A 57,671-nucleotide genomic window follows, 5' to 3' on the forward strand; every position below is an offset into this window, starting at 1 on the left:
TCCATTCTGCCCAACCTACAGGGAAATTTCCAACTTGATAACCTCCTGCTCCAATATCCCATGGTTCGGCAATCAACTTTACTTGAGAAAGCACTGGATCCTGACGAATCACTTCAAAAAAAGTAGACAGTTTATCGACGTCAAAAAGCTCTCTGGCCAAAGCCGAAGCCAAATCGAACCGGAAACCATCCACATGCATCTCACAGACCCAATAGCGTAAGCTATCCATAATAAGCTGGATTACGCGTGGATTACGCATGTTTAAACTATTACCGCAACCGCTAAAATCCATGTAGTAACGTGGGTTATCTGAAACAAGCCTGTAGTAAGAACAGTTGTCGATTCCCCGAAAAGAGAGAGTAGGACCCAAATGATTGCCTTCAGCCGTGTGATTATAGACAACATCAAGGATTACTTCAATGCCTACACTATGAAGAGTTCTTACCATCGTTTTAAATTGAGCCAGCGGATCAAGCTTGGAATCTTTGACTACATACCGAAGCTCAGGAGCAAAAAAACAGAGGCTGTTATATCCCCAGTAATTGGTTAATCCCTTTTCAACCAGATGGGACTCATCAACATGTTGATGAACAGGCAAGAGTTCTATAGTGGTAATTCCAAGCTTAAGCAGGTGGTTAATAACAGGTTCAGAGGCTAAACCCAAGTAAGTTCCCCTAAGTTCTTCGGCTATACCAGGCATCCTTTTGGTAAGGCTTTTGAGATGAGCTTCATAAATAATAGTTTTATGCCAAGGAATAGCTGGCCGACTATCCTCCCCCCAAGAAAAAGATGTGTCAATCACCACCCCTAATGGTACAAACGGGGCGCTATCTTGGTCATTAAAAGACAGGTCCTCTTGAGGATCGCCTATTTTGTAGCCAAATAATGCATTATTCCACTCAAGAGGTTTTGAAACAAGCTTAGCATAAGGATCGATAAGTAATTTTTGAGGATTGAATCTATGGCCTTGTTGAGGCTCATAGGGACCATGAACCCGGTAGCCATAGAGCTGGCCAGGAAGAACCCCTTCTAAATAGACATGCCAAACGAAATCCGTTTCTTCGGTTAAGACTATCCTTTGTTCATTTTGTCCTGAGCTATCAAAAAGACAAAGCTCAACTTTAGTTGCATTTTCAGAAAAAAGAGAAAAATTAACTCCTTTCCCATCCCATGTTGCTCCCAGTGGATAAGGTTTACCAGGTTTAATAGTCATGGTGAAAGCGTTTTATTTAATTTTCAACAAAATGGGATAAAAAAGATTCTTTCGATTTTCCTGAACACAGAACCGTTTCTATCAGTAAACCCATTAATCTTGCAATGGCAAAAGCCATAAGTTTTTTTTACTTTGTAACATTCTTGCTTAAGACAGATCATTTCAAAAACAAAATAACTTTTCTTACACCCAGCCTTTTTGTTTTTTAAAAAAGATGAAAGGGATCAGACCCTAGCTACTTGAACCAAGACATTTAACTTTTGACCATGGTACCCTTTAAAAACTCCTCGTATTGGGGCCACATCGTCATAATCTCTTCCCACTGCAATCTGGACATGGCGGTCGGTTTCTAGGGTATTATTTGTAGGATCAAAACCTACCCATTTCCCATTAGGCAGGTAGACCTCAATCCAGGCATGGGTTGCGGCCTCAACTTCCAGGGATGAAGAGGACTCCTTAGGAACAGGTTCAATGTAACCACTGACGTAGCGGGCTGGGATGCCTGCGGAGCGTAGCATAGCGATCATGAGATGACTGTAGTCCTGGCAAACCCCTTTTTTCTTTTCCAGGATTTCAGCAAGGGGAGTTGAAACATCAGTTGCCCCAGGAACGTAGACAAGAAAACCGTGTACGAACTGATTAAGTTCAACAAGAGCTTCTGTAAGGATCTTGTCCTTATGAAATATCCCTGAAGCCAATCCTCGGATTTCATCAAGTAAGGGAATAAATGAAGAAGGAAGAAGAAAATCCAAAAGTTCAAATTTTTTAAAACCATATACGACTAAAGCCTCACTGACAGTTAGAGGCATCTCACTTAAAGGATCGGGAATGGGATGAGTCAAGACTAAGCTGCGGGTTTCCACACTTAAGCTATTGTGTCTAAAAGGAATACTGAAAAAAGAAGTCACATTCCCAAAGTAATCGGTATAAAAGTATAGGGGTACTGAAGGATGAATTATCGTTTCATGGCTTAAAACAGTTTGCCGGATACTATTTTGGGGATGACAACGAAGTTCAGAAAATGATTCCAAGGCAGCTGCTGGATAAATATATTCGGTTTTATGGACAATGAAAAATTTCATCTTTAAGGACTTGATACCTTTGAAGTTTGGATCGCCGATTGATGAGTAAAATAATAATCGGTTAAAAGAAGATGAAATTCGAAAAGTTCCTTTTCGATCTGCTCGATCCAAGGCTTATAAACAAAAACCGGATCCGTGTTTGTCACTCCAGAAGGGCTTGTTGCTTTCAGCTCTTCAGACCACCGTTTCAGTTTCGCATTCAGATAACGGATAATAGATAGAGGCTTTGCCGACATGCTGGGGAACCTTTCAATGAACTTGAGCATGGTTTCAACTTGGTCTAAACAAAAGGAAACCGACCGAGAGAATTGCTCGTCAAAGAGAAAAAGAGCTATCGCTTTATGGGCAGAAAAAGGATAATGATAAAGACTTCTGTAAGCATATAAAGCTGAAGAGAGTTTTAATATTTTCTCCAGCAAAGCCAAGAAGTTATATCCTTGGGAATCCTTCTTTTCGATGAGTTTTAAGCAAAACCGACTCAAAAGAATACTAAATCTGGCCTTTTCATAGAACCGGCCTACCTGAAAAAATTTCCACTGCTCGTTGCGCAAAAGATGCTCATCGATAGCTGACAGGAGTTTGGCTGAATCCAAGGAAAAGTCAGAAATCAGTTGAGTAGAATCAAGGTTCTTATTTTCAAAAGATTGTTTTTGAAGCTTATAATAAAGGGAACTTAGGGAGATCCAAACTTCAGGGGGAATGGAATCTCTGATTTTAGCACCGTTTTCAAAGCAACGAGAAATGCAATTGATAACCGAATCTTCCCCTTTCGATCCCATGAAAAACTGAAAAAAAAGGCTGAGATGGTCTTTGGGATATGAGCTTTTAAAAGCACGAGCTGAAAAATAATCCGCTAGTTCTTTTAAAAAAAAGGAAAGAACTTCGGAATTTTCTAATAAAGCCTTATCCTCATAACTCCAGAAAGAAAGAATAATGTGATGGAGTTGAAGGGCTCGAGTCAGATATCTTCCAAGCCAGTACATCGACTCGGCAACTCGACTTAGGATACTGATCCGATTTTCAGAATAGGGAAGAGAATAAAGGGTTAACTCGGAAGCTCTGGAAAGCTTTTCTTGGTAAAGCCATACATCTTTTAAAAGAAGCCTCTTTTCATTTTCCTGGCACCCTTTGCCCAGTACAATAGGGAGAAGTTCGGATCGATTTTCTTTGACCACACCATAAAAAACAAAAGAAAAAGGTTTATAGCTTAGAGAAGAGCCATAAAAAGATGGAAATTTCTTGAAAGAAAGCCTTTTTTGAACAACCAGCGAAGAAAGAACCCTTTGTGGAATTTTCTTTGCTTTCGCCCAGTCAACCCATTGGTCTATTCCTTGAGGCTCAACCTTTGCCTCTCTATCCTTGAGGATATAATCTGCGGGAGAGTCTAGGAAAAGGGAAAAGGCATCAGGATCAGATGCAGGATAGGTTGGCAGAGAATTTAACAAAGGTCTTTCTTTCAAGTAAAAAGAGATTATTTTTGAGCCGTAGGATTGGAGAAGAGGATCGGACACTATCCCACAACCCGCAGCATTAACAAGTTTTAAATTTCCCTTTCTTAAACACCAAAAAAGTCCAGCAATTCCTTGATCTATAGAGCATCGATTAGCAATAGGATCAAGTCGGCTATCAGCTATTCTTCTCAAAAGAATAGCGATAGGTTCTAGCCCACCTAAAGTTTTTGCATAAAGCTTGCCTTCAAGAACGACAAGATCGGTGGATAAAAACAGAGGAATGCCCATCCTCCGAGCAAGGAGTGCCGCTTCCCAGTCTTCGGCTTTTTCTGTCACCAAAGCGACCAGTCCCTCGTTATCTTCAGGTAGAACTTGACTTAAAGCTTCAAGGATCTTTTCTGGATAGTCCAAACAGCCGAGGGGTTCTACTCCGTTAAACAGCTCGGGCAGCGTTTCTCTCAGTCCCCTCCTTATCTCTTCAGCAAGCATGATATTCTGGGGTATCTCCAACTCGTCATGGAGTACAATCCAGTTACCGTTTTCTTCTTTTGCTAGTTCACAAGAAAAAAAATAGCAATACTCTTCTCCTGCGGGGTTCAAATTGACACATTCCCTCCGGTACCTCGGAGAAGAAAAAAAAGGCTCAAAAGGAATGACTTTGTTCTTAAAAATCGTTTTTTCAAAATAAAGATCTTTTAAAAACTTTCTCCATCCTTTTACTCTCTGTTCTATGCCTGCTCGAATTACGACCCAGTCTTCCTCACACAGGATAATAGGCCACGGGTCTATGGAATATTGTTCACCCTTATCCAAGGGATAAGGATATATTCCCATAAGTTCAAAATTAAGCCCCATGGCTTTCTGGGCCATGTTCAAGTTTTCTTCAACAAGGGAAGAGGCCTGTTTCTCAAGGATCATCTTGGACATTTTTCTTAGCCTTCGTAAAATGCAAGAAATCAATCAGATAAAAACAATTGCCAAAAATAGGTTTAAGCATGAAAAACTTTAACCTAGGGATGATAAAAGAGATTGATGGATTGTGTTGCATTCGATTTGAATATCTAAAAATATCTTTTTATTCCGTTCAGCCGTAATCCCATTTTTAACTTGTTCAAGGACTTTGGAAAAAAGCTCTTTTGTTTGGGTCTGGAGCAATTCAATATCCCATTGTTGCGAAAGGACTCCCAGGTAATGAAGCATTTTATCAAGTAAAGAAAGAATGGAATAGGGATAAAGTGAAGAGCCTAGGATATATAATGCTGTTTTTTCATAGCTAAGCTCATTCATCCCTATTTTCTTCTTTAAAAGATCCCGGATAAAAAGGGAATTAAGGAAAGCTTCCCATTCTTCATAAGGAGGATCGTCCTTGTTTTCCTCCGGATGATAAGCAAAAAAAAAGGCAGCACAATTACCCACTTTTTCAATGTATTCCCCGATTTTCAACCAGAGCAAGAAAGGTTCCTCTTCAAAAAGATAATCTTGAAGCTGTCGCATGACGAGAATCTTTTCAATAACCTCTTTAATGAGAGGATAACAAGAGAGTTGGAAAGGAGAGCTAGCCGTCGTCGATGAAAGCAGAAAATAGGCACTATTAAGATATTCCCAAAGAGGTAAAGGAAGCCAATCCCTAAGTATTTTTGCATTTTCCCTGGCTGAGAAAAGAGAGCAAAGAGAAGAAAGGGGATTGTCGTGATCGAACAAAACAAAGAAAAGAGTAGATGACAGCTCTCCCTGGATAGGCCCACGGTTAAAAATTCTCAATCCTTTTTTGATCCTTTCCCAGCAACACGACCATTTTTCTGCCGAAGCTTCTAGTCCATAACCTAGATAACTTTGGCAAACATTCAAACTCACCAAGGCCCTTTCTATATACCTTGCTGTCCAGTAAATGTTTTCGATTCGCTGTCCGCTCATGGATTTTATCTTTTTTCATCCTCAACAATCCAGCTATCTTTGCTCCCTCCTCCTTGGGATGAGTTGACCACAAACGACTGGGAGTCGATAGCGACCCGGGTCAGCCCTCCAGGGATTACCCGAGGCTCTTTGCCTAAAAGGACAAAAGGACGCAAATCCACTCTTCTTGGCTCTATGGTCCCATCAACAAGACAGGGAAGTTTTGAGAACCAAACTAAGGGTTGAGCAATGTAATTTTGGGGATTGGCTAAAATTTTTTGTTTAAATTCTTGTCGTTGTCGAGAAGAACTGACAGGTCCAATAAGCATACCATAGCCCCCCGACTGGCTAACCTCTTTAACCACCAACTGCTCAATTTTCTCTAAAACATAGCTTCTTTCCTTGGGATTAAAACAACAATAGGTCTCTACGTTGTGCAGTATTGGCTCTTCGCCTAAGTAATAGCGAATTATCTGAGGAACAAAACTATAGATCGCTTTGTCATCCCCTATTCCACAACCCGGTGCATTGATGATGTTCAGTTTTCCCTCTCGATATAGCCTAAATAGTCCTTTAAGCCCAATTAAGGAATCAGGGCGAAAAACCTCGGGATCCAAAAACCCTTCCTCGATACGCCGATAGAGTACAGTGATATTTTTTTTAGTTTTTCCAGCCTTGAGGTAAAGCTTTCCATTTTCAATTATCAGCTCTTTAGATTCAACAAGAGCTGTCCCCATCTGGTTGGCTAGAAAAGAATGTTCAAAGTAGGCTGAGTTATACGGACCCGGAGTCAAAACAGCAACTTGAGCTTGGGGGCAATCAGGGGGATGAAGATCCAAAAACGTTTCTAAAAGAGCTTTTGGATAAGACTGGATAGGTAAGGGTCTCTGGGAAGAAAAGAAAAAAGGGCAACATTCTTTTAATACCATTCGTGCTGAAAGCATATAGGAAACCCCACTGGGAATCCTTAGATTATCTTCAAGAACAATAAAGTTACCCTTCTGGTCTTTTAGCAGATCACAGCCACAAACCGCAGCGTAGATCCCTCTAGGAACATCAAGCCCAACCATTTGCTCAACAAAGCCTGAAGAATTCAAGACAAGCTCTCCAGGGATCACTTTATCCTTCAGTATTCTCTGTTTATGATAAACATCCTCAACAAAAAGATTGAGAGCTGTTAGTCTTTGAATCAGTCCTTTTTTTATTTTCTCCCATTCTCTTTTCACGATGAGCCTGGGAATAACATCAAAAGGAAAAATCCTGTCTTCAGTTTTTTCTTTCCCATTTTTCAATGAAAAAGTAACCCCCAATTGCTTGTACCTGTAGAAAGCTTTTTTCTGAGCCATCATCAACTTTTCTATGCCTACTCGAGACAGAATCATTTCCCATAGGGATTGATATTCTATTTTGGGATTTCCCAGGATGTTCAAGGATTCATCCTGACCATCAGCTAGACTCTTATACTGATCAAAAAAAGAGAACTGGGAAAAATGTGGATTGGCTTTACTGGCAGTGGAAGAAAAAGAAGCCATTTGCTTCTTTTAAGCACGAAATATGCCAGGCTTTAAAAACCTATTTTTAAATCATCGTTGCTTCCAGAGCATTCGACTTACTCATTAGAAAATCCCATTGAAACTAAATTATTGGGTAAAATTCTAAAACTGTATTAACAAAATTTCGATTGAGGAAAAAATTCTGTAGCGGATTAATTACCGATGAACAATTCTATCTTTCTTAAATAACCATTAAGATGCTATTGAGACTACCATCAGCTTATTTTCCATATCTTTTATTCAATCTTCTTGCCTAGAAATTAAAAGGGTAGTAAAAAATCGGTAGAGTTTTTCTGCTAGAACTGTTCTTTTCCCCTTGATGATCAATTTTGCTCTCATATCTTCTAAGATCAGGGATTGATCCTCTTTAGACAGGGGAATAAAAGCAAAAACGTAAGGATTTTTTTCTTGCTGTTCCTTCAAGGTCACGGGAATGACAGGGATTTTCCCTCCGTAAGGAATAAGAAGACCGGGAGGGATTTCTGACCGTTCGACCATCTTTTGGCCTATTTTTTGGACAACGGTATGAAAAATTTTTCCTGAGCTTATCCAAATGCCCTTGACTTCCGCGCCAGGGAAAACGATACGAGTTTCAGCCTGTGTTAAGGGGACAATAAAATAGTATCGCTCTAGGTTCCTAATTTTTAAAATCGTTTCTCCCGGCCGAAAATATTTTCCTCTTATCGATTCTATGTCTGGATTGATCAGGACACCATCGATGGTCGATTTGAGCATAAGTTCTTCTTTTCTTTTGAGAGCTAGATCAAATTTCTTTCTTGTGGCTTGGAGATCTTGGGATCGCATCGGAGCACTCTCCTTCTCTTTTCCTTCTCTTCTCCGAGAACTATACTCAAAGGATGAAAAATCAATTCTTTTCATAGCAAGATCCATCCGGGCCAGTTGTAAGTCCATTTCAACCCGGTCGTTATCCAATCTTAGCAAAGCTTGGCCAGCTTTCACGTGCTGACCACTCCTAACCCATATTTCCTTTACAACACCTCCATCAGCACTTGCTACATTCTGGCCTAACTGGGACCGGACGACGGCTACGGTTTTTACTTTTTCCCTACAGGGGAAAACCAACAAGATACACAGAACAATCAGTCCGAGGCCAAACCCTTTTAATCTTTTTTTTAAAGTTTGACTAAATCCAGGAAAAAAATGGGGGGAAAGAAAAGGAGCCAAGAAGACTTTCATAACAACAGCTCCTACAAAAGCCATTTCTACGAAAAAACTTAAAGCTGCCCCGATATTTTCAAGACCTACCTGTTTAAATCCATTGAACAAAACTTTCCCCAAGGAATGAATGAGGTAAAACATGTAGCAGAGCGCTAAAGTGGAATAAACAAAAAAGATCCAACCTTTAGCTTTATTAACTTTCATCTTTAGTAGTTGCGGATTTTTATAACCCAAAAGCCAATCTTGAATCTTAGCTGTACAATAGGCAAAGGCTTTTTCCCTTAAATTAGGGATTTCAAGAAGATCCACTAAGACATAATAACCATCGAATTTCATTAAAGGATTTAAATTAAAAAAAAGAGTTGTTACACTGGCCGTCACCATTAGATTAAAGGCAAGGTTCTTTGCCATTCCTAAGGGAAATAAAATCCAAAGGTGTGCAGCTACCGAAGCGATGATCAGCTCGGTATAAACCCCCGCAGCAGCAATAAAAATCCTGGCTTTTTTATCGGTAATAATCCAACTATCAGAAGCATCCACGTAACCCACTGGAATGAAAAAGAAAAAACCTACCCCCATTTCATGAATCTCACCTCCAAAACGACGAGTGGTTGTAGCATGGCCAAATTCATGAAGGGTTTTGTCAATGGCTGTAGCGATGTAAAGGAAGAAAATATTTTGCGCTGAGAAAAACTGGATCTGATTGGTATCAAAAGCTGAACGATGTAAAAAAAGGAAAAAAAGAGTCCAGATCCAAAAGCAGATAGTGATTACCACGCCTTGGGGAGACCAAAGCCACCAGGCCGATCGAACAATCCGATCCAGCCAGCGAGAAGGATGTATTAAGGGAAGTTTAATAAAGAAAATCTTTAAAAAAAAACCCACTAAAAGCTGGAGAAAAGAATCCCTTCTTCTAGGTATCTTTGACAAGAGAACATCGGTAGGAAGGATAACTAAATTTCTAGAAACAAGAAGATCTAAAAATTGCAAAACATCCTGGGCACTAATCATTTTATGCGGAAAATACTTATTATAGTTTTGGGCAATCTCTTCAGCCGATCTTTTCCCATCAAATAAACCAGCAAGAATAGCTTCTGCGTGAGGCAGCCGACAGTAGGTAAGCCCTAAAGGATCTTTAACTACATAATAAGTTTTGTTATTAAAAATTTGCTTTTGAAATAAAAGATCGGTGCGCAGTTTATATGGAACAATATTTTCGGCTTTTTTTATCTGGTTTACTACTTCCTGTTTTATCATAGCCCTTTATTGAGCTGGGAGTTGACCTCCAACGGCATATTCTAAGCGCGCTAGTGCAGCATTATAATTAAATCGGGCCTCAGCATTGGCTAATTTAGCTTTAAGCAAAGCTTGTCGAGCCGTTACAGCTTGAACCCAGTTAGTTTCTCCACTTTCAAACAGTTTCCTTGCTTGATCAAAAGCTTTTTCCGCATCATTCACAGCCGTTTGTTGAAACGCAACAGCCTCCTTAGATCTTTTTATCTGCTGGTAAAGTTCTCTAAGCTGGGCAGGAATATCAACCTTAAGTTGACTGACTTTAACTTGGGCTATATTTTCCAATGCTTTTTGGGTCTTTATCCTTCCATTATTTTCCATAATATCAAAAAAATTCCACTGGCCTTGCACGCCCGCCGTCCAGCCCCATTTAGGGTAAAGGATGTAAACATTGCTAATGTTCTCATACTGAAGAAGGGCATCGAGGGTTGGATAATAGCTGGATTGAGCAGCAGCCACCGCAGCATGAGCAGCCGAAAGTGAATGCAAAGCCTCATTTAAATCAGTACGTTTTTGTAAAGCAATTTTTAGAGCTTCATCGTAAGGTACTTCGAAGGAAGGTAGATCGTTTTGACCAGCCAGGTAAAGAGGATCATTTTCTTGGCTACTTGGCATATTGAGGATCATTCTGAGCTGTTCTCTTGCTTTTACATAAGCGGATCTTGCCTGGGCTAGATCTCCAAGAGAAGTTGAGTATTCAGCTTGAGCACTTAAAGCTTGAAATTCAGGAATCTCTCCTTCTTTAAACATTTTTTGGGTATATTCAGCAATAGCACGACTTGCTTCGGTTAACTCTTCTCTAATTTCCACAACTTCTTGTCTAAAAAGGGTATAATAAAAAGCTTCCTTGGCTTGAGCCACCGTCCTCAAGGCCACATCCATCGATTGCCATATTACTTTTTCCAAAATCTCTTTTTGTTGCCTGGCTTCTTTAACCGCTCCCACATTGAGAATCGTTTGTTTTATCTGTACAGCCCCTAGCCAGCTCGTCCGAGTCAGGGGATAAGCTTCTATTGTTGGCAGAAACATCAAAAGGGAGCTTTGTTCCCGTTGAGCACGGTAAACTAATCCTCCATGAGGGTAAAGCCTAGCTTTAAACTGCATTTTAATCCCTTCTTGTTGTTCAATAGCTTTTCGTGCAGAAACAACTTCAGGGTTCGCATCCAGAGCACGTTGGATAACCTCTTCTAATGACCATTTCTTAGTTGTACTCACCTGCAACTGCTTAGGATAAATCAGTTCAATCGGCTTTTTTATGCTATAAAAAATAGAAATCGAAGGATCAGCGTTTTGTGGGTCGGTAGAAGCCCCCTGAATATCAAGGAGTGTCAAAAAAGAAAAAAGACTGACCAACAAAAAGAAAAGGGAAAAATCTTTTCTCATTCGTTTTTAAGGGTTTTTCTTAGCTGCATTTAAACCAATGACCGTCGGGGAATTGGATAAAACCTTTCTTTCCAGCTCAGGAATAACCAGTTCAGCACTTAAGCCAGCAACAACCTTGCTTGAAGAATTAATAACTAGTTTGACTCGGAATGTTCCACTTGCCGGATCCAAGATAGGATCGACATGTATAACCGTAGCTTCGACTTTTTCACCCGCATAGGGACCATCTACCAGTTCAACAAAATATTTATCCTTTGGATGGATCTGGCCAAAGTGCTTTGAATCACAATAAATAACCATCTGAAGCTCAGAGGCATTGACTACCCTGCCCACTGGCTCAAGCCTCTCTACCGATTCACCCACGTTACGCAATTTTTTAAAAAAAATTCCTTCTATGGGCGAACGGATCATTTTTGATTCAAGCCTGTTTTTTGCTCCTTCCAAGAGGGCTGTCGCCTCCTTAAATTTGCCCTGGGCCATCTGCAATTGATACTTGATCTCCTCATATTGTTTTGGGCTAATGACTTCTTCCTTATAAAGATTTTCTATTCTTTTATATTCCATTTGAGCTTTTTCTAATTCCGCTTGGCAAACTGTAACTTCAGCTTCAGCTCTTACCATTTCAGCTCTCTCATCCTCAGTATTTAACTGGGCAATGATATCTCCTTTTTTGACATAAGCCCCTTCTTCAAAAAAAAATTTCTCTAATATTCCTGCAGCTTTAGCACTGATCCTAACATCCTCCACGGGAAGAAGAATTGCTCTATAAGAAGATCTCTCCTCTGAAAAGTTTTCAGTTACTGGGTCAGCCATATTTATACCCAGTAAATTTCCCCCCAGATCGTCCTGAGCCCAAAGGCGACCGATAGAAAAAATAAAAAAAAACACAATTATTCCCTTTTTAAAACTCGTCATGAGCTAGGCTACTTTATAAATATTTTATTAAATTAAAAGACAAGTTGATAAAGTAAACATTCTTTAGCAATCATAATATAGATAAGCCTAAATCTATTTATTTTTTCTTCTATTTGTCTTTATTTTCTTTAAAGTTTTAAGCAATTACCAGAAAAAAACATGGATTTTTAGAAACCGGACTATGTCCCTGAAGGCTATTTCACCTAGAGGTCTAATGCCTACGTAAATTTTGGCTATTCCTCTGAAACCCTTTTTTAATAGTACTGGGTTGATATTCTTTTCTTCCCATGGGATTAGAAAGGAAAATTCATATTTGGCTTTTTCTACTTCCGCTCCATGAACAAATTGGTCAGTAGAATTTAAAAAAAGCCTATAACTTTTTGTCGGATCAGCGAACAATTTAAAGGATATGGGAAGAGGTTTTCTCTTTTTTTCCAAAAGATTAGCCAAATAAATGAGATCCTGTTCTTTCAAAAAACCCTTCACTTTCCAATACCTGGGATCAGCAAGTTGAACAAGGACTTCTCCGATCTGGGTAACTTCTCCTCTACGAGTAGCAAGGTTGTAAGGTCCCATTACCAGTCCATCTATTGGAGCTCGAATAAAAGTATGCTGGTAATCCTTGTACAAACTTTTGAGCATGGCTTGAGATTTCAACGCATTAAGTCGGGCAAGTTGCATCGCGGTTTCCTGTTTTAAGTTTTGTGCTAAGTCCGCTTCAGCCATATTTTTCTTGTAATCTTGTTCGATCTCCTTGATTTTCAGCCGAATATTTGTCGAATCGAGGGTCATTAAAAGTGCTCCTCTTTTTACATAGTCACCGACTTGAACATGGATGGAATCGATCCGAGCGGATACCATGGCGGGCACAGAAATCTCAAAAGAAGGCAGAAGGACAGCATCGGCCTTGATCTTCATCGGCAAGGGAATCAATGCTATAGTTCCAAGAAATAAAATTAAAAGGGCAATGAAAACCAGGGGTTTTCTTAGCTGGAATGGATAAAGCCAGGCTTTCTTTTTAAAATAGACTCGAGCAAAACTTCTGCCTCCAACCAAGCAGATTCTCTGCAAAAGGTTGAAAAGTTCAAGATTTGCTACAATCGGTTCTTGACCTTCCCATGAAAGAAATCCAAATATTCTTTTTTCATCGTCCATCAAAGGGAAGGCAGCAATCCAATTCATGGGAACTGTATTGAAATAATCGATGATCTCCTTGGGCCTTTCTTTTGATCCCCCTTCTCTCATAGCAAAACCAATGCGTAGAGGGCTACGAGAAGTTTCATCTTGAAGTTCTTCCTTTTTGCTGGAGATAATCTTTTCATCCCCAAAAAGAAAGGAAAAAAAAAGAGTTTTGAGTTTCTTATCCCGTTTCGGTTTTCCTACAAAATATTGAGGATTAGCCACTTTAACTAGCGAAACAACCGCTTCTTTAAGTATAAGGGCTTGATTAGCATGCTTTTGAATTTCTACAAGGGAGCTTGCTGCTTTTAATTCAAACTGCTGGAGCTGACTAAAATCCTGGGAGAATAGAAAACTATAGCCTTTGGAATTCAAAGGAACGGCAAAAAGACAACTCCGGTCACATCCAGCCGCCTCTCTAGCGTAGTTGACAAGCAGATGAGCCATTTTATCCCTGTCATGCTCATTCATCGCTAACTCCTCGATGTATTTCACGTAAAGGGCAGAAAGGGTTGAAGAAGAGCTCGAATGAACCGTTATATCTTTTATCCATTGTCCAAGACAACTGGCTACCGCAAAACTGATAGGAGCTAAGCACTGGTACTGGTGTTCAAGAAAATTTTGGTGATTTTCCCCCTTAAACCAGTAATGAATAACTCCCTGAAAATGATCGGCATGGATCAGTGGAAAAAGGAAATGATGTAAAAAATTATGATCCTTGTTATCAAATGGATAAGACCAGACAGCATCATAATCAGGAGAAAGTGGCCATGAAAAATAACAAAATCTTTTCTCAAGAAAAGCCTGCTTAAGCTGTTGGTCTAAAAAATTTCTCTTTTCATGGTTCATTTCCCACGGTAAGGGACCATCACAAGAAGACCAGATTGACCGCCACCCTGATCCTTCTAGCCGGGTTATCTGCATTCCCTGAATGGCTATCTTCAGAGAAAGGTAGTGAAAAACAATAGGAAACAGCTTCTCAAGGCTTCGGATAGAATTCAACAAAAGGGGTAAATTTTCTGCAAACTTATCTGGTGAAAGAGAAAAAAGATTAAAATCAGTTGATTTATTTTCTTTCACTGATTTGAACAAAAGCAAGAAACCTACAATTATCTCTCAAGGAATAGTTCTATCCTTGAAAAGAAGGATTTTTTTCTACTTCGGGTTTTACCAGAATGCCATTCTCGACCAATCGTTGGATAAAAAGATCGATATCTTTCCCCATTTGTTGAGGATCCCCTTCAAAATGCTCAAAAACCCAATTCCTTAGTGCCTTAATATCTCCTTTTAAGGCAACGAGTTTTTCCCACAACACTGCTCCATAGTTATCTAACTTATAATATTGCCAAGTTGTAGGATCAACCATGATGATTTCGTTGTCTATCCGTTCATAACAAATCCAATCAGGAATTTCTACCCTATTTATTTCATTTTCTTCCATAAACTACCTCTTCAGTTTCCCTTTGCCTCGAATAAATACATTTTCTGTCACTATTATCTTTATGCTTATTTTTATCCTGATATTTTCTCATCATCCTTAGGGCTAAAAGCAAGCTTTTACCTTCAGAACGAGAAAAATAAGTTCTTAATTTTTCAACTAACCTTTGATCTCTTAAGATATCGATACAGCTGTCACATATGCTTGAATAGCGCTCTCTTTCTGGGAACAAAACGCCAGGAAAATGATCTTTTAAGATTTTATAGAGTCCAAAAGAACCCGCAAGAGCAATCATTTCTAGAATGGGATCTTCCTTTCCTTCCTTTAAAATTTCATTTAAAGGCCTCTTTTTTGCATCACCTAAAAACAAAGGAGAATGCTCAGGAGCATAATGGGAAGGACCACAACATGCAAATACCCTTCCGTCATATTTGACTACAGGAGCTAAGACAACGCCACATATCCCTTGAGGTGGAGTTTGTTCCCAAAAAAAATCTTCCTCTGGAATAATCTCTGCTCTGCCTAGCTTAATAAGGGGAATTTTTTCGAGCTGGTATTGGATTTCCCCTAAATCCGGTAAAGCTAACTTGTCGAGAGAAAGGGGTGTGACAACACTCCTAATCGTTAAAGGAATTTTTAAGTTCCAAGCGGATTGAGCAACCGCCTTCAATTTCCATTCATTTTTAAAAGCCAAATGATACTGATCCCAGCTTATGCATAATCTATCCAACCCTGCAGCATGAACTTGTTGAATAACCTCAAAGGCATGTCTATCAGACCTGACCCATCCACAACCTGTAACAGCCGTAACACCAAATCCAAGACTCTTGGCTTTAGATATACAGCGAATCAACTTTTCGCTATCCAAAAAGGCTTCGCCTCCCGTAAAACTGATCACAGGGCTAATCCCAACAGCCTGTTCCAAAAGAGCATAAACAAACTGCTCATCTAATTCTCCTTTAGCATCAGGAGAGGACTCCGTAATGCAATGCGCACAACGAAGTGGGCATTTTTTCCTCAGCATTATACCTAAGACCTCATAGTTTATCATAGATTTTTACCGATTGAATGACTGTGAGAGAATCATCTCACAAATTTGAGGTATTTTTTCGATTTTTCCCCTTGGAAGAAATAACCGGTAGGTACGTATTTGGGCTAACCATTGTAAGATTTTTTGAACATGAACCCTTTCATCCAGAACAAAAGCACTATTGAAATAAAGATTACGAAATGCTTTCCCTGGCTCAACCTTTTCAATGAAAGGCTCTTGGTTATCTGTCCAACGCAGAAAAAAAAATAGTCTTAAGAGGTAATATGTGCTTAGAAAAAAGAGTAACAGGCCTACCTATATCCTCCGACTTTCTATAATTACGAAGAAAAGGATGAGCAGGGACAACTAATGGTTCATTCGTTTCTAAAACAAATCCTGTTCTATCATCGGCAACTAAGTTGTATCCTAGCTCTTGAAAAGCAGCAAGTAAAGTTGACTTTCCTCCTCCAGAGGAAGCCATCAGACCTACAGCTTGGGAGTTGACTTCAAATGCCCCTCCGTGAAGAAAAAGGAGTTTTCCGATACACTGTCCAAAAAGGGGTAAAACAAATTGGTAAAAATAGTATTTAAGCTTTTCTTGATCAAAAGATTTGTAGGCAAAAAAAAGTCGATCCGCATCGATAGTAAACAAAAATTTATCTTCGACAACAATTCTTCTCGGGTTAAGAAGATAACTTAATGGTCCACAAGACAATAAAGGCTTTTGTTCCATTTCAGGGATAAATTCAACATAAGAAGAATAAAAAGGGTATCTTCCCCAAATTACTGGTCCAGAAAACGCCAACTCCTCTATTGAACCTTCCAAGCCAATCCCATAGCCTACCGCATTGCTCTTTATTTTTAAAGCCCAATCTCCCATGAAAAACGATCTCTTTTACCAATGATTATCTAAAACTCATTATAGTCCGACGGTAGCTAATGCTGTTGCGGCTAATAATTGAGCTCTGGGATCTGGTATCTGATTTGAAAAAGAACTTAAATTTCCTAAATGGAAAAAACCCGGACTTTTCCACATAAATTTTACTTTTTCTTTAATCTTTTCTTCAAAGATCTCCAAACTTATAATCGGCAGCTGGCTGATGTCTTCCATATCTAATTCCTCCTTTCATGTTTTTTGTTCCTAAATAATCGAAAGAACAGATGTTAAGAGCGGACTGAGCAAATCATTAGTCAATCCTGTCACGACATTCAAAACACTATTGACTCCGCTAAGCAAAGGTTGAAGATCCTTAGCCAAATTCAACTCTCCAATTTGAAGAGTAGCCTGAGGTCCACCAACACCTAGATGTAAAAATATTGGGAACTGATTAGTATTAATGACAGGATCATTTATTTGGGCATGAAACTGAGTAGTTGTCGATGGTTGACCTTGATTAATATTTAAAAGAGAAAAACCATTCCCGGAACTCGCTGCAGATCCAGAAAATTCTTGAACTCCATTCAAATGAAACAAATGATGGGGGATTGCAGCAGCTGCAAAAAGGTGGCGAGATTCAAGTGCTTCGATCTCAAAAAGATATTTTTCTTCATTTAAAAAACCTTTTATCGTATTCATTTTTTTCTTTCCTTTCCTCTGATATAGACACAGGGGGAGGCTTGTAAAGCAAAACATTAGCCTCCCCCCTACTTTAGTTTTTTTATCAATTATCAAACAATCGCTAAGACCGAGCCCAAAAGGCCTGTAACGGTCCCTAGAAGAGGACTTACGATTCCTCCCACCAATCCCGTCACTGGTGTGGTTATTGAGGATAGAGTCGACCCTAGCCCCGATAAACTGGGTTGATTAACATGAAGGGAAAGATCTGCGGGAAGATTCACGTTGATCATATGTTGGCCATTTACTGGATTGTTTAGTTGCAACGAAAGATCCAAAGGCAAGTTTAGATTAACAAGATGATGGGGAACAGCTGCAGCAGCAAAGAGCTGGCGTGATTCTAATTCTTCAATTTCAAATTTAGCAAAATTAATTTCTGTTTGCATGACTTTTACCTCCTTGATTAAGTTTATTTTCATGTCCTTGTATAATCCTCTAAAGATACACAAGGATATTCGAATAGGGTTTATATTAAGATATGATTTCAGTTAATTAAGAAATAAAATTCCTGAAATAAATTATAAAGAATTGCTGATAAAGGATAAGCTTTAAGATCATCTTAATATGTTACAAAATTTAGAAGAAAATGCGGTTTTATTACTGGGAAGAAACAGTGTAGAAGCAAAGCATTGGGGAAAAATAGAAAAGATTTTTTCTTCTAAGTCTTTTAATTGGGAGCTTTTTTATCAACTCTGTTTTGCTCATGGACTTTGGGGTTTTGTATTCAATAACATTAAGGAACGCTTCATTTTACCGAAAGATATTTATATAAGGCTATCTTTACTTTGCCAAAATACTTTAAAAAGAAATCTCTTGCTTCTTGAAGAACAAAAAGAAATTTTAACTCTTTTCAATCAAGAAGGATTGCCGGTTATTCCCCTTAAAGGAACAGATTTTAATACAAGGACCTATGGAAAAAATTTTGAGTTGAAAACCACTACCGATATCGACCTATTGTTACCTCAAAAGGATGTCCACAAGGCGATAGATCTACTTCAAAGAAAACTAAACTATTATACCAAAGCCTCAACACGAAAGATAAAGCAGAAGTCAATTCTTTTCTGGGAGAAGGATATTTCTTTTTACAAGAAAAAAGATCATTTTGATTGCGCGCCTTCAATCTTAGAACTTCATTGGGCATTAGTTTTTAACCCACGGCTTGACTACCGGGCATTAGAGGCCATCTGGAAAGAAAAGATTCTTGAAAAGTGGGAAAACATCCCCGTGTTGAGAATGAGCCCCCAAAACGAGCTGATTTTCCTTTTAGTTCACGGCAGTAAACACCGCTGGGAATGTCTTCGTTATGTTGTCGATGTTCACGAATTCATTTTAAAGTGTTCTTTTAATGACAAGCAATGGGATGAAATCGTCCGCAAAGCTTTTTATTTCCGATGGGAAAGATTTTGCTTCCTTGGGCTTTCGGTTGTCCAAAAACTTTATGAAAGCCCAGTTCCTGAAGAAGTTTTAAAAAAACTCGGGGAAAACTGGGTTAAAAAGGAAGATATTTTTTCTTCCACACTCCCCTTCCCCTACATTCGCCATTTTAGTCTTTTCGAACTGTTTTCTTCTCCCATGCATAAGCTTTTGTTTAGCCTTAAATCGTTAAGGTTTCCTTCCGAAGACCTGGTTCAAAAATTTCCCCTCCCCTCTTTTCTCTCCTTTCTGTACATCCCTCTATCGGCTTTTTTCAGCTCATGGGCTTGGCTTCGCCGAAATTTCTTTTCCCTTTTCCCCTACAAGCTAAAACTCCAATTAAAAAGCATTGAAAAACATCTATCGAATTCACTATAAAGCTTGAGGCCAATGGCAAAATATTCAGAAACAATACAGTTGGCTAAATGTGAGCTTAAATTTTACGTTAAAGATTGGGGATATACCCAGGATGGGTGATGAAGGATAGTTAGCTATTCGTTGGGAAAGCTGAGATTTTATCTCCAGAAAAAGACTAGAAAACAAAGTATAGATTACCTTTTCATTGGGCAAATCTAAGGGTTAAAAAGAACATTCTGTAAACGAGCTTGAGGCAAGCAGCCTATCTTTTTATTAATCTAGGCTCAGCACAAATGACCCTATCTAGGTTTAGCTACCTTCTTTAAGAACCTTCGAGAGTAGCCCTTAACTAACCCGATAAAAAATGAGGGGCTTTAGTAGCGATCACTTTGGGTTATATCCTCCTAAAGGAAGTATTATTTCGTTTCTATTGCAGCTCCGAAGGTAGATGCTTGAGTTGGGCGTTTCCTGGCTAGATCATCTGAAAAAAGAGAAAATCAATGGTGGAGCGGACCAAGCTTTATGGGAAAGAAACCCCAATATTCTGGTTCGTTATTTTTCGAGAACACAAAGATATTGACCGCATTCTGAAGGACCATTGTAGAGAGCCTTCATATCAACAGCATGCCCATATTCTAAAGCAAGTTCGGGAGTAATGTAGATGTCCAGCAACAGAGGAGCAACTTTGTTCTCCATGTGGGTAACTCTTTGGAAAAAAAGCTGTTTATGATCCTTGGAAAAAAAATTTAAGTAGGTAAATAAAATTTTTCCCTTCGCTTTCAAAACGCGCCTGGCTTCCTTAAGCATAATTACCGCTTCTTCCTGGAGAAGATGGGTGAGAACGGAAAAGAAACAAACCAGATCGACCTGCTCATTATCCAGTGGAATTTTAAACTTATCATTATACAAAAAAACAAAGTTTGGCCTTTGACATTTTTGTCTTGCGTAATCCAAGAGCTCAGGCACTATATCGATTCCAATGTATTGTACTTGATCACTTAGCTCAGAACAACACAAAGCATAAGCTAACCTTCCCGACCCACAACCCACATCTAAAAGGCTCATTCCCACCCCAAGCTTTCCACGCGAAATAACTAACCGCAGCAGAATATTACCCATGGTTTGATACTGATCGCTGCCTCCCACGGCTAATGAAGCTGCTTTTTCTTTACCGTAAAGAGAAAACAGCTCTTTGATGTAGCTGGGGTAATCAAGCCTTTTATTCCAACAAAAAGAAGGTGCAGGAATTCTTCCTTCAAAAATTCCAAATTCAATATAATGAATTAGGGGGTTAACCCCACTTTGTGCCACATCTGGATTATTTTCTAAATACCAGGAGGTGTTAAAAGTTCGACAAGGATTTTTCCCCTCTTTCCAACCCACCTCCAAATAATGATCCAAAGGACAAACCCCAAGTCTGAGCACCTCGGGATAGGCATGAATATAAAATTTTACATCGAAGAACCCAAGGCGTAGTATTTTTTCCTTTATCTTCTCCATTTTTAATGAATAGCCTTATAATCCTTTCATTTTAAAAAAGTTTTTCTTCCCCTCAGGCTTCCTTTGGCCAACGGGTTTGGTGTCCAATTCGGCATATAGTCTAAAAGATTGGGATTCCAATAAGGATCACCATTTTCAAAGGCTCCTGCCCATCTTTTCACAAGCAATTTATAATCGTTTTCTTCTGGAATCCCCGCCCGGCTCATGCCTTCGTAATGAATTAGCTTTGCCCGAGCACAAAAGATATTTCTAAGTCCAAGCCGGCGAGCACGCAAACAAAAGTCTACATCATTAAAGGCAACAGGAAGGGATTCATCAAATCCCCCCAAATTTTCAAAAATTGACCTTCTAACCATTAAACAGGCCCCAGTTACCGCGGTACATTCTCTATCCAGCTCTCCTAGCCATTTCTCGGAGATTTCTTGATCCTTATAATATCGTAATATATGTTCGCCCCCAATTAAAGATTGGCTAAAATAAATACCTCCATGCTGAATGGACATGTCTGGATAATAAAGTTTAGCCCCTACCGCTCCCACATCTTCTTTTATAACGTAACTGAGCATGGTCTCAAGCCAACGAGGACTGAGCACCTCGATATCATCATTAAGAAAAAGTAAAATCTCCCCCTGACTTTCTTCCTTTCCCAAGTTGTTTAACCGAGACCAATTATATGGAAAATCCACAGAGATCTTCCGGATGGGGAATCTTTCTAATAGTTGTCTTTTAGGATCATTTTCAGCCAAATAATGGCGATTAACAATTACAAGAAGTTCAAAATGGCTATAGGTTGTCTTTTCAAAAATTGACCTAAAACAGCGTTCTACAACATCTTCTCTTTTGATGATCGTGGGCATGATAATCGAAATTTTAGGACAAAGCTCTTTAGGTAAAAAAAGAAAGTTTTCTTCTTTTTTTATCTCTATTCCCACTCTTTTCCCTGAGCAAAGCACAAAAGGGATATGGGTGACATGACTAGGATCGATACCCATTTCACTAATTAGGGATTGATCGGAAAGTAAACGAGTTAGTTCGAAATCCTTTTTAAGAACTTCTAAAAAGCGATCTTTTCTGACAATCCAAAGCTTTCCAATGTAAGGATACTGTGAAAGTAGAGTTGGAGACCAAGAGGGCTTAAAAAAAATTCTTTTTTGGTTTTTTTCATCAATCTCTAACTCATCACAGTAAATAAGCTCTTCTTCGGGATGTTCATAGACAACCTGAGCAAAAGTATGCAAAGCCCTTGGATCAAGAATATCTCCAGCTGAAAGAATTCCCAACCACCTTCCCTTACAATGCTGGAGGAGAGCAGTTTGAATCGATTCCTTTTGGTCTTCCGAAAAGAAAAGCAATTTGACACGACAAGAGAACTCTTTACCCAAAGCTTGAATAAAACTTTCCTCTGGCTTGCTTTGGCTACAGACAAGAAAAACTTCCCATTCACTATAAACCTGGTTTTTTAAGGATAAAAGGGTCTGGGAAAACAGATCCTCCTTTTCCTCTTGATGACAAGGGATATCCCATAAAAAAAGAAAGGAGAACAAAGGCTTTGGCCACCAGTTTTTTTCTATCTTTAGGAAACGATATCGTTCATGTTCTAACCATTTGTTATTCTCAAGCCAATTTTGAGAAATATGATCGAGGTTGTAGATCTGTATTTTTTTTGCAATGCAACTATTTTCTTCTTCGGTCTCAATATAAAATCGAAGATCATGCTCGCCGTTTTCAAAAACTTGAGCATTGATTTTAAGACAAAATCCACTTTTATCCGCATCTCTGTATTCAGGATAGGCTGCCGCAACATCTGGCCTAGAAAAACCAAAAAGGAGATAATCAACGTTCTGATCATCGATTGTGCAGTTGAGCTTTTTTATCCCCTTTTTAGCAATTACCCAACCCTTTATTAACCCCAAGCCACTAAAACAAGGAATCTTACCATTATCTGTAGGAGGACTGTCGACATGCAGTTTAATGCTGTCTCCGGTGGAGGTGAGGAAAGAATCTCCGACTCCAATACTGCTATTATGATGGAATTGAACTTGATGAAAAATTCTTTTTTTGAAGCGCCGCAGTTCCCTTTCGATTTTCCTTAGCACTTTAAAAAAAAAAGTTCTTTGTTTGATTTTCCATATTTAACTTGCTTTAAAAGGAGAATACCCCACGCTGTTTTTTTCCCCATTCTTGATCGGCTAGATTATTAATAGCTTTTTTAAAAAAGTAAAATAAAATAACTAAAAAAGTTTAGTGGAACATCAAAGGGCACAGATCAAAGAGGAGGCAAACAATCATAAAATTGCTTCAGTTCGCAACGGCCTATCACCTCACTTTATAACAAACAGGTTCATTCTTCATTAAATCAAAATAAATAGAATTTAACATTCTTTTTTTATTTTATGTTTTGGGCTGCAAACATTAAAGCAGAAAACAGAAAAAAACTAATCAGCTATGACTATTAAAAAACCAACAAAATATAAAGATCAAAACTAAAGAAGGGTTTAATTTTACTTTCCTAGGAGGGTTATAAGTCCCTGAAGCAGTTCCAAGGGTGTTGGAGGACAACCGTAAATCCAGACATCTACAGGAATAAGAGCAGAGATTCCACCTCTTACCACTGCGTAACTTTGGCCGAAAACACCACATCCTGCAGCACAATCGCCTACTGCAACCACCCATCTAGGATAGGGCATGCAGTCGTATGTCCTTTTAAGGGCTTCGGCCATATTTTTTGTCAGTGGCCCTGTTACCAGAAGCAGGTCGGCATGCCTTGGAGAAGCAACAAATCGAATACCAAACCTCTCAAGGTCATAAATGGGATTGTTCAGGGCATGAATCTCTAATTCACATCCATTACATGATCCCGCATCAACTTCTCTTATGGCTAGGCTTCTACCCAGTTTTCTTTTGCAAATTCCTTGTAGTTCTTTTCCAAGCTTAATCTTTTCAGCAAAACCGCTATCTACAAAATTTTCAGTCGCTACTTTTGGGAACAAATTTTTAAAAAAACACCTTTTCATCGTTTCTCCTAGAGGTCATGTCCAGAATAAGAACAGTTAAAAGACTTGTTACAAAGAGGGAAATCAGCCACTATGGCCCCACTGATTACCTCTTCAAGAAGAGGCCATTGGAACCAGGATGGATCCCTTGGATGACAGCGGCTGATTTTTTTCTTATCGATTTCAACCCAAATGAGTAGATCTCCCCTAAAACTTTCCACAACCGCTAGTCCTTTGCCGCTTTCCCTATCACTCCCATCTTGATAGAGGGATCCCAGTGGCAAACCTTCTAAAATCTGCTCCAAAAGCTTAATACTCTGTTCTATTTCAAGGATCCGGATCCATACCCTCGCATTGACATCGCCATCTTCAAGAACCGGAACATCAAAAGAAAGTTGGTCATAGGGGCAATAAGGGAAAAATTTGCGTACATCGAAATGTCTTCCCGAAGCCCTCCCTATAAAGCCGCCCGCTGCAAAAAGTTTTGCCGCTTCCTTGCTAAGAATTCCTGTTCCTACCATTCTATCTTGCAACGAATTTTTTGAATCGTAAAAATCCTTTAAACAGCTGATCTCCTCTCTTATCTCTTTGATGAGTTCTTGAATTGCTTTAGCTCCTTCAGCTTGTAAATCCTCTTTTACTCCTCCCGGAACAATCCTATCCATCATGAGCCTATGTCCAAAACAACACTGAGCAGACCGCAGGATCTTTTCCCTCAATATAGCACAGCGACTCAAAATCCTTGGGAAAGCCGCATCATTGCAGATTGCACCTATATCACCAAAATGGTTAGCCATCCTTTCCAGCTCAGCCATAAGCGCTCTTAACCATGAAGCCCTTGGGGGTGGGACTATTCCCAAGGCTTCTTCGGCAGCCAGCGCGTAACCGTAAGCATAAGCTACCGTTGAGTCTCCCGAAATTCTTCCTGCAATCTCGGCTCCCCTCTCAATAGGTTGGTCCAAAAAAAGACTCTCAATCCCCTTGTGGGTGTAACCTAGCCTTTCTTCCATGCGGACAACGATTTCTCCGGCCATAGTAAACCGAAAATGCCCCGGTTCAATGATCCCAGCATGAACAGGTCCAACAGGGATCTGGTGAAGACTTTCTCCTTTTGTAGGGAAAAATATATAAGGTTTTTCTTCTGCGGAAGGATGCACATCTCCTAGGGGAAAACGCACCGACCATTTTCCATGATCTAACCAAGGTCGGTTATCAAATGAGCCTTCCGCTTTCAACCCAAAAAGATCATAGGCTGCACGTTCAAGCCTTATCGCGGCTGGATAGGCTTTTGCAATCGAAGGGAATTTAGCTTCTGGACACTTTAATTCAAAAACATGAATTTTTGGTTCCATTTCATCGAGTAGGGCCACATCTATTTTTTGAGGAGATCCCCAAAGTCCAAAAAGAGAGTATTTTGTTTTCATGGGCTCCCCGCATAGAGCTACCCACTGCTCTTCGTTAATCTCGTTAAAGGACCAAAATTTTTCCTTCTCTATAGGTTCAATTAATGTCCTCTCTAAAGAAGAAGGATCAAAAATTAGCCGTTTTTTCATAAAATCATTTAAGAAGAAATGCACAATGCTTAAACCATTCCACAACTGCAGGGGGCACATATACACCCGCAATAAAAACAAGAAGAAAATGGCTAAACATTGGCAAATACAAAGAATGAAGAGGGGTGAGATCTCCTTTGGGCTCACCGAAACTCACTTTAACCACTTTAAGGATTAGCGCTCCTAAAGCGCTAATCAAGCCAATAGCAAGCAGGGCAGCAAGCAAGGGAGCCTTTGCAAAAGCTGAACTTAAAACCAAAAATTCACTCATAAAGACCCCCATAGGAGGGAGGCCTGCTATTGCGATCACACCAATGAGCAGTCCCCATCCAAGAACAGGATGGCTTGAAGTCAGCCCAGCTAAATCAGCTACTTTCTGAGTTCTTTTAATCTGAGCAATATAACCAATAGCAAAAAAGATCGCTGACTTGGTCAAACTATGCATGCTCATGTGGAGCAAGCCCGCAAAATTAGCCAGAGTCCCACCAATACCAAAAGCAAAAGCAATAATTCCCATATGCTCGATCGACGAATAGGCAAAAAGCCGTTTAATGTCTCTTCTTTGGTAGAGCATCAGTGCAGCAAACAGTACAGAAGCAAGCCCCATGGCAACGAGAAGCGGACCAGTTTCAATAGCATGGGGATTGGCTGAAAGCAGAATTTTAAACCTAAGTACCGCATAAAGGGCAACATTAAGAAGTAAGCCCGAAAGGACAGCAGATATGGGAGTAGGTCCCTCGGCATGGGCATCCGGTAACCAGGCATGAAGGGGAAAGAGCCCTACTTTGGTCCCGTAGCCTAAGAGAATAAATATAAAACCGATATTAACCAAGGCCGAGTCAAGGTTTGCTGCATGAGAAAGTAGGTTTGTCCATGCCATTGCTGAAAGTCCTTCACCAATCGCGGCCCGTGCAGAAATGTAAAAAAGAAAAGTCCCAAACAGGGCTAACGCAATACCCACACCCCCAAGGATAAAATATTTCCACGAAGCCTCTAAGGATTCTGTTGTTCGGTAAATACCCACCATCAGCACTGTAGAAAGGGTGGCCATTTCAATCGATACCCACATTAGTCCAATATTGTTGGAACAAAGGGCAAGGTTCATACCAAAAAGCAATGTCTGGTACATACTATGGTAGAATCTCAAGGAGGCTGCAGATATATGGCCAATCTCTATTTCATGGCCGATATATCTCTGGCTAAAAAGAGCAGTCGTAAAGCCGATAAAATTGGTCAAAAGAATAAAGACAATGTTGAGTTCATCGATCAAGAAAAATGATCCCGGTTCAGGTTTTTTAAGAAGCAACAAAATTGAACTTGCAAAAGAAAGAAAAGAAAACAAGGAGTTGAGCAGGCTAGAAAGCCTATAACTAGAAATTAAGGAAAGAAGAAATATTCCCAAGAAAGGAAACAAAAGAATACCCATATTGCTCATTGCCGTTCTCCCCCCGATTTTTCAAGACCTCGAATATCCACGACATCAAACCGTTCTCTTATCCTAAAAAGGAATATGCCTACGACGATAAGAGCGATCAGGACCGAAAAAGCCACACTGATTTCGACGACCAATGGCATTCCTTTGGCCCCTACCGCCGCAAGAATTAAGCCATTTTCCATTGACATGAACCCCACTACCTGGCTAATCGCATTACGCCTGCTCACCATCATGAGAAGCCCAATTAAGATCACCGCTAAGGCAAACGATAGATCTTCCCGTGTCATGGGATCGGTTGATCCACTGGCCTTCATCATGACCGTGACCGAAAGGGCTGTAAGCATCATGGCTATAATTACAGAAGATCCCGTGCCCACCACCGTTTCGATCTTCCTGTGAATGCCCAGCTTAATAATGAGCCATCTTAAAGAAAGGGGAATGGTGATAGCTTTGAAAAAAAGAGCTATCAATGCCGTAGCATAGAGATGGGGAGCATGTTGAATAAAACCTTGCCAAGCCGCTGCCGCCGCAAGAACAAGAGCATGAAGTATGTAGACATTCAACAGGCTAAACATCCTGTCCTGGTAAAGAAGGATAAAACTCACCAGAAGCATTGATCCTGCCAGCATATGAGCGATATCGAAATTAAGATTAGGGTTCATAAGCTTCGTGAAACAAAAAGCAATATGGTAGCCAAAAGAGCGATCATAAAGGCGGCTCCCAGAAAGCTAGGAATTTTAAACAGGCGCATCTTTGCCACAAGGGTTTCAAAAAAAGCAAGGATTAGGGCAGCTGCTCCTATTTTTGCCAAGTAAATACAGAGTGCCATCAAAAGACTAGCTATTCCTTTATCCGGAGAGGTCATCCCAAAGGGGAAGAAGACCGTTATGATTAGAGATAAATAAAGGAGAAGCTTCAGATGGCTTGCAGCTTCTAAAAGGGCAAGATATTTAGCTGAATATTCAAGAATCATGGCCTCGTGAACCATGGTTAATTCCAAGTGCGTTGAGGGATTATCAATAGGAATTCTTCCATTTTCAGCTATAGCAACAAGGATCAAGGAAGCGAGGGCTAACCATAAAGAAACCCTAAGTCCAACCTGCCCGGACATCATGAAATGAGATATGGCGGACAGATCAGTCGATCTGGCTAAAAGCGAAAGGGTAAAAATAATCATGATCATCGCCGGTTCGGCAAGAGAACTTATAAAAGACTCCCGACTCGAGCCAAGACCTCCAAAACTTGTCCCCGGATCCATAGCCGCAAGAGAAAGCAAAAACCGAGCCGTACCAAGTAGAGCGATAATAGTGATCAAATCCGCTGCTCTTCCAAACAAAAGGTCAGAAGAAAATGTGGGGACAAGGCTAATGGCAACCAAGCTCAACGAAAAAACGCCATAAGGCACTGCTTTAAAAAGCCAGGAAGCGTTTTCTGGCAAAGTAGACTCTTTACGGAAAAGTTTCAAAAGATCCCGGTAAGGTTGAAAGAGCGGAGGCCCTTTTTTCATCAGCAACCTAGATCTTGTCTTTGAGGCGATGCCCACGATAAGAGGGGCGATGAGGATTACAAGAGCTATGTGTAAAATCTGGTAAAAGAAATTTTTCATAGCATGACTGTCAGTAAAGCTAGAAGAATGACCAGGGTCAAAAATACAAGGACCAGATATCTTCTTACGGTAAGAAATTGCAAAACATTGATCTTTATACTGAACCTATTAACAGCTATCGCCACAGGCAAAAAGAGATACTCCCAAACCAAGTCATGAAGCCTGACATACATGCGTGCTGCCCGAGGAAGCCAGGGAGAGTAAGAAACCACTTTTTCTCTTAGTGCAAAAAACGAAGGCCCAAACACTTTACGGATCGGTTGTGCATAACTACCCGCCGTATATTGACAGGAAGGGCTATTCTCTGGATACCCACAATCCCAAATTGGAGTTTTTCGTATATAAGGGGAAGCCTTCCCCAAAATCATAACGAGGACGAAAAGAAAAAAACCCCCAAGCAGTAGAATCAAAAAGGTCCCATTATAAGCATTACGATCAATGTTCAACGACAAAGGTTCATAAAAAGGTTTCCCAGAAAGGCTAAAATAAACTCCTCCCGCCAGTGCCTCGACAGCCGACCCTAACAGGTGCAGAACAGGAGCGGGGAATATACCGAACAAAAGACAAAGAAAGGCAACAAAATACATTGCGCCCACAGAACACCAGTCCGACTCACAAGCGGCCATCGCACTCATCGAACGAGGTCGGCCTAAAAAAGTAATTCCATATACTTTTATGAAACAACTGGCAGCCAAGGCCGCTGATAAAGCAAGAAAAGCCCCAACGGCAGGGACAAGGAATTTCAACCCCCATGAGGGAAGTTGAGGACTTAAAAGGATGGATTGCAGAAGCAACCATTCAGAAACAAACCCATTTAAAGGCGGAAGAGCCGAGATGGCAATGCTACCAATTAAAAAAGCTAAAGCGGTATGAGGCATTTTCGCAATAAGTCCCCCTAGTTTTTCCATATCCCTCCAACCTGTTGAAGACTGGATTGCTCCGGAACCAAGAAAGAGAAGGTTTTTAAAAAGAGAATGGTTAAGGACATGGAAAAGGGCAGCAGTCAAAGAAAGAGCGGAGGCAACAACCATTCCATGAGTCTTAAAAGCCATAGCCAAACCAATGCCAACAAAAATAATGCCTATGTTTTCAATAGTATGATAGGCTAGGAGCTTTTTTAAGTCATGTTGCATGAGGGCATAAAGAACACCCGATACCGTGGAAATTCCAGAGATAATAAGAATAAGATAACTCCACCATTTCTGCTGGGTTCTCAGTAGATCAAAAACGATTCTTAAAAATCCGTAAACGGCCACTTTAGTCATCACTCCACTCATCAGTGCCGATACGTGGCTTGGAGCTGCAGGATGTGCCCTAGGAAGCCAGACATGCAAAGGAACTAGCCCCGCTTTTGATCCTGCACCAAAGAGGGCTAAGGCAAAAACAAGTGAAGAAGTCTTTTCGGATAGAACAGCCTTTGTCATCTGCTCAAAACTATAAGATCCCGATTGGGCTGCGATCAGACTCATGGAAAAGAGAAGGGCAAATGTTCCTAAAACAGCCATGAGCAGATAAATAAAACCCGCCTCAGGGGTCTCTTTTTCTTTGTGTGAAGACATAACCAAAGCCCAAGAAGATAAAGACATCAGTTCCCAGAAGAAAAGAAAACCAAACATATCCGATGCCAAAAGCACCATGTTCATCGATCCTAAGAAAAGGATGTAAAAAGGAAGTATTCTTTGTTGCTCTGGAAAATGTGAACCATATCCAAGACCATAAATGGAGGAAACAAAACTCGCTAGGTTTACGACCAACATAAAAAAAGCGCTCAAAGAATCGATTCTAAAATGAGCTCCTGTTCCAGGAAGTCCCAGTGGAAAAGCAGCGGATTGACTTGGTTGACCGGAGAGAAGAAAAAATAGAGAAAAAAGCAAAGAAAGCCCAGCATAAAGACTGCTAAGAAGATAAATGGCCTTATAGTTTTTTTTCGCAAAAAAGATGAATAAAATATAAAATAGAAAAAATAATAGCAATCCTTTGAGGAGATACTCTTTCATTTTTAAGAAGAGAAAAGAAAAAAAGATCAACAACTGCTATAGGATAGCTGTTTAGCAAAAACAAAATGCACAAACATTCCAGAGAAGATATCTAATAAAAGAGCTAAGTTTCTCATTTAATGAAATTTTTTATAGATTAAATCAATTATATAAGATTTGCAATATAAAAAATAAAAATAATGAGATAGTTATTTCGAATATATAAAAGCTAATAATAAAATTATAGTATTAACTATATAAAATCCCCGATTCCTTTTATAATTAGACTCTATCTCGAAATATAAATGTGATAAAGGTAAAAATAGATTAAATTATTTTTATTGTATAATCATTATTTTTTTGTTTTTAAATTATTCTAATGTCATATAAAAAAATTTTGCTGGCCAATTAAGTTCAAGTTTTATTATTTCAATGTATAAAAAAGTTTATTGCTGGGTTAGGGACAAAGATCAGCAACTTTTCCATCAACTAGGACAATGGGCAGAAAAAACATTTTCGACTATTCTGGTCGATATCCGAAAACTGGGCTCTAAAGGTTCCTTTCCTGTTCCCCGCCCCCTTGAATACGATGGCCTTCTGCTAACCGGAGGGGAAGACATTTCAAAAGAATACTTAGAAAAATATGGTAAAAGTCGGGTAGAAAATGCAGACTTAATCCAATCACCCTGTATCGACCGAGACCAGTGGGAATTTAATATACTCGAACAAACTCTTAAAAACGGCAAACCCGTGCTGGGGATCTGTAGGGGAATACAGCTCCTCAATACCTTTCTTGGAGGAACTCTTCATTTAGATATCCCTGGCCACAACGAACCTGAACAGCATGACCATAACATTCAGCAGCTCGAATTCGAAGATGTTCCTTCGGTGCGTTTTCCCTTGGTCAACAGTTCCCATCATCAAGCCATAGATAGAGTGGCTGAAGGGCTTCGCGTAGAAGCTCGAGCAAAAAAAGATGGGATCATCGAACAGGTAAGACTAAAGGCCTATCCTTTTTGTATTGGTGTCCAGTACCATCCGGAAAGAGATTTAACTCATTATGAATCCCTTTTTCATGCTTTCTTTTCCTCACTTTAATTTCTTAAATTGAAAGCAACTGTTGATTATGAGGGAATAGAAAGAAAAACTGATTTTCTCTTTTGCCCCCCCTCTTTTTGGCTAAGGGAGGATACTGCTTTCTTAGTTTCTCAACACAGAATATCTTGGCAATAACTTTGGAGAGGCTAGCGGCAAGCGACTCCATAAATAGGGCAAATCGCACCTCTATCTTTTCCTATCCTTTTTACTTCATCAGGCTATACTTCTTAGATAAAAAAACCAACGATTAGCATTATTCCATAAAAGGATAATCGGTATAGCCTTTTTCTCCACCTCCATAAAAGGTTGAAGGATCGGGTTCATTAAGGGAAGCTCCTCTACGGAACCTTTCTGGCAGATCAGGATTAGCGATAAAAAGCCGACCAAAGGCGATCGCATCAGCAATTCCCGAAGCAATTGCCCTCTCTGCCATCTGGGCGGTGTATCCACTGCAAAAGGTAAGAACATAAGGAAAAGTTTTACGAAATGCCTTTTTCTCTTCATCCGTTAGGGACTGTCCACCTGCCCAATTGGGTTCGACAATGTGAAGATAAGCTATGTCCCTTTTTCCTAGTTCTGAAGCCACATAGAGACAACTTTCTAAACTTCCCTCCACAGTCATGTCCGCAAAAACTCCTTTAGGAGATAGCCGTACCCCAACTTTATTCCTACCCACCGCTGCACAAACTGCATCAACCACTTCTAAAACAAATCTGGCTCTGTTCTCGATACTTCCTCCATAGAGATCTTTCCTCTGATTTGCACGAATATCAAGAAACTGATTAGGGAGATAACCATTAGCACTATGGATTTCGACTAAGTCAAAACCGGCTCTTATTGCCCTTTTTGCAGCAGCCGCATATTCATTTACAATCCGTTTGATCTCTTCTATTGACAGTTCCCTAGGAGTATCAGGATCTACCTGAGCAGCGGTACCATTTGGCAAGACAACAAAACATTTTGTATTTTGAGCTCGTACCGCAGAGGGCCCAACGGGAGGCTTACCTCCCTCTTGAAGAAGATGATGGGAAACCCTACCCACGTGCCAGAGTTGAAGAACCATCTTTCCTCCCGCTTCATGAACGGCTCTGACTACTCGACGCCAACCTTCCTCTTGAGCTTCAGTATAAATCCCTGGAGTCCATGCATATCCCTGGCCTTCTTTGCTAATCTGTGTAGCTTCACTGATGATAAGTCCAGCGGATGCTCGCTGTGCATAATATTTAGCCATCAGTTCTGTGGGTACATCACCGGGTTGGCCCGCACGACAGCGTGTCATCGGAGCCATCCATATCCGATTAGCCGTTTTTATTTCACCGACAACCAGAGGAGTAAAGAGATGTTTTAACATAGACATGTAATCCACTTTTTTAGTTGTTATTTGTTTAAGCTAGAAGAGAAGAAGGAGATTCAGTAAAGAATATAATCTGACTCCCAATTTTTCATAAAATATTATATCCAGTAAGAACAATCTAATCAATTTTCAATCTCTTTGATCGAGGGATTCTAACGCATAAAATATCGGCAATAGAAACTTCTTTCTCCTTCCAGTCGTTTTATTCATTACATTTCATGAATATTCTAGAGAATCCTTGGTTTTTTATTTCTTTATGGATGGGAGGAGCTTTTTCGGCAGCGTTGCTCGCCCTGAGATTTAAATTCCCTGTAGCTATTGCCGAAATTCTCGTAGGAGCGGGCCTAAGTCATTTTCTAGATCTTTCTAATCCCACCGAATGGATGAATTTTTTGTCTAAGCTCGGAGCCACGATGTTATGCTTTATTGCCGGAACGGAGATTGAACCCGAGTTTTTCAAACAAACATGGAAAAAAAGTCTTCTTTCAGGGATCTTTTCTTTTTTTCTCCCTTTCTTTGCCATTTCGTTATTCACCCATGTTTTCTTTCACTGGCCCCTAGCTCGGTCTATCATTGCCGGTATAGCCTTAGGTACTACCTCAATCGCTATCGTCTATACCTCGCTTCTAGAAAGAGGAATAGAAAATTCTTCTTTGGGCAAAACCCTTTTGTCGAGCTGTTTTATTACTGATTTTGGATCAGTCCTTACTTTAGGACTTTTTTTCACGCACTGGAGTTTTTTTTCTCTGCTCTTTGGTCTTTTAGCGCTCATCATATTATGGTTTTTCCCCAAATCTCTTCGTTCTCTGCTTTCTTTTCTAAAGAAAAGCCCAGTTAGCGAACCTGAAATAAAATTTATTTTCTTCATGCTCACTTTCCTTGGATTTTTAGCATCCATGGCTAAGACCGAACCTGTCCTTCCCGCTTTTATTTTAGGGATTCTTGCTGCCAACGCTTTTTCTCAAGAACAACTTCTTCGCCGAAGACTAAGAGCTGTAGCTTACAGTATTCTTACCCCTTTTTTCTTCATGAAAAGTGGTTTTCATATCTCTTTTCACATGCTCCTTATTGGTTTTATACCTATATTGCTCCTTACCCTAGTCAAAACGAGTTTCAAAATTTTTGGAGTTTTCCCCTACTTGCTCCTTGAAAAACACCCCATTAAAGAAAGTCTTTACGGTTCACTTTTAACCAGTGGGGGTTTAACATTTGGGTTGATTGCTGCCCATTACGGGATTCAAACCAAAATCCTGGATAGAGAAACCTATTCTTTAATTACCTTGGCTACCCTTTTCAGCACACTTATTCCGGTTTATCTTGCAGGGATTATACTTCCCAGGCACGAAATTTTAAAAGAGAAAGAAAAAGAAGTTGTTCTTAAAAAAGAACTCGGAGAATACGAAGAAGAAGGCTAAAGAAGGGGATTCTTTTGACATCCTCCCCGGCCTGAAGGCTGGAGATTCCTACGGCGCTACGCACGGATTGCTCCTTGCGTAGTCGCTTCGGTGGGTTCCTGCTTCCGACCGCCACTGCGGTTCGATCCACAGGCCATCCAGGCGTGTCCCGCCCTTAAAACATTGATCGCGCCGACTAGATCGGCGTGTTCCTCACATCCGCATTCCACACACGCAAACTGAGCTTGCGTCTGGCGATTGTCCGCCGACACATGGCCGCAAGCCGGACAGGTGCGGCTTGTGTTCTGCGGCGGCACTACGACCAGCCAACCACCTCGCCATGCCAGCTTGTAATCCAGTTGGCGGCGGAACTCGAACCAGCCTTGATCAAGGATGGACTTGTTCAGGCCAGACTTGGCCCGATCGTTTCTGCCCGGTGCCTCGGTTGTGCCTGCCGCCGACTTGGACATGTTCCGTACCTGCAAGTCCTCGACGAAGACTACAGCGTGGTTTTTGCTGATCGCGGTCGAGGTCTTGTGCAGAAAATCACGGCGGGCGTTGCCGATGCGTGCGTGGATGCGCCCAACTCTTGCCTTTGCTTTCCTCCAGTTGTTGCTGAACCTAACCTTGCGGCTCAATGACTGCTGCGCTTTGCGCAAGGCCGTTTCATGCCGCTTGAAACAACGGAGCGGCGCGTAGAACGTGCCATCCGAAAGCGTGGCAAACCGCGCCACGCCCATGTCGATACCTACTGCGCCACCTTGCGGAATGGGTTGCTCAACCTCGCGCTCGGTTTGGATGCTAATGAACCACTTGCCACCAGACTGACTCACAGTGACGTTTTTGAGCGCACCAAGTACTTCGCGGCTGTTGTGCTGCTCCAGCTTGATCTGCTTCGGGTCAGGATAGCGGAAGCTGTCGGACCGGCCTTTCTTCTTGAAGCGCGGGAAGTCGGCCCGCTTGGCGAAGAAGTTGGCGTAAGCCCGCTCCAAATCCTTGAAAGTCTGTTGCAGCGGATGCACAGGCGCTTCGGCTAGCCACTGCGTTTCAACGCTGTGACGCCACTCTGTGAGAAGCTTGCACAGCCCGGCGTAGCCGAGCTTCTTTTCTCCGCGCTCGTGGCGCTCTTTCTGCAACGCCAGCGCCTTGTTGTAGACGAACCGGCACGAGCCAGCGAAGCGGCGCATCTGCCGCTGCTGCCGGCCGCCGGGCATCAGTTCGTATTTGAAGACTTGGAGGCGCTGCACGCCATGAATTATACTCTTGGTCTATGAGCGATGACAACAATATTCGTACATCGAGCAGCAGCAGACGCCACACTAAAACCCAAGCCGTCTCACGCCGCCGCGCTATCCTTCCCCGCCCTGAAGGGTGGGGCTTGTCGCGCACCGGGTCATTTTCGTTCTTCTTCTTTTTTTCTCCCTTTAAAAAAATATTGTAATAGAAAAGTAAATGTTTTTATTTTCACAAAGTTGAAATAAAGAACACCACCATCACTTTAAAAAGACAGTTTAACTGATCTTGGTAACTTTAGAATCGAATTGACTAAAATTTCGACTACTGAAATCTAACCAGTACCAAAAATTGCTTTTAGGCATTATCAAAAGCTTCATAACCTGATCCTTTGAGATTTCCAAAGCATTCTTTCTTCATAAATCTTCTTAGGCTTTAGCAAGGGTTAGAGAAGGAAAAATGAAGCAACATGGTTGAAAAATTAACAAAGAATCAAAGGACCGGTTTTCCCGAAGTTCTCTCTTTAGTTAGAGCTCAAGTGTTTTTATAATTTCATCTGCAATCGCAAGGGATGCTGTTGCCCCTGGACTTGGGGCATTAAGAAGATGAAGAATACCTTCTTCTTTAACAAAGAGAAAGTCACTTACGAGTCTTCCATCTGGGAAAAGGGCTTGTGCGCGTATACCGACGGCTCCTTTAACCAGGTCATTTTCTTTTATTTCGGGAACAAGCCTTTGGACTGCTTGGCAAAAAAGGGTTTTGTTGGCTGATCTTTTCCATTCTTCCCAAGCCGCAATAGGGTATCTCTTTAAAAAGTTCCACAATCCGGGATAAAAGAGTGAATCAACTGTATCCCTCCAATTAAAACTCCCTTGCTCATAACCTTCTCTAGCAAAAGAAAGAACCGCATTGGGACCCGCTTCCACTTTACCATTAATCATTCGAGTCAAGTGGACTCCTAAAAAAGGGAATCGGGGATCGGGAACAGGATAGATCAAATTCCTGACCAGGTAATTTCTTTGCTGCTTGAGTTCAAAGTATTCTCCTCTGAAAGGAACAATGCGAACAGGACAACTCCCCATGGCCATTTTGCATATCCTGTCAGACTGCAGACCCGCGCAATTAATTAAGTTTGGAGTTAAAAAGTTTTGGCCTATAGTTTTTATCTCCCAAAATTTTCCTTTTCTTTCAATGGCTGTTACAGGCATTGCCTTAAGTATTCTTCCCTTCATGGTTTTTATTTTTGCCGCAAGTTGCCGACATACCTGCAAATAGTCCACTATACCCTCTTCGGGAACCCAAATTGCCGCTAAACCCCGTGCATAGGGTTCAATTTTTTTTATTTCTTGGGGCTCCAGGATACGCAATCCCGATAGTCCATTATCTTCTCCCTGCTTTTTGAGCCGATAGAGTTCAGAAAGTTCCCGTTCTTCTGTAGCCACAACTAATTTTCCACAAATCTCGTAGGTTATGCCATTTTCTTTACAAAAAGAAACCATTTGTCTAATTCCCTCGACAGCCAGTTTAGCCTTTAAACTTCCTGGAGAATAATAGAGTCCGGCATGAAGCACACCGCTGTTATGGCTACTTTGATGGCTACCTACTTCTTTTTCCTTTTCTAAAACAAGAAGTGAACTACACTTTCTGGAACAGAGCAACTTATAGGCTAAAGCCAGCCCAATAATCCCGCCACCAATAATAATAAGCTCGCTTTCTTCCATTTAACTTTTTGTTTAGAGCAAAATTACATATCAAGGTTTTAGGTTTTAAGAACGGCTCAATAATTTTCAAGAGCATAGGCCACGTAATCATCCCAAAACCGTTCTTCTGACCAATTGGGAACTTCAAAAATTGCAGGCTCGGTATTGACCCGCACTATTGGCTCAGTATAGGACTTTTGTTCTTTGAGTTCTACAGGACAACTTAATCCTGTTCTTTTGCTTACTTCTTTGGAGAGTCTTAAAGCAAAAGTTCCTTGTGGTTCGATAAAACAGCTTGGATTTGACCTATAAAAGGCTTTTCTTTGTACAAAAACAGTTTCTACAAACCGACAGTAACAGCTTGCCAGAAGATCGCAAGGAATGTTATCCCTAATATAGTTTGGAGTTTGAACCACGGGGATATTTTCTCTTTTCCAATTGGAAATTAAATAAAAAGTAAACCTTTTTTCCTCAAACATCCCAAAAGGGTTAGGAATAACAAACTTACCCAAAGGAATACCATAACGCTCTGCATAGTAACGAAAAACTTCAGAAGTCAATCCCTTAGAAAGTCCATAAGGAGAAAACGCCTTCAAAGGCATGTTGCCTATCCCCTCATTTTGCTCAAAGACTGAACCCGTTAAAATAATCGCTCCAAGTCCTTGCTCTTTAGAAAGATGAAACACTTCCTTGATATTCTTTGTGTTCGTTTCCAAAGCATAAAGCCAATCAAACTGCTCGCTCTTATAGTCCTTTACATGAGCTCCATGGTGACAGAGGACATCAAATGAGTTGTTTTTGAAAAGGTTAAGCATCCTTTCCGAACCAAAAGGAGCCTCTTCGATAAATTCCATAAAGGAAGAAAGTTTTTCTATTCTTTCTTTTTTTATCCCCTCATAGCTTGTCCTTTTTTGAGTTAACAACCCAACCACCTTGTGCCCTTTTTCAAGAAGGCTATGACAAAACCAATAACCCGTAAAAGAACTTCCCCCGGTAAAGAGAATTTTCATTAAACCCTTATCCCTTCTTCAAATCGGGATAATTTCTATCTTTTTCAGAAATAACTAGAGGTTCAAAAGGCCATGGAATATTCAAAGCCGGATCGTTATAACGTATTCCCCTCTCATGTTCCGGAGAATAATATTCTCCAACCAAGTAATAGGCTTCCGTGTTGTCTTCTAAGGTCAAAAATCCATGGGCAAAGCCCTTGGGCACATAAAGCATCCGCCGATTTTCTTCGTTAAGTTCACAGCTGTAATGACAGAGATAGGTTTTAGAGTCTGGACGTAAATCGACAATTACATCCCAAAGAGCTCCTCGAAGACAACGGATCACTTTGGTTTCAGCCTTTGGAAAAACTTGGTAATGAAGCCCACGTAATGTTCCTCTTTTCAAACTTAAAGAAGTATTGATCTGTGCAATATCTGGATCTAACCCATGAGCTTTGTACTCCCTTCTACAAAAGACTCGAGCAAAAAAACCCCTCGAGTCCTCTTTTTTTTCAAGATCTATTAAGTAAGCTCCATCAAGAGGAAGCGGCGTAAATTTCATATTCTAAAAGCTATTTCTGTAACTTTTGTTTTAATCTTCTGAGTCGAACAAACTTATCGGACTGAAAATCTTCTTTTGAGAATTTTTTTTCTCTCATGATCCTATAAAGCTCCTCCAGTCCGCTTTCTAGCGAATATTCAAGTTTAAAGTCCGGAAGTAGCTTCGAAAGCTTATTAAAAGAAACTCGGTAATTTCTTGGATCGGCACCCACTTCCCCTGTATAAACCACTTCGGCTTCAGGAACCAAGCTTTTTACCTTGTCTACAATCTGTCTTACCTGATAATTATCTTCATTGCTCCCGATATTGATTGGCTGGTTATGAACGATTTGCCGGGGAGCTTGAATGAGGGCAATAAAGGCTCTGGCTATATCTTTGCAATGGACAAGGGGCCTCCAAGGAGTCCCATCACTCATTACCCGTATCTGCTTTGTAGCAAGAGCACACGAAAGCAGGTTGTTGGCTACAAGATCTATTCTAAGCATAGGTGAATACCCAAAGGCGGTGGCGTTTCTTAAAAAAACAGGGGAAAAGGAAGAAGAGGAAAGCTTGGAAATTTCTCTTTCCGCTTCAACCTTGGAACGGGCATAGGCTGAAACGGGATTAAAAGAGGCAGTCTCATCCAAATCCAGTGAACCGGCTTTCCCATAAACTGAACAACTCCCTGCAAAAAGAAAAAGAGGTACTCCAGCTCTTTTAGCTTTTTGGGCAAGACTTATCGCTCCTTCCCTATTAACCAAGTAGGTCAAGTTCTCATCCAGTTCTCCCATGGGATCATTAGATATAGCGGCAAGATGACAAATAGCATCAAAACCTTCAAGCTCATTTTCAGTTATCGATAAAAAATCCTTTTCCCATTCGACATCGGCAGGGACATACGGATCCCATTCACAGCCTTCAAAATAACCGATATCACATCCCGTAACATGAAACCCGTGGGCTTTGCATAAGGCAACCAGATGTACTCCAATGTAACCTTTACTGCCTGTAACCAAAATTTTTTTCATCTCTTTACTTTTTAGTTAACCATGGGGTGTTTCCATCTTCTACCATTTTTACGAGGGTATCTCTATCCCTCTGAGTGTCCATACAAGCCCAAAATCCCTTGTGTTTGTAAACCATCAATTGACCATCCTTTGCCAAATTAAAAAGAGGGGCTCTTTCTAGTACACAATTTTCATCTTCTGAAAGGTAAGTAAGAAAGTGCTTTCTAAAGAAAAAATATCCTCCATTGATCCACTCATCTTCAAAATCGGGTTTTTCCCTGAAAGACATGACCTGATCACCCGTAACCTCAAGCTCACCAAACCGCGATGGAGGATTAACCCCTAAAATAGTGCCGATTTTCTGATGTTTAAGGTGGAATTGAAATTCATCAGCAAGATTTACATCAGTCAGCCCATCCCCATAAGTTACTCCAAAGTGTTCCGACTCTCCGAGATACTTTTTTGCCGCCTGGGCAATGCGACTGCCTGTCATCGATTTTTCTCCCGTGTAGGCCATCGTTATCTCCCAGTCGATAGGCTCTATGCTTTCGTGAATGATCGTCCTGTTATTCAAGAGGTTAATCGTGCAGTCACTGTTCAAGGAAAAAAAATTATGAAAATAGCTTTTGATCATTTCGGATTTATAACCCAAACAAAGAATAAATCTTTTAAAACCGTACCGAGAATAGCTCCGTAAGATATGCCAAAGAATAGGATGTTTCCCTATTGTTACCATGGGCTTAGGTCTAAACTCAGTTTCTTCTCTTAGTCTAGTGCCCATTCCACCACACAATACAAAAATGGGAATATGACTTAAGTCCATAAGAATTAAGTTAAGTGGTTTATTTACCAAAAGGGTTGTGGAGCTGTCAATTTTTTACTCTTTCTTTTTCAACCACTCTTAAATTTTTTCATAAAGAGCGGGTTAACATGTTGTTTAAGAAAAATCTAAAGCCGAAAGAAGATTTTCTTCGAAACGCTTCGGATCACAATCTTTTTTTACTCTATTGAAAGCTTGTTCCCTTATGCTTTCCCATAAGGTTTCATCGCTATGGAGCTTAAGACAACACTCGGCAAAATCTTCTGGACTATCCGCTACGAGCAACTCTTCTCCATGATTCCAAGAAAGCTGTTCAGCAATCAGGGATGTGGTGACAACAGGAACACCGTATGAAGCGGCTTCATGAACTTTCATGGGAATGCCGGCAGCATACCGGGTAGGGGCTATAAACACCCTACACTGTTCATAAAAAGGCCGAATATCCTCTAGATGTCCCAAAAATTTTATCTCTGAAAGACCAATTTGCTCCACAAAATCTTCAGCAGTTTCTCCAACAGCAAAAACTTCAAGCTTTTCTTGCATTTTCTGCTTCAAAACTGGAAGAACATAGCCTTTAAACCAAGCTAACCCATCGGTATTTGGTCCTTTTTCTCCCATATAACCCACAAAAAGAAATCCTGTTCTCTCTTTAAACCCTTTTTCAGATAAATGACACTCCAGAGTATGACCAAGAAGGTGAACCTTATAGCCTTTCTCTTCAAAATATTGGGCTTCTTTCGAAGATACAGCCAATATTCGGTGAGCAAATCTGCCAAAAGAAACTTCCTCTTGAAGAAGTTTTGATTTCTCCTCCTCAGTTTGATTAATCCCATAAAGAGCGTTTTTCAAAATTTCTCGCTTGGCAAAAATCGCTTCAGCATCATAAATAATACGGCTTTGAACAAAGAGCTCTGGTCTTTTTTGGATAATGGTTGTTAAGGTTTTGAAATTATAAATCCGGCTCACAAATAGAAAATCGTAATAACCTTGTCTTTCTTGTAAAAAAATTTCGAGCTTTTCTGGACCCCATCCCACCATCAGTTCAATCTTTTCCATAAAAGAGAGCTGCTCATTTTTTATTGGATAATCCTCTTGAGAAATCAGGGGATAAAAAGTAAGGAAGTATCCCGATCGTTCAAGAATCTGTAAAATAGAAAATGACCTACCATATCCTCTACCCAAACGAGGATGGGGAATACGGTCATCTAAAAACAAAATCCGACCTTTAAAACCTTCTAATCTTTCCTTATCCTTTACTGGAACTAACGGCTGGTCGCGTCTATCTCTTGCTTTTAAAACATCAAAATCGGCTCTATGGTGAGTTTTTAACCAATCTTTCCATTTTTCAAAGAATTTTTCTTTGTTTTTCGCCATCATTGCCATGGCCGTTTCAACAGGTCGACTCCCAAATTCATAGTGAAAAACTACTGAAGCCGGTTGGTAGACAACTTTGTATCCTAAAGACCATAGGCCAAGACATAAATCACTATCCTCGTAATATGCCGGCACATACCTGGGATCATAACCCCCAAGCCTTTCCCATAAATCTCTACGTATCAGGAGGCATGCTGCCGAACAATAATCGACTTCTCTTATAAAGGAATATTCAGGGCGCATCGGTTGAGGATCGTTTCTGCCGTAGGCTAGAGCACTGCCATCAGCCCATATGATGGATCCAGCTTCCTGTAAAGTCCCATCTGGCCTAACCAATTTGCATCCCACCGCTCCACACCGTGGATAAGCTTCCATCGTCTTGAGCAAGTGGTCTATACTCTGCGGACTAAGAATGATATCGTTGTTTAAAAGAAGCAGATATTTTGCCCTAGCTAATGAAGCCGCTTTATTAACACTCTGTAAATATTCGAGATCTTTTTCGTTTCTAAAGGTTTTTATCCCCTGAATCTTTTTTAAGAGCAAAGGAGTAGAATCTGTCGAAGAGTTATCCGCGATAATCAACTCATAGGGTATCGAGACGTGAGCTAGGATGGATTGTAGGCACTGATAAAGCAACTCGGCTCTGTTTCTAGTCGATATTACAATGCTAAGAGTTGGATCGGCAAAAGTAGGGAATAGAAGGCTAGTTCTATTGTTTTCTATAAAAAGTTCAAGAGCAGCCCTTAACCATTCCACATTCTTATCTGCGGGTTGAGAATAAGCTTTGGGCTTATGGACAACATTCACACTCTGATCGGTGGAGGATTTTTTCTTATGAACAATGATGACAAAGTCAGCTAGTTTAACCCATTGCCCAGAAAGAACAAGGGCATAGATCTTCACCCATTTGATTCCCCGGCTGAGATCACAGAAACAATCAAATCCACACTTGGAGTCAATGTAAAATCCAATTTCCTCATATTTTTTTTTAATATCCATTCTCTCCCGAGGCTGGCATAAAAACACATCTTTTTTTGTTTGTATTTTAATCTGTTTTGCCGCTTTGCCTTCGGCATCAAAAAACCAGCCGCATACATAAAGCTTTGAATTTTTCAAAAAGAAAACTGGTCTACTCGGATTTTCCACCACGTAAGTATAGGAATACTCAGAGCCCATAAATTTTTTTCCCACATTTCATGTGAGCCCTTTCCTCCTATATTCAATCCATAGAAAAGAGGCTACAATCGATTTTTTCAGTTAAAGCGGGGGAAGAAAATTCAGAAGAGATGTAAAATAGAATCGAGCAAGAGCTGAAAACAGTTCTTCAGGTTTAATCTCAATCCCCATTTCCGCAACCAATTGAGCCACAGACCGACTCCCGTCTGATCTCCTCAAAAACTCGATCAAATAAGAGGAAAGTTTCAATGGAAGTTGCCTATAAAGACCAGGAATATCAAAAGTTACATCCAATACCTGAGTGTAGGGAGGTTGCACGGCAGGAACCTTAGATCTATCCCATAAATCCACCAAGGGGCGCCAGCGTAACAATTCATTTTTATCCGCAGGAGCAAAGGGTGGAATAACTCTAGGCTTGGCGGCAATAATCATATGGAAAAAAGAAGGATTACAATGATCGATCAACGAATGGAGGGTGGGCAGATCAAGCTCAGTCAGAATATCAAAAAAGCGGTTGTCCTGCAGCTGCAAAAAACTCATCGAGGTGTAGAGCGAATTGATATATTGCAGGCCAGCATTGTGGATTATTTCTATCCAAGTATGCAGGGGGAAAGAATCATGATGAACACCAAAAACATGAGTCTTTAAATAGCTCTCAGGTTGAGCTCCAATACCTTTATCAATGGGGATTCCCATGAGGTTATCACAAACGCAAAGCACTTCTCGTGTTCTTTTCACCTGTTCTGGACTATCCATTTTCAGAGAAAATAGAGATATTGCGGGTGTTAATCTTACAGTGGGGTGAAAAGTTCCCTTGACCCCAATGTATAAACATCCCTCAGGGGAAAGACAGTTAGCTAGGTTAATGATAGCGGCCTGAGGGTCATAAACATAGGCAAGAACTTCATGACAACTAATCCAATCAAAATTATACCCAACACTTTGAGACAAGTTTGGGTTTAATAGGTCTTCTTGCAAAAAATGAATATTGTTGATACCAGAGGCTTTCTGCCATTTATGGGCTATTTCAATTGCTTTTTTGCTAGCATCGAAGGCTACAACTTCTAAATTGGGAAAAGCTCTCGCTATATTAAAAGCCTCATTACCTGTTCCACAACCCGCAACCAAAAATTTTCCACGATCATAAAAGGGTTTCCCTGGTCTTCCTATAGCATTAAACCAGTTCGGTGGAATGATCTTCCAAGTTTGGTCGGAGAGCACTTTTTCATCTTCAAAAGGGAAAGGAGAGGCCTCAAACTGAGTCTGAACCGCATTTGAAAATGATACAAAATCAAAATGACCTTCTGAATCGGAATTATTTGGAGTGTTCATAAAAAAGAGTAACTATCATTTCTTATTTTTTGGGACAAAAAAAAGAAAAAAAATCAAAATCTTAACCTCCCCTTTTTTTCTTTTATGCAATATACAGGTTTTTTGTTTATGGACCTGCAGAGAAAGAAAAATTTTCTGCCCCGGGAGGGATTCGAACCCCCGACCCAGTGATTAAGAGTCACCTGCTCTGACCAACTGAGCTACCGAGGCTTATCCATTTGATAAACTATGAAAATATCGAGCAAAAATATAAATTCCAGAATTTTAATTTCAATACCTAATATACTGGCTCTCCAAGGTCCACCAAGGAAAGAGCTCTATATTCAGGATTGAGAAGCTTCCCCCAATAAGAATCACAAGGATGAACCATAGTCACCTTTTTTTCTCCCTTATATAAAGCCCTACCCTCATTAGCCCACTTGAAAATAGAGCCTTCGAGATAACATACCTGCCAGTAGCCCGCTTGTTGAAGCCGGCGAGCAAAGGAAGCAGCCCTAAAACCGACAGAGTCATAAACCACTATAGGTTGCTCCCTTTTCAATCCACGGTAGCCCAATCGTATCTTGTCGTTGGGTGAAACTCTCCAAGCATGGTAAAGGTGACTGACTTCAAACTCATCAACCGTACGTACGTCCAGCAGCACAGGAGCATATTCTTCTCCTACAGAAATCCACCTTTCCAATTTATCCGTAGAAATCGAAGCCACATCAGGAAACTTTTCCCGAATAGCATACAGAACCTTATCCCAGGTTAGCTCTGGTGGTAGAGAACTTGCACAACCCGAAACAAATAGCCCCAAGATCAGGACAAAAAGTGAGCCTTTAAACGGATAACTCCTATCGCTCATAAAAAAATCATTCACCGATAATTTTGACCAGAACCCGTTTTCTTCTCATCCCATCAAATTCACCATAAAATACCTGTTCCCATGGGCCCAGATCAAGTTTTCCAGCCGTTATGGCTACAACTACCTCTCTTCCCATTATCGTTCTTTTTAAATGAGCATCAGCGTTATCTTCGCCTACATTGTGTTTATACTGGGAATAAGGCTTTTCTGGTGCCAGTTTCTCAAGCCATTTTTCAAAATCTTCATGCAACCCCGCTTCATTATCATTGATGAACACACTGGCCGTAATATGCATGGCATTACAGAGAAGGAGTCCTTCCTTAATTCCACTTTTTCGAACGCATTCTTCAAGTTTTGGAGTGAGCAGTACAAATGCTCGTCGAGAAGGAATATTAAACCAGATTTCTTCTCTGAAGCTTTTCATGACAAAAGAAAATAATGGATGAGATAAGGGCTTAATAAGATGAGAATAATTGAACACAACCTATCATAATAAGTCAAAAAGAAAAGATCAAAATAACTCTTCTTGGCTAGGGGGAAGGCTGACTTTTAACTTTTCATAAGCCCGGGCTGTCACCACCCTGCCTTGAGGGGTTCTTTTCAAATAGCCTTCTAAAATGAGATAAGGCTCGTGGACCTCTTCGAGTGTAGCTGGATCTTCACCTATAGCCACCGAAAGGGATTGCAGTCCCACAGGGCCACCTTCAAACTTATAAACGATGGTTTCCAATATTTTTTTGTCCATTTCGTCTAATCCATCCTCGTCAATTTCGATCATCGCTAAAGCCTTGTTAACTACATCCAAAGAGACCCTTTGATAGCCCTTTGCATAAGCATAGTCTCTTATCCACCGCAAAAGATGGTTGACCGTCCTGGGCGTGCCCCGAGAACGTTTGGCCACCTCTCTGGCCGCCTGCTCATTCACATCGATCTCTAAAATGCGAGCTGAACGCTCGACAATACGTATAAGATCTTCTAGTTTGTAATATTCTAGCCGATTAATGAGTCCAAATCGGCTTCTTAAGGGTTCAGTAAGTAATCCTACCCTCGTTGTCGCACCCACTAGAGTAAACTTTGGAAGGTTAAGCCTAATGCTTCGGGCATTGGGGCCTTGATCGATTAAAATATCCATCCGGTAATCTTCCATCGCCGGATAAAGATATTCTTCTACAGGTCTACTGAGCCGATGGATCTCATCAATGAAAAGAATGTCAAATGACTCCAATGAAGTTAAGATCCCGGCTAAATTAGCCGCCTTGTCAAGCGCTGGACCAGAAGTAATCTTAAGTGAAGCATTCATTTCCTTGGAGAGGATATGGGCTAAAGTCGTTTTCCCAAGACCTGGAGGTCCACTGAAAAGGAGATGAGGAAGTGGTTCATTCTTAATCCTTGCTGCCTGAACAAGGATATAGAGTCGATCCTTAATTTTTTCCTGCCCTAAAAATTCATCGAGTTTTTGAGGTCTTAAACTTTCTTCAAAGAGTTTATCTGTCGGTTCAGCGAGTACATCTTTAATCTTAGGATTCATTTTCAACTCTCAGATCAGCTCTGCTTTAAGCATTCCTTAATGATGCCTTCGAGATCCATTTGAGGATATTTTTCTCTTACTCTACGCAACCGTTTCAATGCCTCAGCTTCCTTATATCCTAATGCAACAAGGGCCCTCAAGGCGTCTTCAAAAACTCGATCCACTCCGACAGAAGAAGTAGAGGAAGGGCCGGCAGTTGTTAATTTATCTTTTAGCTCTACAATTAGTCTCTGTGCGGTCTTTTCACCAACCCCTTTAATTTTAGATAGATACGGAACATCAGACTTAGCCACTGCATCTTTTAGTTCTTTTGGAGAAAGTACATTGAGAATGGAAAGAGCGGTCCGCGGCCCCACTCCATGTACTTTGTCGATGAGCAATCGGAAAGTTAGCTGTTCTTCCAGATCATTAAATCCAAAAAGTTCGATGCGGTTTTCTGAAACAACTAAATGGGTGTACAAAGCAATCTCTGAATGAAGAGAAGGCAGGTTACGATAAAGAGAAAGGGAAGAAAACAGCTCAAAGCCAATACCCTGAACTGCTACGATAATATTAGGGAAAGAACAATAAATTAATGTCCCCTTAAGATATGAAATCATACACTTTGCGGATATGCCAAAAATGATGAACATGGGTTAAAGCCACCGCTAAGGCATCTGCAGCATCATTAGGGGGGATACTATCCATAGCTAAAAGGGCTTTGATCATAAAAGATACCTGTTCTTTACGTGCCGAACCTATACCCGTGGCTGCAATTTTGATTTTTTTAGGATTATATTCAAAAACAGGAAGATCTTTTAATGAAAACAAAAGCAGGGCGACTCCACGTGCTGCCCCCATGTCAATAGCGGTTTTCCTGTTTTGAACAAAAATGATCGATTCCATGGCTACATGTTGAGGCGAAAACTTGTGGATGATCTCAAGCAATCCTTCATAAATCGATCGCAGTTTTCGAGCTTGATCCGTATATTTATTCTGGATTACCCCACAATCGACCAAACGAGTCAATGTCCCATTCGATTCGATGATACCGTAGCCCGTCTTGCGAAGAGCAGGATCAATCCCCAGAATTCTCAGCGGTTTGTTCATCAAAGCTTTTCAAAATTATCGCAGCACAAGGATAGAAAAAACAGGTTTTTTTTATTTAAAAATGGTATTTAGCTATTGACAAGATTAAAATGTCAGAGCGTTGAATTTTGATAAAAACTATTTATAATTGAGTTTATGAAAATTCTTTGTCCTGTTGATCAAATTTCATGTTTAAAACAGGGTATCGATTGTAAAGAGGATTGCATTGTATTGGATATTGATCCTCAAGCACTCTCTACTGAAGAAAGAGAATGGCTTTCTACTACTCTTCAGAAAAAAGAAAGGGATGGACACACTATACTCTATTTTCCCTATCCTTTAACTCGGCCTTCCATAGAGGGATTTAGAGAAAAGTTAAGTCAAGGCATGGCAACTCAAGAGGTTAGCAATGCTGAAGAAATGCTACACTGGGAACCCCCACCTTCTCCAACCCAGAGAGAGCAGCCTAAAGCTTCATCTGCTCCTCCTCAAAAGAATGCGGATTTAAAAGATGCAGCAAAAGCAGCGGGCTTCATGGGATTAGGAGCACTTGGTCTTGCCGCCCTTGAAAGCCTGTTTGGATTTGGTCGGCCCCAAGAAAACATAAATATAATCGTTCCCCCTGAATCCACATCACAAACTGATCCCTCAACAAAAGACCAAACTAACTCTGACCAGATGCTAACCGATTATTCCTCCGACAGCGACCAAGAGGATCTTGACGATACATCGGTTCTTGATGATAACTTTGATGACAATTCAGATTTTTCTGATGACAGCTGGACAATCTAGGGGCTTATTCATTGCTCCAATCATTTATCCTCGTGCGGGAAAAAATTCCAATTGAGCGTGCCTATGCTTTAGGCTCTTTGTTCCTTTATTTTTTTCTGGCAATTTTCTAGGAGAGGAATCGAAATAATCTGGAGAAAAAAGGAACAAACTGCAACATAAAGGCCAGAATGGTCATAAAGATAACCTAAAATAAAACTGCCTAAAAACCAAAAAAGACCAAAAATAAAGTAATAAATACCAAAAGCCTTACCCCTCATCTCGAAAGGTACAATTGTTGCAAGGGCAGCCCTAACCACAGATTCTTGCACACCGAGTCCTATTCCCCAAAAAATCATGCCAATAAGAGTGAGTGTTTGAATCGGAAAGATAAAAATCAAGGGGGAAGATAAAGATCCCAGAATGATTGGCCAGATCATCGAACCGATCCCACTCTTATCAAAAAGCCTACCCGCTACCAGTGCTACCACTGCATCTATCCCCATGGCAAGGGTGTAAAGCAAAGGAATTTCATGTTCATTAAAAAGGTTAAGCTTGCCCAAATGATAGGCGATGAGAGGAAAATCCACATACCCCATCGCAATAAACCCTAGAGCCGTTACATAGACCCAGAATCCTTTACCCAATCCTTCCTTTTTGTTAGAGAGACTCTCAGCTTGCTGCCCCGGTTCCTCTTTGGGATCGCCTAAAGAAGAGATAGCTTTTTTGTATCTCTTATGGGTAATAAATAGAAATAACAGGGCAATAAAAGCAGGAATAACCAATAGGACTAAGGCTCTCCGATAACTTTTCCAATAAATCATGGCCAAGGAAATAAGCAAAGGACCAATCATCGCTCCGAGTTGATCGAGGGCTTCATGGATGCCAAAACCGATCCCTTTACCCATTCCCTCCGTGGCGTGAGAAAGTAGTACATCACGAGAGGGAGAGCGAATTCCCTTACCCAACCTTTCAAGGACAATAAGAAAAGCAACCTGTGGCCAATTTCGTGCAAAAGCAAGTATGGGTACTGCGATTTGATTGATCAAATAACCTACAAAAACAAATCCCCAATGACCCTTTGTTTTATCCCCCACGCTTCCGGCAAAAACGCGGACAACATAGCCTGTTAACTCTCCAAGACCAGCAATAAAACCGATAGCACTTCCTGTAGCTCCAAGAGTGCTTAAAAATGGACCTAAGATGGAGCGTGCTCCTTCATAGGTCATATCTGCTGCTAGACTGACTAAACCAAAAAGGATTACCAGCTGCAAGGAGGTTGAATAAGAAGAAGAAGTCTTAGATTTTGATAAAAAAGGCTTACTTGAATGTCCAGGATCCAGATATCCTCCTTATATCCAATTAATAGGCTAGTTTATATAGAAAAACTTTTCCCACATGAGCAATGAGAAAGCGCATTAGGGTTTCTTACAACAAAACCCTGATTTTGTAAGTCTTCAGAATAATCGAGGATAGAACCACTTATAAATAAAGCACTTTTAGGATCTATGACGAGTTTGACCCCTCTAGCTTCAATAAGAATATCTTTTTCTTCTGGACCATCGACCAAGTCCATTTCATACTGAAGACCTGCACAGCCCCCACCTACAACAGAGATTCTCAAAGCCCCTCCTTCTTTTCCACTTTGTTCAATGAACTCCTTTAATTTCGAAGCTGCTTTATCAGAAATAGCACAAAGCTTTTCGGAACCCTTTGTAAATGACATACCCGTTTTCATACAAATATTTATAGATTAAATTAAAGCGGGAAAAAGAAAATACCAGTCATTTAAGCTGTTTTGTGCCTGTTTATTATTTTTTATTCGAAAAGACTTCCTGTATTATCAATTTTTTTTTCTGAACGCTCTTTGATCTCTTCAGCTAACTTTTTAAACTCGAATTTTTCGAAGAGTTTTTTTTGGGCTTCATAATCAGGGACTATCTTAAGCTGCTCAACAGGTAAGGGTAATTCGAGGTTATCTTTCAATTCCAACAGCTTCCAACTGATCATAATCTGCTCTTTATTTTCGGCAAGGAGCTTAGCTAAACGTTTGTCAGAAATGTCTTGCGCATTAAGGAGTGCAAACAAAGAACCATACCGGGCAATCCATTTGGCAGCAGTTTTCTTTCCGATGCCGGGAACCCCAGGAATGTTATCAACACTGTCTCCAGTCAAGGCAAGAACATCGGGAATCTGTCGAGGCTTGACTAACCATTTTTCTTCAATTTCTCGCTGACCAATAAGCTTAAATTTGTTCTTTTCTACAGCGTATACACACACATGATCTCCAACTAGACTCATTAAATCCTTGTCATTAGTCGCAAGTATAACATCGATTCCTTTTTCAACCGCTTTTTTCGCGTAACTTGCGATCACATCATCAGCTTCTTGTCCTTCAACCTCTATGGGGCGGACTCCCAAAGCTTTGATCAACTCCTTGATCAACGGAAGCTGACTTTTTAAATCAGCAGGCATCTCGGGTCTATTGGCCTTGTAATCAGTTCTAAGAGCAAGCCGCGCAGCAGGCAACCCCCCATCAAATACCACCGCTCCCAGCTCAGGTTTTAGATCGGAAAGCATTCTGCGTATAACAATGGTTAAGCCATAGAGGGCATTGGTAGGCTCTCCAGAATGAGTAGAAAGAGAAGGTAGGGCATAAAAAGAACGAAAAGCATAGTAGTTACCGTCAACGAGGACAAGGCGCATTTCTTAAAAAATCGATAAAAAAATCCCTTTGTCCAGATCATTTTAAAAAAGAAAAGGAAAAACTATAAAGATAATGCTGGATTTTATATCAACATTTTCATAACCAAAAAGATAAGAATTTAATCTTGTTTTCATTCCATATTTTTCTTTAATTATTAATCAGAATAATTGATTATATAATCAATGAATGGAAATCCTTCCCGTGAAATTTCATTGGTAGGATTACCTGAACGGACAAAAGGGGAAGTGGAAATTGCAAGGCCTCCACTCCTTCCTTCTCACATTACCTTATCCTCTATTAGCAGAATCGTATTTAGTATTCTTTCGACCCCAATGGGAAAGTGGTGGAAATGGACCATCTCCATCACAAGTAGTCTTGCAGTGGTCTCCTTTTTGACCATGGTCTATGTGATTTCAACCGGAATTGGGGTATGGGGGAACCAATCTCCAGTGGTTTGGGGTTGGCCTATCGTAGACTTCGTGTTCTGGATTGGAATTGGACATGCAGGAACCCTCATATCGGCTATTTTACTTTTATCCCGACAAAAATGGAGAAATGCTGTTAATAGAGCTGCAGAAGCTTCAGCAATCTTCGCTGTAGCCAGTGGAGCCATATTCCCCGCAATTCACATTGGAAGACAATGGATGGGCTGGTATCTGTTTCCTGTCCCCTGGTCAGCGGGAATTTGGCAAAACCTAAGAGCAGCTCTCATGTGGGATGTCTTTGCTGTGCTGACTTACCTTACCGTCTCATTGCTTTATTGGTATTTAGGGATGATCCCTGACTTTGCAACTTTAAGAGAAAAAGAAAAAAATCCTTTTAAAAAAAGGCTTTGGGCTATTCTTTCATTGGGTTGGCTTGGTTCGGCTAGCCAGTGGATTCACTATGAAATGGGCTATCTCTGCCTTGCGGGGATTCTTACCCCTTTGGTTCTTTCCGTGCATTCTTTTGTTTCCTGCGATTTTGCTTCGACGATTCTTCCTGGCTGGCATGCAACGATTTTTCCACCCTATTTTGGTGTGGGTGCGATTTTCGGTGGATTTGCGATGATCCTTGTGTTGCTCATCCCTAGCCGAGCCCTTATTCCAAAGCTCAAAGAGTTAATTTTAGATGAGCATATCAACCAGATGGGTAAATGGCTTCTAGCTACTGGATCAATGGTCGGTTATGTTTATTTGATAGAGCTTTTCACAGCATGGTACAGTGCTAATCCCTATGAGCGCTATGCTTTTTTGAATCGGATCAAAGGTCCCTATTTTTGGGCTTTTTGGTCTATGCTTTTTTGTAACAGTATCGCCCCTCAATTTCTTTGGATAAAATCTATTCGTGGTAATCCTCTTTCCCTCTTTTTTGTTGCTCTTTTGGCCAACGTGGGCATGTGGCTTGAACGCTTTGTCATCATTATTATTTCCCTTCATAGGGATTTCTTGCCTTCATCCTGGAGAATCTATGTTCCTACAATCATTGATGTGTTGCTTTATGTGGGGTCCATAGGCCTTTTCTTGACTCTTTTTCTTCTCTTTTTACGTTTTCTACCCTCTGTAGCGATGTTTGAAGTTAAAACACTTGTTCATCCTCCTTTAAAGCATAAGAATATCCCTTTGTTTTCCTCCGGAGAGGAACATAAAATGCAGGAAGAATTAGCGTTGGCAAGTAATTTTTCGACTTTGTCTGGCCAAAAGGATGACTCAATGACACCGGAGAAAGGAAAGGATCTCTATGGGATTGGTGCAGAATTTTCTTCTCCTGAGCTTCTCTGCAGGGCAGCAGAAAAGCTAAAGCTTTTAGGCTTTAGGCAATTTGAACTTTATAGTCCTTATCCTTTTCACGAACTTTCCGAAGTAGGCACACTTAAAAAATCTTGGGTATCTCGTATCGTTTTGCTGGGAGGCATAGTGGGCTTTTTTTTGGCCTTGATTCTTGTAAGCACCATCTCACTACCTCGTCCAAGCCTATTGAAGCCTATGCTCAGTAGTTCTCTTCTTAGCCTTTTTTACCCCCTCGTCGTACAAGGCAAACCCTACTTTAGCTTGCCTACGTTTATCCCTATTTTTTTTGAATTGACCGCTCTGTTCGCTTCATTCGGTGCTTTTTTTGGGATATTGTTCTGTGGAGGCTTATTTAAGTTTTACCACCCTCTGTTTTCATGGAAAAGATATAACGATCGAGGGATGGATGACGGCTTTTTCCTCGTGGTCAAAAAAACAGATCCTCTTTTTTCTTCTAATCTTTATTCAATGCTTTTTCGACTTGGAGCGAGCGGAGTGGATCCTATTGCCGAATATTGACTTTTGCTGTGGAGATTGAATATCAAGCTTCACTCATGAGGGAGGAGGGGGAAAAAGAGGTTTGAAAGGATGAGGCATTGTCAATCCTGGGGGAAAAGGCAGAACGGGCAATATCCTCTCGCCTATTTTTTCGTTATTGACAAGGACGACTACACTGTAGTTGCCCTTTTGGCTAACCATAAAGGGGGGAAGAGGAATAACAAGATCAAGGGTTGTCGTTTCTTCAAAAGGGGGACTGTCTGGGGAAAAGTCGATCTTTGCTGAAGAACTCGTCAGTACATGACCAGAGTTTGGATCTTCAACCCTCGCTGTCACATCGAAAGATGAAATTTTACCACGCAAGTGAGTAAGCAACAAAGAAAGGAAGAAAGGGGGAGTAAAAAAAGGAAACTGGGGAAAATAAAGCTTGTTGAAAGAGTTAATGATAGAAAGCTTATCGGTTCCTTTTTCTCTTAAGACAAATTCAGAAAACAAAATAGCCTGACAAAGAGCCGGTTCTTGTTCCACAAAACATTTTTAGATGTTCTTTTTTTTTAACGCAATAGAAGAATAAAAAATATTTTTTAGAAATGAGTTATACTTATTTATTTTTAACCTCAAGCGGTTTTGAAGAATCAGTAGGATGTAAAGAAAACTCTTTTCGAAGATCTTCTTCCAACTCTTTAGCCAGTTCCCTTCTTCGCGCTTCGGTTTCCTGGATAAATTTTTTCTCTAATTCTAACCTTTTACTCCAGAATTTTTTTTCAAAAACATTCAGTTGGTCTTCATTTAGAGTTAACCCCATCTGCCTGGCTTTTGCCCGAGCCAGCTCTTTTTGTTTATTACGCATGATTGCAATTCGCTGCAGAAACCACCCTTTTTCCTCCAGGTTCATTTGAGTGAATTTAGGCCACTTGAAAAGTTCCTTGATTAAATCTTCATCTGGAAGATAGAGGACTTCAAATATTTTTTCCCTCACATCGACATCTTGAGACCATAAAGGCATAAATGTTGAACCCTGCCCTCTTGACTGAGAGTAGCCATAACCGTTTAAAAAGCCTGTTACCAACAAAACAATCAAAAAGAAAGAGTTTCTTCTGACCATATTTCTTCAGTGACTTCGCTTACAGCCGAAACCGGTTTATCAAGTGAAACGAGTGCGGTTCCCTCATCCATAACATTCTCAATGATCACTTCCAAGGAGTTAAAAATCTGGTCCCTCATCCAGGATTGCATGCATCTTTGACCAATACTCAAAAGGCTCGTCGAAAGAAGAAAAACAAAGCAGAACCCTGCAAGGAGCCTGAGAGCCTTTTCCCTTTTCTTACATTGAATCTTTTCGTAATGAAGCCTAGCCTTAAACCTATCCATAAAATGTGGATCTGGTTTTGGGTAGGGACTTGCCTTTTTGATTTGTTCCCAAATCTCTTCAAAGTCATCCATACTCTTCCCTATAAGCTCTAATGATATAAAAGGGCTCACTACAATTATGTAGCGAACAAATTTATTATAATAAATAATCTCTTAGCCTTTTTTACCACAAATAACATATATTGCAAATAACTATGCTTTAGAAAAATTTATAATTTTGATTTTGCACTTGCAATCGCTAGATATTGGACTGGGGATTGAAGACCTATAAAGCAATCAGGTTTATTGAAAGTTTTTCATTTTCAGCCAATTTTAAAACCGGTAACCTTCGGTACAAAACCACTGGACAAAACGCCGTATTCCTTCTTCAAGGGAAGTCTTGGGGCTATAACCAATCTCCTTTTCAAGTGTTGTCGTATCGGCATAAGTACACTCCACGTCTCCTGGAGGCATAGGCAAGAATTTTATATGAGCTTTCTTTCCCAAATAGTTCTCGATTAATTTGACCAGCGTGATAATGTCTTCAGGCTGTCTATTACCCACATTATGGATCCGAAAGGGAGCCGTACTTATTGAAGGATCTGTGAAGTCTCCTAATTGCTCTTTTCCTTTTTTCGGGGGAGAATCAATCAGTCGAATTACTGCCTCAACAACATCATCCACGTAGGTATAATCCCTTTTGAGTTTACCCTCAGCGTACACTTCGATAGGCTGCTCAGAATAAATCGATTGGGTAAATTTATAGTATGCCATGTCGGGTCGCCCCCATGGTCCATAGACCGTAAAAAAACGCAAGCAGCTTATGGGGATTTCAAAGAGATGGCTATATGCATGAGCTATAAGTTCGGCTGCCTTTTTTGTAGCCGCATAAATACTTACAGGATGATCCGCTGGATGATTGACTTTAAAAGGAATGATTCGGTTCATCCCGTAAACAGAACTTGAACTAGCCAAAATAAAGTGCTCTATTCCTCCTTTACGACAAGACTCCAAAATAGGGATGCTTCCAGAGACATTAGATTGTGCATAGCTATAAGGATCGATCAAGCTATACCTTACACCAGCCTGTGCTGCGTAATGAATTACGCATTGGGGCTTAAAGTCTAAAAAAAGTGCCTCTATCCTCATTTTATCTATCAAGTCAACCTTCTCGAACAAAAATTCAGTATAGCTGCTCAGTATTTTTAGCCGAGCTTCTTTGAGTCTAACCGAATAATAGGGATTGAGATTATCAATACCCAGTACTTTGAATCCCTCTTCAAGAAGGCGCTTTGAAGTAGAAAATCCGAGGAAACCCGCCGCACCACTGATCAATATCTTCTTTGTCATTTTTTTCCCCACAGTGTTCTTGGAAATTTTTCTTCCATTTTTTGAATGATCTCTTTAGGCATAACAATCTTTTCTGGCCATTCCCTTTTATAACCTTCCGAGGGGAGCTTTTTTGTGGCATCTATGCCCACATGAGAACCGATATTTGGCAACGATTGGGCATGATCAAGGCTATCACAGGGAGCCCGAGTGAATAAAAAATCCCTTTGGGGATCAACGTTGGCACAAAGATGAAAAAGAACTTGAGAGGTATTATGCACATCAACATCCTCGTCGACAACAACAATAATTTTCGTAAACATCATCTGGCCCATACCCCATAATCCATGCATTACCTTGTAAGCCTGGAAAGGATATTGCTTTTTAATCGAAACAAAAAGAAGGTTATGGAAAACCCCTTCTGGAGGCAGAGCGATATCCACAACTTCGGGAAAATTCATTTTCAACAGGGGCATGAACATTTTCAGGCTTGTCGTCCCCAAGTAATAATCTTCCATTGGAGGAATACCCACAATGGTAGCCGGAAAAACCGCTTTTCGCCGAAAAGTAATGGCTTTGGCATGAAAAGTAGGATAAAGATCTACAGGAGTATAGAAACCGGTGTGATCACCAAAAGGTCCTTCAGCTCTAAGATCAAGAGGATCTACTATTCCTTCGATGACGATATCGGCTTCTGCGGGTACCTCAAGATCTATGGTTTTGCATCGAACCATGGGAATGCCTTCTTTCCTTAAGAAGCCTGCAAATACCACCTCATCCACCCCATCAGGGAGTGGAGCGGTTGCCGCAAAGGTGAGCAGGGGATCACCTCCTAAACAGATAGCTACAGGCATCAGTTTTTTTTCTATAGCGTATTGCTGGCTATGGCGCGCTCCCACCTTATGAATCTGCCAATGCATAGCAGCCGTCTTTTGATCGAAAACTTGTATCCTGTACATTCCCACATTTCTTTTCTCTGTAAGAGGATCCACTGAAAAAACTTGAGGCAAGGTAATATATCCTCCCCCATCCTTAGGCCAACATTTTAAAACAGGCAGATCGAGCAGGCCCAGGGGAGGATTTTCCTGGTCGAGAAGTACAACTTCTTCTTGACAATGAGCTGAACTGACCATTCTCGGCCTAGATTTGAAAAAGTCAATCCCTTTACGTATCAGCTTCAAGCCTTCAAAAAAGCCCTGAGGAGTTTCAGCTTTTAATAAAGCCTGAATTTCTTCGACAATTTCATCAATTTTCTTGCCCAACACGATCTCCATTCTTTTCCAGGATCCAAAAGCATTAATAAGAAGGGGAAAATGGGAAATTTTTCCTTTCAATAAAATAGGCTTTTCAAAAAAAAGGGCATATCCTCCTCCCTGACTCTTCATTTCCCGGTCGGCAAGAGCAGTAATTTCAAGTTCAGTGTGTACAGGCCCTTTGATCCGTATAAGCTCTCCTTCTTCTTCCAGTCTCTGGGCAAATTGTTCAAAACAATGAATAGCCATAAAGAAATAAATAAAAGGGTTGAAAATTCTATTATCGGTTCTCTTCAAAAACAGAAAATCATTTTTTTCTAAATTAGCTTTTATGCTGAATGTTTTTCCTTGAACACAAGGATATTAATCTTTAAAAAAGTTCTCATCTATTTTATAACTCAAAAATTATAGAGGAGGAAAATATTATGAAACTTTCTCAAGGATCTCGTAGCAAAAGCAAGATGTACGGAAGCTTACTTT

The 57,671-nt window shown here is 40.5% G+C and carries 51 protein-coding genes and 1 tRNA gene (2 of these 52 cut by a window edge); 6 read left to right on the top strand and 46 right to left on the bottom strand.

The features are described 5' to 3' along the window. The 15 genes from glgX to IT6_RS03885 form a co-directional block, all read right to left on the bottom strand. On the bottom strand, positions 1–1,213 hold the 5' portion of the coding sequence (gene glgX, locus IT6_RS03815) for a glycogen debranching protein GlgX (protein WP_206827946.1). 926 nt of this gene lie to the left of the window's left edge; 1,213 of the gene's 2,139 nt are visible here — the first part of the coding sequence; the start codon lies at positions 1,211–1,213; the stop codon falls past the left edge of the window. A gap of 224 nt (positions 1,214–1,437) precedes the next feature. Continuing rightward, complete coding sequence (locus IT6_RS03820) at positions 1,438–2,295, bottom strand: transglutaminase family protein (protein WP_206827948.1); 858 nt, start codon at positions 2,293–2,295, stop codon at positions 1,438–1,440. A 2-nt stretch (positions 2,296–2,297) separates the two neighbouring features. Beyond that, positions 2,298–4,673 carry a circularly permuted type 2 ATP-grasp protein gene (locus IT6_RS03825; RefSeq protein WP_206827950.1) on the bottom strand — a complete coding sequence of 792 codons (2,376 nt, stop codon included), beginning with the start codon at positions 4,671–4,673 and terminating at the stop codon, positions 2,298–2,300. Positions 4,674–4,751: 78 nt separating this feature from the next. After that, on the bottom strand, positions 4,752–5,660 hold the full coding sequence (locus tag IT6_RS03830; protein ID WP_206827959.1) for an alpha-E domain-containing protein: 909 nt from the start codon (positions 5,658–5,660) through the stop codon (positions 4,752–4,754). 5 nt (positions 5,661–5,665) lie between these two features. After that, positions 5,666–7,171 (bottom strand): circularly permuted type 2 ATP-grasp protein, encoded by a 1,506-nt coding sequence (locus IT6_RS03835; RefSeq protein WP_206827963.1) that lies wholly within the window; start codon positions 7,169–7,171, stop codon positions 5,666–5,668. A 261-nt stretch (positions 7,172–7,432) separates the two neighbouring features. Then, positions 7,433–9,628 carry a site-2 protease family protein gene (locus IT6_RS03840; protein WP_206827965.1) on the bottom strand — a complete coding sequence of 732 codons (2,196 nt, stop codon included), beginning with the start codon at positions 9,626–9,628 and terminating at the stop codon, positions 7,433–7,435. Between the two features lie 6 nt (positions 9,629–9,634). Next, positions 9,635–11,047, bottom strand: a complete 1,413-nt coding sequence (locus tag IT6_RS03845; RefSeq protein WP_206827967.1) for a TolC family protein — start codon at positions 11,045–11,047, stop codon at positions 9,635–9,637. Between the two features lie 6 nt (positions 11,048–11,053). Further along, positions 11,054–11,935 (bottom strand): efflux RND transporter periplasmic adaptor subunit, encoded by an 882-nt coding sequence (locus IT6_RS03850; RefSeq protein ID WP_242524321.1) that lies wholly within the window; start codon positions 11,933–11,935, stop codon positions 11,054–11,056. Positions 11,936–12,106: 171 nt separating this feature from the next. Continuing rightward, on the bottom strand, positions 12,107–14,221 hold the full coding sequence (locus tag IT6_RS03855; protein ID WP_206827971.1) for an efflux RND transporter periplasmic adaptor subunit: 2,115 nt from the start codon (positions 14,219–14,221) through the stop codon (positions 12,107–12,109). 49 nt (positions 14,222–14,270) lie between these two features. Then, positions 14,271–14,582: a PqqD family protein gene (locus tag IT6_RS03860; protein WP_206827972.1), complete on the bottom strand. Its 312-nt coding sequence runs from the start codon at positions 14,580–14,582 to the stop codon at positions 14,271–14,273. Then, entirely contained in the window at positions 14,569–15,630 is a 1,062-nt protein-coding gene (locus IT6_RS03865) for a radical SAM protein (protein WP_206827975.1), read from the bottom strand. The genes IT6_RS03860 and IT6_RS03865 overlap by 14 nt, the downstream gene beginning before the upstream one ends. Positions 15,631–15,850: 220 nt before the next feature. Next, positions 15,851–16,489, bottom strand: coding sequence for a phosphoenolpyruvate carboxykinase (ATP) (locus IT6_RS03870; RefSeq protein ID WP_206827977.1), 639 nt, complete (start codon positions 16,487–16,489; stop codon positions 15,851–15,853). A gap of 39 nt (positions 16,490–16,528) precedes the next feature. Then, on the bottom strand, positions 16,529–16,720 hold the full coding sequence (locus IT6_RS03875) for a hypothetical protein (RefSeq protein WP_206827979.1): 192 nt from the start codon (positions 16,718–16,720) through the stop codon (positions 16,529–16,531). Between the two features lie 30 nt (positions 16,721–16,750). Continuing rightward, positions 16,751–17,185, bottom strand: coding sequence for a hypothetical protein (locus tag IT6_RS03880; RefSeq protein ID WP_206827981.1), 435 nt, complete (start codon positions 17,183–17,185; stop codon positions 16,751–16,753). Positions 17,186–17,277: 92 nt separating this feature from the next. Beyond that, complete coding sequence (locus IT6_RS03885) at positions 17,278–17,643, bottom strand: hypothetical protein (RefSeq protein WP_242524322.1); 366 nt, start codon at positions 17,641–17,643, stop codon at positions 17,278–17,280. Between the two features lie 145 nt (positions 17,644–17,788). Here IT6_RS03885 and IT6_RS03890 point away from each other — a divergent pair, with 145 nt between their 5' ends. Next, on the top strand, positions 17,789–19,015 hold the full coding sequence (locus tag IT6_RS03890) for a nucleotidyltransferase domain-containing protein (protein ID WP_206827983.1): 1,227 nt from the start codon (positions 17,789–17,791) through the stop codon (positions 19,013–19,015). A 531-nt stretch (positions 19,016–19,546) separates the two neighbouring features. Here IT6_RS03890 and IT6_RS03895 read toward each other — a convergent pair. The 8 genes from IT6_RS03895 to hyfB all read right to left on the bottom strand — a co-directional run bounded on the left by IT6_RS03895 (position 19,547) and on the right by hyfB (position 30,078). Next, positions 19,547–20,494, bottom strand: a complete 948-nt coding sequence (locus IT6_RS03895; RefSeq protein ID WP_206827985.1) for a class I SAM-dependent methyltransferase — start codon at positions 20,492–20,494, stop codon at positions 19,547–19,549. A gap of 26 nt (positions 20,495–20,520) precedes the next feature. Then, the gene (locus tag IT6_RS03900; protein ID WP_206827995.1) at positions 20,521–22,590 is read right to left on the bottom strand and encodes a glycosyltransferase; all 2,070 of its coding nucleotides are present in this window, start codon (positions 22,588–22,590) and stop codon (positions 20,521–20,523) included. A 405-nt stretch (positions 22,591–22,995) separates the two neighbouring features. Then, positions 22,996–23,508 carry an NADH-quinone oxidoreductase subunit B family protein gene (locus tag IT6_RS03905; RefSeq protein WP_206827997.1) on the bottom strand — a complete coding sequence of 171 codons (513 nt, stop codon included), beginning with the start codon at positions 23,506–23,508 and terminating at the stop codon, positions 22,996–22,998. Between the two features lie 8 nt (positions 23,509–23,516). Next, positions 23,517–25,040 (bottom strand): hydrogenase large subunit, encoded by a 1,524-nt coding sequence (locus tag IT6_RS03910; protein ID WP_242524323.1) that lies wholly within the window; start codon positions 25,038–25,040, stop codon positions 23,517–23,519. A 4-nt stretch (positions 25,041–25,044) separates the two neighbouring features. After that, positions 25,045–26,466 carry a hydrogenase 4 subunit F gene (locus IT6_RS03915; protein ID WP_242524324.1) on the bottom strand — a complete coding sequence of 474 codons (1,422 nt, stop codon included), beginning with the start codon at positions 26,464–26,466 and terminating at the stop codon, positions 25,045–25,047. A 5-nt stretch (positions 26,467–26,471) separates the two neighbouring features. Beyond that, positions 26,472–27,137: a hydrogenase-4 component E gene (locus tag IT6_RS03920; protein WP_134440677.1), complete on the bottom strand. Its 666-nt coding sequence runs from the start codon at positions 27,135–27,137 to the stop codon at positions 26,472–26,474. Then, positions 27,134–28,081, bottom strand: coding sequence for a respiratory chain complex I subunit 1 family protein (locus tag IT6_RS03925; RefSeq protein WP_206828003.1), 948 nt, complete (start codon positions 28,079–28,081; stop codon positions 27,134–27,136). Before IT6_RS03925 ends, IT6_RS03920 begins: the two co-directional genes overlap by 4 nt. Then, positions 28,078–30,078: a hydrogenase 4 subunit B gene (hyfB, locus tag IT6_RS03930; RefSeq protein WP_206828006.1), complete on the bottom strand. Its 2,001-nt coding sequence runs from the start codon at positions 30,076–30,078 to the stop codon at positions 28,078–28,080. The genes IT6_RS03925 and hyfB overlap by 4 nt, the downstream gene beginning before the upstream one ends. Before the next feature lie 411 nt (positions 30,079–30,489). On the opposite strand from hyfB, the gene IT6_RS03935 reads away from it, so the two are divergent. Beyond that, positions 30,490–31,155, top strand: a complete 666-nt coding sequence (locus IT6_RS03935; RefSeq protein ID WP_206828008.1) for a gamma-glutamyl-gamma-aminobutyrate hydrolase family protein — start codon at positions 30,490–30,492, stop codon at positions 31,153–31,155. 253 nt (positions 31,156–31,408) lie between these two features. On the opposite strand, the gene IT6_RS03940 is transcribed toward IT6_RS03935, so the two are convergent. Then, the gene (locus tag IT6_RS03940) at positions 31,409–32,506 is read right to left on the bottom strand and encodes an alkene reductase (RefSeq protein WP_390881587.1); all 1,098 of its coding nucleotides are present in this window, start codon (positions 32,504–32,506) and stop codon (positions 31,409–31,411) included. A gap of 221 nt (positions 32,507–32,727) precedes the next feature. On the opposite strand from IT6_RS03940, the gene IT6_RS03945 reads away from it, so the two are divergent. Next, positions 32,728–33,924, top strand: coding sequence for a cation:proton antiporter (locus tag IT6_RS03945; protein WP_206828012.1), 1,197 nt, complete (start codon positions 32,728–32,730; stop codon positions 33,922–33,924). A gap of 56 nt (positions 33,925–33,980) precedes the next feature. Here the strand turns inward: IT6_RS03945 and IT6_RS03950 are convergent, their stop codons facing one another. The 14 genes from IT6_RS03950 to ruvC all read right to left on the bottom strand — a co-directional run bounded on the left by IT6_RS03950 (position 33,981) and on the right by ruvC (position 47,538). Continuing rightward, a complete protein-coding gene (locus tag IT6_RS03950) occupies positions 33,981–35,150 on the bottom strand; it encodes an RNA-guided endonuclease InsQ/TnpB family protein (protein ID WP_206828014.1) in 1,170 nt (389 codons plus the stop codon). Positions 35,151–35,663: 513 nt separating this feature from the next. Next, a complete protein-coding gene (lhgO, locus tag IT6_RS03955; protein WP_206828016.1) occupies positions 35,664–36,857 on the bottom strand; it encodes an L-2-hydroxyglutarate oxidase in 1,194 nt (397 codons plus the stop codon). Between the two features lie 56 nt (positions 36,858–36,913). Then, positions 36,914–37,846 carry an NAD-dependent epimerase/dehydratase family protein gene (locus tag IT6_RS03960; protein WP_206828018.1) on the bottom strand — a complete coding sequence of 311 codons (933 nt, stop codon included), beginning with the start codon at positions 37,844–37,846 and terminating at the stop codon, positions 36,914–36,916. Between the two features lie 7 nt (positions 37,847–37,853). After that, positions 37,854–38,387 (bottom strand): dTDP-4-dehydrorhamnose 3,5-epimerase, encoded by a 534-nt coding sequence (rfbC, locus tag IT6_RS03965; RefSeq protein ID WP_206828021.1) that lies wholly within the window; start codon positions 38,385–38,387, stop codon positions 37,854–37,856. 10 nt (positions 38,388–38,397) lie between these two features. Next, a complete protein-coding gene (locus IT6_RS03970) occupies positions 38,398–39,393 on the bottom strand; it encodes an NAD-dependent epimerase/dehydratase family protein (RefSeq protein WP_206828023.1) in 996 nt (331 codons plus the stop codon). A 4-nt stretch (positions 39,394–39,397) separates the two neighbouring features. Continuing rightward, entirely contained in the window at positions 39,398–40,195 is a 798-nt protein-coding gene (locus IT6_RS03975) for a glucose-1-phosphate cytidylyltransferase (RefSeq protein ID WP_134440668.1), read from the bottom strand. Positions 40,196–40,309: 114 nt separating this feature from the next. After that, entirely contained in the window at positions 40,310–42,757 is a 2,448-nt protein-coding gene (locus IT6_RS03980) for a glycosyltransferase (protein ID WP_242524325.1), read from the bottom strand. A gap of 66 nt (positions 42,758–42,823) precedes the next feature. Beyond that, positions 42,824–44,074, bottom strand: a complete 1,251-nt coding sequence (locus tag IT6_RS03985; RefSeq protein ID WP_134440666.1) for a class I SAM-dependent methyltransferase — start codon at positions 44,072–44,074, stop codon at positions 42,824–42,826. A 136-nt stretch (positions 44,075–44,210) separates the two neighbouring features. After that, positions 44,211–44,284, bottom strand: a tRNA-Lys gene (locus IT6_RS03990). Between the two features lie 67 nt (positions 44,285–44,351). Continuing rightward, positions 44,352–44,921 (bottom strand): rhodanese-like domain-containing protein, encoded by a 570-nt coding sequence (locus tag IT6_RS03995; protein WP_206828026.1) that lies wholly within the window; start codon positions 44,919–44,921, stop codon positions 44,352–44,354. A 7-nt stretch (positions 44,922–44,928) separates the two neighbouring features. Further along, a complete protein-coding gene (locus IT6_RS04000; RefSeq protein ID WP_206828034.1) occupies positions 44,929–45,345 on the bottom strand; it encodes a secondary thiamine-phosphate synthase enzyme YjbQ in 417 nt (138 codons plus the stop codon). 87 nt (positions 45,346–45,432) lie between these two features. Next, a complete protein-coding gene (gene ruvB, locus IT6_RS04005; protein WP_206828043.1) occupies positions 45,433–46,449 on the bottom strand; it encodes a Holliday junction branch migration DNA helicase RuvB in 1,017 nt (338 codons plus the stop codon). Between the two features lie 14 nt (positions 46,450–46,463). Further along, a complete protein-coding gene (gene ruvA / locus IT6_RS04010) occupies positions 46,464–47,048 on the bottom strand; it encodes a Holliday junction branch migration protein RuvA (RefSeq protein ID WP_242524326.1) in 585 nt (194 codons plus the stop codon). Further along, entirely contained in the window at positions 47,032–47,538 is a 507-nt protein-coding gene (ruvC, locus tag IT6_RS04015; protein ID WP_166792894.1) for a crossover junction endodeoxyribonuclease RuvC, read from the bottom strand. The genes ruvA and ruvC overlap by 17 nt, the downstream gene beginning before the upstream one ends. Positions 47,539–47,673: 135 nt before the next feature. On the opposite strand from ruvC, the gene IT6_RS04020 reads away from it, so the two are divergent. Next, positions 47,674–48,309: a hypothetical protein gene (locus tag IT6_RS04020; RefSeq protein ID WP_134440660.1), complete on the top strand. Its 636-nt coding sequence runs from the start codon at positions 47,674–47,676 to the stop codon at positions 48,307–48,309. Positions 48,310–48,377: 68 nt separating this feature from the next. On the opposite strand, the gene IT6_RS04025 is transcribed toward IT6_RS04020, so the two are convergent. The 3 genes from IT6_RS04025 to IT6_RS04035 form a co-directional block, all read right to left on the bottom strand. Beyond that, positions 48,378–49,514, bottom strand: a complete 1,137-nt coding sequence (locus IT6_RS04025) for an MFS transporter (RefSeq protein WP_242524327.1) — start codon at positions 49,512–49,514, stop codon at positions 48,378–48,380. A 146-nt stretch (positions 49,515–49,660) separates the two neighbouring features. Continuing rightward, positions 49,661–50,011, bottom strand: coding sequence for a HesB/IscA family protein (locus IT6_RS04030; protein ID WP_242524328.1), 351 nt, complete (start codon positions 50,009–50,011; stop codon positions 49,661–49,663). A 92-nt stretch (positions 50,012–50,103) separates the two neighbouring features. Beyond that, entirely contained in the window at positions 50,104–50,991 is an 888-nt protein-coding gene (locus IT6_RS04035; RefSeq protein ID WP_134440657.1) for a 5'-3' exonuclease, read from the bottom strand. 183 nt (positions 50,992–51,174) lie between these two features. Here IT6_RS04035 and IT6_RS04040 point away from each other — a divergent pair, with 183 nt between their 5' ends. Beyond that, complete coding sequence (locus tag IT6_RS04040; RefSeq protein ID WP_206828045.1) at positions 51,175–53,280, top strand: quinol:electron acceptor oxidoreductase subunit ActD; 2,106 nt, start codon at positions 51,175–51,177, stop codon at positions 53,278–53,280. 33 nt (positions 53,281–53,313) lie between these two features. Here IT6_RS04040 and IT6_RS04045 read toward each other — a convergent pair whose 3' ends face one another. From IT6_RS04045 to IT6_RS04065, 5 genes are all read right to left on the bottom strand, one after another. Beyond that, complete coding sequence (locus IT6_RS04045; protein WP_134440345.1) at positions 53,314–53,787, bottom strand: DUF6941 family protein; 474 nt, start codon at positions 53,785–53,787, stop codon at positions 53,314–53,316. A gap of 73 nt (positions 53,788–53,860) precedes the next feature. After that, entirely contained in the window at positions 53,861–54,265 is a 405-nt protein-coding gene (locus tag IT6_RS04050; RefSeq protein WP_242524329.1) for a hypothetical protein, read from the bottom strand. A gap of 71 nt (positions 54,266–54,336) precedes the next feature. Beyond that, a complete protein-coding gene (locus IT6_RS04055; RefSeq protein ID WP_206828047.1) occupies positions 54,337–54,702 on the bottom strand; it encodes a hypothetical protein in 366 nt (121 codons plus the stop codon). Between the two features lie 240 nt (positions 54,703–54,942). Further along, the gene (locus IT6_RS04060; RefSeq protein ID WP_134440342.1) at positions 54,943–55,959 is read right to left on the bottom strand and encodes an NAD-dependent epimerase/dehydratase family protein; all 1,017 of its coding nucleotides are present in this window, start codon (positions 55,957–55,959) and stop codon (positions 54,943–54,945) included. After that, positions 55,956–57,440, bottom strand: a complete 1,485-nt coding sequence (locus tag IT6_RS04065) for a menaquinone biosynthesis decarboxylase (protein WP_206828483.1) — start codon at positions 57,438–57,440, stop codon at positions 55,956–55,958. The genes IT6_RS04060 and IT6_RS04065 overlap by 4 nt, the downstream gene beginning before the upstream one ends. 212 nt (positions 57,441–57,652) lie before the next feature. Here IT6_RS04065 and IT6_RS04070 point away from each other — a divergent pair, with 212 nt between their 5' ends. Further along, positions 57,653–57,671, top strand: partial view of a lipid-binding SYLF domain-containing protein gene (locus IT6_RS04070; RefSeq protein ID WP_242524331.1) — the start only. Its footprint extends 644 nt past the window's final position; 19 of the gene's 663 nt are visible here — the first part of the coding sequence; its start codon is at positions 57,653–57,655; its stop codon lies beyond the right edge, outside the window.

The organism is Methylacidiphilum caldifontis (assembly GCF_017310505.1).
Classification (GTDB): domain Bacteria; phylum Verrucomicrobiota; class Verrucomicrobiia; order Methylacidiphilales; family Methylacidiphilaceae; genus Methylacidiphilum; species Methylacidiphilum caldifontis.

What these genes read in the sequence shown, in the direction of transcription:
- IT6_RS03820 (WP_206827948.1), bottom strand. Translation starts at nt 2,295, where the DNA reads ATGAAATTTTTCATTGTCCATAAAACCGAATATATTTATCCAGCAGCT.
- IT6_RS03825 (WP_206827950.1), bottom strand. Translation starts at nt 4,673, where the DNA reads ATGTCCAAGATGATCCTTGAGAAACAGGCCTCTTCCCTTGTTGAAGAA.
- IT6_RS03830 (WP_206827959.1), bottom strand. Translation starts at nt 5,660, where the DNA reads ATGAGCGGACAGCGAATCGAAAACATTTACTGGACAGCAAGGTATATA.
- IT6_RS03835 (WP_206827963.1), bottom strand. Translation starts at nt 7,171, where the DNA reads ATGGCTTCTTTTTCTTCCACTGCCAGTAAAGCCAATCCACATTTTTCC.
- IT6_RS03840 (WP_206827965.1), bottom strand. Translation starts at nt 9,628, where the DNA reads ATGATAAAACAGGAAGTAGTAAACCAGATAAAAAAAGCCGAAAATATT.
- IT6_RS03845 (WP_206827967.1), bottom strand. Translation starts at nt 11,047, where the DNA reads ATGAGAAAAGATTTTTCCCTTTTCTTTTTGTTGGTCAGTCTTTTTTCT.
- IT6_RS03860 (WP_206827972.1), bottom strand. Translation starts at nt 14,582, where the DNA reads ATGGAAGAAAATGAAATAAATAGGGTAGAAATTCCTGATTGGATTTGT.
- IT6_RS03865 (WP_206827975.1), bottom strand. Translation starts at nt 15,630, where the DNA reads ATGATAAACTATGAGGTCTTAGGTATAATGCTGAGGAAAAAATGCCCA.
- IT6_RS03870 (WP_206827977.1), bottom strand. Translation starts at nt 16,489, where the DNA reads ATGGGAGATTGGGCTTTAAAAATAAAGAGCAATGCGGTAGGCTATGGG.
- IT6_RS03875 (WP_206827979.1), bottom strand. Translation starts at nt 16,720, where the DNA reads ATGGAAGACATCAGCCAGCTGCCGATTATAAGTTTGGAGATCTTTGAA.
- IT6_RS03880 (WP_206827981.1), bottom strand. Translation starts at nt 17,185, where the DNA reads ATGAATACGATAAAAGGTTTTTTAAATGAAGAAAAATATCTTTTTGAG.
- IT6_RS03885 (WP_242524322.1), bottom strand. Translation starts at nt 17,643, where the DNA reads ATGAAAATAAACTTAATCAAGGAGGTAAAAGTCATGCAAACAGAAATT.
- IT6_RS03890 (WP_206827983.1), top strand. Translation starts at nt 17,789, where the DNA reads ATGTTACAAAATTTAGAAGAAAATGCGGTTTTATTACTGGGAAGAAAC.
- IT6_RS03895 (WP_206827985.1), bottom strand. Translation starts at nt 20,494, where the DNA reads ATGGAGAAGATAAAGGAAAAAATACTACGCCTTGGGTTCTTCGATGTA.
- IT6_RS03905 (WP_206827997.1), bottom strand. Translation starts at nt 23,508, where the DNA reads ATGAAAAGGTGTTTTTTTAAAAATTTGTTCCCAAAAGTAGCGACTGAA.
- IT6_RS03910 (WP_242524323.1), bottom strand. Translation starts at nt 25,040, where the DNA reads ATGAAAAAACGGCTAATTTTTGATCCTTCTTCTTTAGAGAGGACATTA.
- IT6_RS03915 (WP_242524324.1), bottom strand. Translation starts at nt 26,466, where the DNA reads ATGGGTATTCTTTTGTTTCCTTTCTTGGGAATATTTCTTCTTTCCTTA.
- IT6_RS03920 (WP_134440677.1), bottom strand. Translation starts at nt 27,137, where the DNA reads ATGAACCCTAATCTTAATTTCGATATCGCTCATATGCTGGCAGGATCA.
- IT6_RS03925 (WP_206828003.1), bottom strand. Translation starts at nt 28,081, where the DNA reads ATGAAAAATTTCTTTTACCAGATTTTACACATAGCTCTTGTAATCCTC.
- hyfB (WP_206828006.1), bottom strand. Translation starts at nt 30,078, where the DNA reads ATGAAAGAGTATCTCCTCAAAGGATTGCTATTATTTTTTCTATTTTAT.
- IT6_RS03935 (WP_206828008.1), top strand. Translation starts at nt 30,490, where the DNA reads ATGTATAAAAAAGTTTATTGCTGGGTTAGGGACAAAGATCAGCAACTT.
- IT6_RS03940 (WP_390881587.1), bottom strand. Translation starts at nt 32,506, where the DNA reads ATGTTAAAACATCTCTTTACTCCTCTGGTTGTCGGTGAAATAAAAACG.
- IT6_RS03945 (WP_206828012.1), top strand. Translation starts at nt 32,728, where the DNA reads ATGAATATTCTAGAGAATCCTTGGTTTTTTATTTCTTTATGGATGGGA.
- lhgO (WP_206828016.1), bottom strand. Translation starts at nt 36,857, where the DNA reads ATGGAAGAAAGCGAGCTTATTATTATTGGTGGCGGGATTATTGGGCTG.
- IT6_RS03960 (WP_206828018.1), bottom strand. Translation starts at nt 37,846, where the DNA reads ATGAAAATTCTCTTTACCGGGGGAAGTTCTTTTACGGGTTATTGGTTT.
- rfbC (WP_206828021.1), bottom strand. Translation starts at nt 38,387, where the DNA reads ATGAAATTTACGCCGCTTCCTCTTGATGGAGCTTACTTAATAGATCTT.
- IT6_RS03970 (WP_206828023.1), bottom strand. Translation starts at nt 39,393, where the DNA reads ATGAAAAAAATTTTGGTTACAGGCAGTAAAGGTTACATTGGAGTACAT.
- IT6_RS03975 (WP_134440668.1), bottom strand. Translation starts at nt 40,195, where the DNA reads ATGGACTTAAGTCATATTCCCATTTTTGTATTGTGTGGTGGAATGGGC.
- IT6_RS03985 (WP_134440666.1), bottom strand. Translation starts at nt 44,074, where the DNA reads ATGAACACTCCAAATAATTCCGATTCAGAAGGTCATTTTGATTTTGTA.
- IT6_RS03995 (WP_206828026.1), bottom strand. Translation starts at nt 44,921, where the DNA reads ATGAGCGATAGGAGTTATCCGTTTAAAGGCTCACTTTTTGTCCTGATC.
- IT6_RS04000 (WP_206828034.1), bottom strand. Translation starts at nt 45,345, where the DNA reads ATGAAAAGCTTCAGAGAAGAAATCTGGTTTAATATTCCTTCTCGACGA.
- ruvB (WP_206828043.1), bottom strand. Translation starts at nt 46,449, where the DNA reads ATGAATCCTAAGATTAAAGATGTACTCGCTGAACCGACAGATAAACTC.
- ruvA (WP_242524326.1), bottom strand. Translation starts at nt 47,048, where the DNA reads ATGATTTCATATCTTAAGGGGACATTAATTTATTGTTCTTTCCCTAAT.
- ruvC (WP_166792894.1), bottom strand. Translation starts at nt 47,538, where the DNA reads ATGAACAAACCGCTGAGAATTCTGGGGATTGATCCTGCTCTTCGCAAG.
- IT6_RS04020 (WP_134440660.1), top strand. Translation starts at nt 47,674, where the DNA reads ATGAAAATTCTTTGTCCTGTTGATCAAATTTCATGTTTAAAACAGGGT.
- IT6_RS04025 (WP_242524327.1), bottom strand. Translation starts at nt 49,514, where the DNA reads ATGACCTATGAAGGAGCACGCTCCATCTTAGGTCCATTTTTAAGCACT.
- IT6_RS04030 (WP_242524328.1), bottom strand. Translation starts at nt 50,011, where the DNA reads ATGTCATTTACAAAGGGTTCCGAAAAGCTTTGTGCTATTTCTGATAAA.
- IT6_RS04035 (WP_134440657.1), bottom strand. Translation starts at nt 50,991, where the DNA reads ATGCGCCTTGTCCTCGTTGACGGTAACTACTATGCTTTTCGTTCTTTT.
- IT6_RS04040 (WP_206828045.1), top strand. Translation starts at nt 51,175, where the DNA reads ATGAATGGAAATCCTTCCCGTGAAATTTCATTGGTAGGATTACCTGAA.
- IT6_RS04050 (WP_242524329.1), bottom strand. Translation starts at nt 54,265, where the DNA reads ATGCCTTTATGGTCTCAAGATGTCGATGTGAGGGAAAAAATATTTGAA.
- IT6_RS04055 (WP_206828047.1), bottom strand. Translation starts at nt 54,702, where the DNA reads ATGGATGACTTTGAAGAGATTTGGGAACAAATCAAAAAGGCAAGTCCC.
- IT6_RS04060 (WP_134440342.1), bottom strand. Translation starts at nt 55,959, where the DNA reads ATGACAAAGAAGATATTGATCAGTGGTGCGGCGGGTTTCCTCGGATTT.
- IT6_RS04065 (WP_206828483.1), bottom strand. Translation starts at nt 57,440, where the DNA reads ATGGCTATTCATTGTTTTGAACAATTTGCCCAGAGACTGGAAGAAGAA.